We start from the raw sequence: 48929 nt of genomic DNA, 5'->3' as shown, positions 1-48929 counted from the left end.
ATAAAGGAAGACGGAACCAAAAAGAGCCAGCTTTCCATGGATGGAAAGTATGTCATGACAGAAAAAGGTCTTAAGTGGCATGAACAGGCGGAAGCGGTGGTCGGTTATGTACTGGAACACCAGTCATTGGAAGGTCTTGTGAATGAAAAAGGATATACAGATTCCGTATCTTCTGTCAGCATTAACTTAATGGGATTTGTAAACGGAGTGAAAGACTGTTTAAGCCAGGCATCAAAACAGCAGTAGAATCATATATTCCCGGAAACCGGCAGGAATTGCCCTTTTCCGGGATTTTTCTTTTTACACCGGTACGTAAGTGTGATAAGATGGAATCTGCAGGTTAAAAAGAAGGAGCTTTAAAATGAATAAAAAGAAATCGGCACACATGGCCGCACTATACGGAATGCTGATTGCACTTGCCTTTGTTCTCAGCTTTGTGGAAAGTCTCATCCCTATTTCCCTTGGTATACCGGGTGTAAAGCTGGGATTGGCAAATCTGGTAACTGTTGTGGGGCTTTATACCGTGGGAACCTCCGGAACCATAGTAGTTTCTCTTCTTAGAATTGTACTGACAGGATTTACGTTCGGGAACTTATTTGCCATGCTGTACAGTCTGGCAGGCTGGGGACTGAGCATTGCCATTATGGTTCTTTGCAAAAAAAAGAACTGGTTTGGAACTTCGGGAATCAGTATTCTGGGGGGAATCGGACATAATATCGGACAGATTACTGTGGCAGCCTTTGTGGTGAAGCAGGCGGGAGTGTTTTTTTATCTTCCGATGCTGTTAATAGCCGGTACGGCAGCAGGTCTGGTCATTGGTATACTGGGATCCATGATCATCAGCAGAATCAGGGATGTTATAAAAAAATTGTATTAAATCAGAAAGATATTATATTGTGTTAAGGCTTTGTCAAAGGTATAATGGGAGAGACAAAAGATGGAATGAAATCCAGGAGGAATAGCAGAATGATTGATAAGGCAATTAAGAAACTGGTAACTTATGGGCTGGAAACAGGGCTGATCAGTGAGGAAGACCGTTATTATGCAGTAAATCAGATTCTCGACGTATTGTGGCTGGACGAGTATGAAGAGCCGCAGGATGAGCCGGGTGATATAGATTTGGAAGAGGTGTTAGGCGAGTTGCTGGACTATGCATTTGAAACTGGAATCATTCCTGAAAACAGCATTACATACAGGGACCTGCTTGACACCAAGCTGATGAACTGTCTGATGCCAAGACCAAGTGAAGTAGAAACCAGATTCTGGGGATTATACAATCATCAGACGCCTCAGGCGGCCACTGAATATTATTATAAACTGAGTCAGGATTCTGATTATATCAGACGGTATCGGATAAAAAAAGATATGAGATGGGTCACTGCTTCCAAATATGGAGATCTGGATATCACCATTAATTTATCAAAGCCGGAAAAAGATCCAAAAGCCATTGCAGCAGCAAAGCTTGCAAAACAAAGCGGTTATCCCAAATGTCAGCTTTGCATGGAGAACGAGGGGTATGCGGGAAGAGCGGATCATCCAGCCAGAAATAATCACAGAATCATACGCTTAAAGATCAATAACAGCCAGTGGGGATTTCAATACTCTCCATATGTTTATTATAATGAACATTGTATTGTTTTCAACGGAACTCATACCCCTATGAAGATCGAAAGGGATACCTTTGTAAAATTATTTGATTTTGTAAAGCAGTTTCCTCATTATTTTCTGGGGTCTAATGCAGATCTACCCATTGTAGGCGGATCAATCTTATCCCATGACCATTTTCAGGGAGGAAATTATGATTTTGCAATGGCGAAAGCCAGAGAAGAAGAGCTGTTTTCCATAGAGGGGTTTGAACATGTGACTGCCGGTATCGTGAAATGGCCCATGTCTGTTCTGCGTACAAGAAGCAAAAAACCGGAGGATTTAATTGAACTTGGTACAAAAGTACTGGAATCCTGGAGAGCCTATACCGATGAATCAGTATTTGTTTTTGCAAATACTGACGGACAGCCTCATAATACAATAACCCCCATTGCAAGAAAACGGGGCGATGAATATGAACTGGATCTTGTACTGAGAAATAATATTACGACAAAAGAATTTCCTTACGGAGTCTATCATCCCCATGAAGAGCTGCACCATATAAAGAAAGAAAATATTGGCTTAATTGAAGTAATGGGACTTGCTGTTCTTCCATCCAGACTGAAGGAAGAGTTAAACCTTATATCGGAATATCTGATTGAGGGCAGAGACTTAAGAAGCAATGAAATAATTGAAAAGCATGGAGACTGGGTTGATTCCTTCCGCACAGGATATGAATCCTTCACAAAAGATAATATAGATGAAATATTAAAAAAAGAGGTTGGCCTTGTGTTTGAACGGGTGCTTGAGGATGCCGGTGTATTCAAATACGATGAGGCAGGAAGGGCCGGATTTAAGCGATTTCTCACCAGTATGGGATTTAAACCGATGCCACAATAGAAAGACTGTGATACTATCAGATAGAATCATGTTTGTAATTATGCTCCCTTTGAGTTATATTCTAGTGGGAACGGATGGAAAGTCTCCGTTTACTGAATACGGAACCGGACTGATGAGCCGGAGGGGGACATATTAACAGTCATGAAGCAGATAGAAAATAAAACACTGAGAACGCTTACGGAGTATGGACTGATTACGTTCAGTATCTGGATTATGGTGGTGGGGATTTACTTCTTTAAATTTCCCAATAATTTTGCTTTCGGAGGTGTGACCGGGCTTGCGACTGTGATCAGCGCATTAACCCATTGGTCAGCTAGTCAGTTTACTACGATTGTGAACACTGTGCTGCTTGTGCTTGGATTTCTGTTTTTAGGCCGGAGTTTTGGTGTTAAGACCGTCTATGCCAGTGTCCTGATGTCGGTTTTCTTATATATTCTGGAAAAGGTATGCCCGATTTCCGAACCACTGACAAAAGAGCCGCTGCTGGAACTGATTTTTGCCATACTTCTGCCAAGTGTTGGAACCGCGATTCTGTTTAACATCGGAGCATCAAGCGGAGGCACGGATATTATTGCGATGATATTAAAACGGTATACCAGCTTTAATATCGGAACTGTTCTTCTGTTAGTGGATGTAACCGGAGTGATAATCGCTTATTTTGTTTTCGGACCAGAGACGGGACTGTTTTCTTCCCTGGGATTAATGGCAAAATCACTGGTAATTGATGATGTCATTGAGAACATGAATCTTTGTAAATGCTTCAGCATCATTTGTGATGATCCCGCTCCGATCTGCGATTATATTATTCATGGACTGAATCGCAGTGCTACGGTATATGAAGCCCAGGGTGCTTTCAGCCACCATAAAAAGACGGTGATTCTGACAACCATGAAGCGTTCTCAGGCACTTAAGCTTCGGAATTATATACGCAGTGTGGAACCGTCTGCATTTGTACTCATTTCCAATTCAAGCGAAATTATAGGCAAGGGATTTCTTGCCAGTTAAAGAATAGAAAAAAAACCGAAGGACTGTTGTTCTTCGGTTTTTTGCATAAAAAATAACGGTTTTATATTGAAAAATTAGTTAAAATTGATGAAAATGTACTTTAGCACTTTAAAAACACATAAATTTAAAGCAATAAAATTGACGGAGGTTATTTTTTGTAGTATGATACAAATTAAGTTCTGAACAGGACAAGTTTTAGAAGGAAGAGGAGAGAAATTATGAAAAAGAAAGCGAAAGCACTATCCCTGGCACTTGCAGGTGTCATGATGTTGTCCCTTGCTGCATGCTCCGGCAAGGCGCCTGAAAAGACGGAGGCAGCTGCGGATACCACAGCAGCACAAAGCTCTGAAAAAGCAAGCGAAGCAGCAACGACTGCGGCTAAAACAGCAGATGGAAAACAGTATAAAATCGGAGTTCTTCAGCTGGTTCAGCATACAGCTTTAGATGCTTCTAATAAAGGATTTATACAGGCACTGGATGATGCTGGTTTAAACTATACGGTTGATCAGCAGAACGCTTCCGGCGACCAGCCTACCTGTCAGACGATTGCCAGCAAACTGGTGAATGACGGAGATGATTTAATTCTTGCCATAGCAACTCCGGCAGCTCAGGCTGTAGCAGGCGCAACCAGCGAGATACCCGTACTTGTAACGGCAGTTACGGATCCGGCAGCTTCCGATCTGGTTGAAAGCAATGAAGTACCAGGAGGCAATATTACCGGTACCTCAGATCTGACTCCTGTAAAAGAACAGATCTCCTTATTAAAGAAGATTCTCCCGGATGCAAAAACAGTAGGTGTTCTTTACTGTACAGCAGAATCCAACTCTGAAATTCAGGCAAAGATGGCAAAGGAAGCAATTGAGGCGGAAGGAATGACAGCCGTGGATTATACCGTTTCAAGCTCCAATGAGATCCAGACAGTTGTTACCTCCATGGTGGGAAAAGTGGACGCAATCTATGCACCGACAGATAACACCATTGCAGCAGGTATGACTACGGTAGCGATGATTGCCAACGAAAATAAAATTCCTACGATCTGCGGAGAAGAAGGAATGGTAAAAGCCGGCGGTCTTGCAACTTATGGGATCGATTATTATGAGCTTGGTTATTTAACCGGCAAGCAGGCAGTGAAGATCTTAACAGAAGGCGGAGACGTTTCTAAAATGCCGATTGAATATCTTCCCCTTGAAAAGTGCAAACTGTCTGTAAATGAAGAAACTGCAAAGACACTGGGTATTGATTTATCCGGTCTGAAATAAAAACAGAAAGAATAAAATGGTTGAAATGAACAGGCGGTCTGGAAAACGACCGCCTGTAATCCATAGATGCTTTACATAAAAGATGAATCAGGCATTTTTTATGTAAGGCATTTATGCCTGTGAAAAGAAAGTATGCGGAGGAATGATTGATGAACGGTTTACTGGTATCCCTTCAGGACGCGGTGGTTCAGGGAGTTTTATGGGGGATTATGGTATTAGGTGTCTATATTACCTATAAGTTGTTGGATATTGCGGATTTGACCGTAGACGGAAGCTTTGCTTTGGGCGGCTGTGTCTGCGCCGTTATGATACTTAATTTTCATGTGGATCCGTGGGTTGCCCTGGCAGTGGCGGCGATTGCAGGAATGGCTGCCGGTGCAGTGACAGGATTGTTACATACAATCTTTGAAATTCCGGCGATTCTGGCGGGAATATTAACCCAGATCGGATTATGGTCCGTTAATCTGAGGATTATGGGGGGCAAGAGCAACGTTCCCCTTTTAAAGACCGATACAATTATATCAAAATTCATTGATCTTACCGGACTGAATAAACCCGTTGCCTCTCTTGTGATTGGCATTGGAATCGCAGTGATCATGATTGCGCTTCTCTACTGGTTTTTTGGAACAGAAATCGGCAGCGCCATGCGTGCTACAGGAAACAATGAATCAATGATACGCGCCCAGGGAGTGAATACCAACTGGACGAAGCTTCTTGCGCTGGTTATCAGCAACGGACTGGTTGGAATATCAGGCGGTCTTGTCTGCCAGAGCCAGAAATATGCGGATATCGGTATGGGAACCGGAGCGATTGTCATCGGCCTTGCAGCCATTGTAATCGGAGAGGTGCTGATGGGCAGACTTCGTTCCTTTGGAAGCAAACTGACTTCTGCAGTTGTGGGTTCTGTGATTTATTTCGTGATCCGTGCAGTTGTATTAAGAATGGGTATGAATGCCAATGATATGAAACTGTTGTCAGCAGTGATTGTTGCGGTGGCGCTTTGCGTGCCTGTTGTGGTGAGAAAGCTTCGTCTGAAGAAATCTTACACAGAAGGAGGAGAATGATCATGCTTGATATTAAGAATGTAAGAAAAACCTTTAATAAGAATACAATCAATGAGAAAAAAGCGCTGAATGGCATTAACCTTCATCTGAATGAAGGAGACTTTGTTACAGTCATCGGCGGTAACGGAGCCGGGAAATCCACGATGTTAAATATGGTTGCCGGTGTATACCCCATTGATTCCGGAAAGATTGAGATTGACGGAATTAATATTTCCAGATATCCGGAATATAAGAGAGCCCAGTATATCGGCAGGGTTTTTCAGGATCCGATGATGGGAACAGCCGCCGGTATGGAGATACAGGAGAATATGGCGCTTGCATACAGAAGAGGGAAAGCAAGAGGCTTGTCATGGGGAATTAAATCCGAAGAAAAAACATTTTATTATGATGCAATTCAGAAGCTTGGACTTGGACTGCAGGACCGTATGACCAATAAGGTGGGACTTCTTTCAGGAGGCCAGAGGCAGGCACTCACTCTTTTGATGGCCACGCTTCAAAAGCCAAAGCTTCTGCTTTTAGATGAGCATACGGCTGCACTGGACCCTAAGACAGCAAGAAAAGTTCTTGATATTACACAGGAGATTGTGGCTGAGCAGAATCTCACCACACTTATGATTACCCATAATATGAAAGATGCCATTCAGATCGGCAACCGGCTGATCATGATGCATGAAGGCCGTATCATATATGATGTTTCAGGGGAGGCAAAGAAAAAACTGGAAGTGGAAGATCTACTGAAAAAATTTGAAGAAGCCAGCGGAGAGGAATTTTCCAATGACCGCATGATTCTGGCAAAATAAACTTATGAACAGGACGGGGGCGTTAACAGATGCCTCTGGTCCTGTTTTTAATTAGTTTGTAACATAATCTTAATAATTTTTTGAAATACAATTGTCGCAATATGTAATAAATTGTGATATACTGTAGCAGATAGGCTCATAATCTGAATCGGTCAGCCGATGAATATATGAGGATGGAGAGAAAATACAGAATGGAAAACAACAACGAGAAAAAAGATTACATAATCCGTTTGGATAAAGCAAAAAAAAATCGCAATAAGAATGATTATAAAAAGATTCTGATACTCACAGGTTCTGCAATTCTTCTGGTATCTGTTGTTGCCGCAGCGGGAATTACTGCCAGCAGGCAAAAGAATGCCAGGCCGGCAGCAGCTACAGGTTCTGAAGCTCTTTTGGCGGATACAAAGGCAGCTGGCGATGCAGATGAAAAGGCAGAGAATGAAGCAGAGCTGAAAGCGAAGGAAGAAGTTATTAATTCCTATAAAAACCTGGGTATTGTACAGGTAAGCGGGTATTTAAATGTCCGAAAAGAACCCGGGACAGATGCTGATGTAATCGGAAAGCTGCAGGGAGACAGTGCCTGTGACATATTAGAGGATACGAAACAGGGCTGGTACCGTATTTCCTCCGGCGGAATTGAAGGTTATATTACTTCGGAGTTTGTTATTACCGGAGATGACGCGAAGAAGAAGGCTCAGGATCTGGTAAAGCTCAGGGCCATCGTCCAGACTGATAATTTAAATATCAGAAAAGAGCCGTCTACCGACTCTGATGTAGTTGGTCAGGCATTGACGGATGAACGGTATGAAGTGGTGGATCAGACTGACGGCTGGGTGCAGATTCCCACCGGATATTTGTCAGCGGATTATGTTAAACTTGAATATTCCATGAACGAAGCCAGGAAGCTGGATTTAAAGGCCATGGTTTTTAATTATTACAAGAATATTGGTATTTCTGATGTAGATAATTATTTAAATGTCAGAGAAGAGCCAAGTGAGAACGGTAAGATTATCGCTAAGATGCCAAGTAAGGCAGCCGGTAATATTCTGGAGACAACTGATGACGGCTGGTATAAGATCCAGTCTGGAAAAGTGACCGGCTATGTAAAGTCAGACTTTATACTCACTGGTCAGGCGGCGAAGGATGAGGCCATGCAGGTGGCTGAGCTGATGGCTGTGGTGAATACCGATATGCTGAATGCCAGAACAGAACCCTCCACAGATGCCAAAATATGGACGCAGATATCCAATAATGAGAAATATCCTGTTTTAAAGCAGATTGATGGATGGGTTGAGATTGAGCTGGAAGAAAACAGCAGCGCATTTGTTTCTACGGATTACATTGATGTACGTTATGCGCTGCCGGAAGCCATTAAGTTCTCACCTCTTGAAGAAAAAGCCAATGCCCAGTCCTCCTTAAGGACCCAGATCGTAAATTACGCGCTCCAGTTTTTAGGCAACCCCTATGTATGGGGAGGAACCAGCCTGACAAAAGGAGCGGACTGCTCCGGATTTACCATGGCAATCTATAGTAAGTTTGGTGTAGGCCTTCCTCATTATTCCGGCTCCCAGGCTGGGATGGGAAAAGCAGTTAAATCAGGAGAGATGAAGCCGGGTGATCTGCTCTTTTATGCTAGCAGCGGCGGAACGATCAATCATGTTGCCATGTACATCGGCAATGGTCAGATTGTTCATGCAGCGAGCCGGAGAAGCGGAATAAAGATTTCCACCTGGAATTACCGGACTCCTGTAAAGATTAGAAACATGATTGGAGATTAACATGCTCCCGGAACGGATTATTATCCGTTCCGGGAGTTTTTGCGTTTATTATGGGTTTACAAATATTTCCCAATCAATTATAATCAGGTTAAGAAGCGTTATATTTTTGAAAACATAACGGTGGGAGGGATTTATTTGAAGACAGGTGCCGTCATAACTGCAGCAGGACATAATAGTTCTGCCAATGCATTCAGTCCGTTGCTGCCAATTGGTCATACTACAGTTATCAGAAGGATTATAACCACACTGAAACAGTGCGGGGTCGATCCTATTGTGGTGATTACCGGCAGGGATGCGAAGGAAGTAGAAAAACATATATCCAAATTAAGGGTTATCTGCTTAAGAAATGAGGAGTATGAGAACTCCCAGATGTTTGACAGCATTGGAATGGGGCTTCGCTACATAGAGGATCTGTGCGACAGAATTTTAATTCTTCCCCCAAAATTCCCATTGCTTCTTCCGGAAACAATTAAAAAGATAATGGAATGCAGCGGGAAGGCTTCCTGTCCGGTATATGAGGGAAGAAGGGGCCATCCGGTTATGATCCATAAAGATCTGATTCCATCCCTGCTCACATACAGGGGCGAAAGGGGATTAGGAGGGGCTTTAAGGCAGGAAGGGGTAGATGCGTTGATCGAAGAAATCCCGGTAGATGATAAGGGGATTATCGAAGCGGTTGAATCAAATCAGGATACTGCCGTATATCCGGCTCTGGGACACCATGTCATGCGCCCGTCTGTCAGTCTGTCCCTGGAATTTGATGAAGTGTTTTTCGGTCCTGAGATGGCGCAGTTTCTAATGCTGATTGAGCATGCAGGGTCCATGCAGACAGCATGCCGTCAGATGAATATGTCTTACAGCAAGGGCTTTAAGCTTTTAAAGAATGCAGAAAACCAGCTGGGGTATCCTTTGCTGGTCACACAGTCAGGCGGTTTAGAAGGGGGATTTTCACAGCTTACACCAAAGGCAGTGGATTTAATGGAAAAATATATGGCGTTTGAAAAGGAATTAAAAGAAAAGGCAGAAGAACTGTTAAAAAAATACTTTGAGGAGGGTTTATGATGAGACAGCTGTTTCATGAAGTATTATCCACACTATTACGGGGTGAGGATGCTGTTCTGGTTACGATTATTGCCAGCTCAGGCTCCACACCAAGAGGATCCGGGTCCCATATGCTGGTCCGCAAAGATGGAACGACTGCAGGGACCATAGGGGGCGGCGCAGTAGAGTTTAAGTCTGTGGAAAGAGCACTGAAAGCAATGGAAGACAAGCTTTCCTACACCCATGGTTTTGTGCTGGGAAAGGAACAGGTGGCAGATCTGGGGATGATCTGCGGCGGAGATGTGGTGGTTTATTTTCAATATCTGGATCATGAAAATCTGGGATTTCAGAATCTTTGCCGGGAGATAGAAAAAGCATTTGAAAGAGATGAAAACAGCTGGCTTATCATGGATATCACTGACGAAACGGCGTGGGGAATGGGACTTTATAATGAATCCTCAGGTTTTTTTGGAATTGAGGAACCGGACCAGGCTTTAAAGGAAGAGCTGATTAAGAATAAATCGGTTCAGCTTTCTTTTGGAGCGCACAAATATTACAGTGAACCTCTTGTCAGTGCCGGCCGTGTTTATATCTTTGGCGGCGGACATGTTGCTCAGGAGATTGTTCCGGTTCTCACTCATATTGGCTTCCGGTGCGTGGTTTTTGACGACCGTGCTGAGTTTTCCAGCCAGACTCTGTTCCCTGCAGCTGAGAAAACCATTACAGGAGACTTTGAACGCATCTTTGACTATCTGGAGATCAGGGAATGTGACTATGTGTGCATAATGACCAGAGGCCATCAGTCAGATTACGTTGTGCAGAGACAGATTCTAACCAGAAATCCCTGCTACGTGGGAGTAATAGGAAGCAGAAAAAAACTGGCATCTATAAGAGAAAAGCTTATGGCGGACGGTATTGCAGGTGATAAAATTGACAGCTGCCACAGCCCCATCGGCCTGGAAATATATGCGGAAACACCGGCTGAAATAGCCATCAGTGTTGCAGGAGAGTTAATCAGCATCAGGGCAGGCCGGGAAGGAAGACGCAGGTAATGGGAAAAAGTCTTTTTTTAACGGGAGATTCAGGAGAAGGAAAGACCACACTTCTTTTTCAGTGCATGAAACCATTCCGGGCTGTTACAGGCGGATTCTATTCCCAGCGGCTGATTGATGAAAACGGGGATACAGCTGGTTTCCGGCTGGCTTCTGCCAAAGAGGAGTGGGAGCCGATAGCCTGTTATCAGGAAGGGCTTACCAACATATTCTTAAGACGTATGAAAGAAGGAATGGTATCAGTTCCGGAGGTGTTTCAGAATGAAGGCAGGAAACTGCTTTCCGTTCATGGAGATAATAAACTCATACTGATGGATGAGATTGGCGGAGTGGAACTTTTAATACCTGAATTTATGGAAGCGGTTCATGACTGCATGAAAGGTCCAAAACCCTGTATTGGAGTGATTAAGAGCCGGAAAAATTTTGCAATGATGTTGAGCCGTCATGGATGCAATTCTTCTGCTTCCCATCTTCGCGATGAGCTGGAAGAAGCTGTTTTAATGAATCAGGACAACCAGCTTTTGACCTTTTGGCGTAAGGATGAGGATGCGGTCAGGGAGAAGATCTTAAAATATTTAAGTGAAGGGATTTAAAAACAGTGGGAGATAGGGAAAAACGTTATAACAATCGGCTTTTTATTATAGCTGCGTTTTTTGTGGTTTGTTTTTTTGGTTCTTTCCTTTTGGGACGTTATCCTGTTTATCCGGCAACGCTTTTGAAAGTCCTGCTGTCACGTGTGTTTCCCATTGAGGCATCCTGGCCGTCTCAGGTTGAAACTGTTGTTTTTCAAGTCAGGCTTCCAAGAGTGCTGATGGCGGCACTGATCGGTGCAGGACTTTCCTTTGCAGGAGCAGCTTACCAGGGGATTTTTAAAAACCCAATGGTTTCTCCTGATGTGCTGGGGGCATCATCAGGCGCTGGATTTGGTGCTGCTTTAGGATTATTCCTTTCGTTAGGATATGGCGGTGTATCTTTGTGTGCATTTGTTTTCGGTCTGTCTGCTGTGGGGATTGTCTGTCTTGTGAGCAGCCGTGTTCCGTATAATCAGGTACTGGGCCTGGTACTATCCGGTATTATGGTCAGTTCTCTTGCCAACGCGGCTGTTTCCTTCATTAAGCTTGTAGCAGATCCTACCAATACGCTTCCGGTCATTACCTACTGGCTTATGGGAAGCCTGGCATCTATTCGCCAAAAGGATGTGTTCTTTGCCGCTCCATGGATTATTATAGGAATCATGCCCATATATCTTCTCAGATGGAGAATTAATGTATTAAGCCTGGGGGATGAAGAGGCAAGAAGTATGGGAATACATACAGGAAGGCTCAGGCTGGCAGTTGTGCTTGGAGCTACCCTGATTACATCTGCATCTGTATCTGTAAGTGGTTTGATCGGCTGGGTGGGACTGGTTGTACCCCATTTGGCCCGAATGCTGGTTGGCAGCGATTACAGGAGACTTTTACCTGCATCTCTTCTCCTTGGAGGGAGTTTTCTCCTGATTGTAGACAACTTTGCAAGACTCATTGCAACCAGTGAGATTCCCATTGGTATTTTAACTGCATTTGTGGGAGCACCATTTTTCCTGTATCTGATCTTAAAGGAAGGAAACAGGCTTTAAAAGGGGAGACATTATGGAACTGATGATAAAAAATGTGGAATTTTCCTATCAGAGGCATCCGGTTTTGAAAAAAACCTCCTTTACATTTGAAGGAGGGCAGTTAATCTGTGTTCTTGGAAAAAACGGGGCAGGAAAGAGTACATTGTTTCGCTGTATTCTTGGTTTATTAAGAGGTTTTCACGGGACAATTCTAATTGATGAAATGAAACAGGAAGATTATACGGAAAGGGAGCTTGCAAAAAAGATTGCATATATTCCGCAGAATCATGATTCTGTATTTGCGTTTCCGGTCATTGATATGGTTATGATGGGAACTGCAGCGTCTCTGCCTTTGTTTGGATCTCCTGGTAAAAAGGAGAGAGAAAAAGCCGTAAAGGCGCTGGAAATAATGGGAATTGAAGCGTTAAAGGACCGTATTTACAGCCAATTAAGCGGCGGTGAACAGCAGCTTGTCCTCATAGCAAGGGCAATAGCCCAGGAAGCCAGGATTCTTCTGCTTGATGAGCCTTGTGCCAGCCTGGATTACGGAAATCAGATCAGAGTTATGAGAGAGTTAAAGAATTTATCCCAAAAGGGGTATCTGGTTGTCATGTCCACTCATAATCCGGAGCATGCATTTTATTTTGCTCATCAGGCCATGGTCATGATGGATGGGGCGGTTGCAGCTTTGGGGGAGCCATCGGAAGTACTGACAAAAGAGCTTCTTCAGAAGCTTTATCAGGTCCCGATTGATATTTATGAGGAGGGAAGCAGCGGAAGAAAGATATGCATGCCAGGGGAGGAGAACTATATATGTGGGAATTGTATGACTGTCTGATCGAACCGATACCGGATGATGTGAAAGTAAATGATTATTTCTCCGGAACTTACTGCACAATGGTTACTGCAGGCAGCTGTCTGGGAACAGCCGCCACAAATCCTTTATGCACGGTAAAGAGCAGGGAAAAAGATGTAAAGGATATGTCCTGGAAAGAAGCGGCTGGTTTGATAAAATCCTGGAATTTCACAGAGGCCAGTATTGGTGCAGCAGCCATTAATGCTTATTACAATCAATATGAGTCTCTAAAACGGCTTGATAAAGCCGGCCAGATTGCCATGCTGTCCAGTGAGGATACATTTTTAGCCCATAAAACAGATTTTAAGGGAAAAAAAGTGGCTACAATCGGACATTTCTGTTATGCAGAGGAGTTTTTAAAGGAAGCGGGTACATGTGTTATTCTGGAGCGGGATCCTGGAGAAAATGATTATCCCGACACCGCCTGTGAATTTCTGCTGGAGGAAATGGATTATGTGTTTATTACCGGCTTTACACTGATAAATAAAACATTGCCAAGACTTCTTAACTTAGCACGGAATGCGAAGATCATTTTAGTAGGACCTAGCATTCCCCTGGCTCCCAAGCTCTTTGAATTTGGTGTCAGCGAGCTTGCGGGAACTTTAGTACGGGACAGAATACTGCTGGAAGGGCTGGTAAAGAACGAAGAGAAAAAAGCGGTGATCCGCGCCGGTACTCCGGTTCGTATCACTGAAAAATAAACATTGCCTGAAAGGCAGAATGGAGGATTTATGAGAAAATACAGGAGGGGATTGGTTCTGGCAGCCGCACTATGTACAGCTTTTCTGATTTATGGCTGTCAAAAGACAGATACCAAAGAGACAAAAGAGACAACCGCTGTACAGTCTGAAGCTACCACGGTATTACCATCGGAGAGTACTGAAAAAAACTCTTCAGAAAGCACTGGGGAAAAGACAAGGGTGTTTACCGACTCCGCAGGACGGGAGGTAACACTGCCCGAAGATATTCAAAAAATTGCTCCCTCTGGTCCGCTTGCCCAGATCGTGCTTTACACAGTAGCGCCTGATAAGCTGGCAGGTCTTGCATCAGATTTTTCAGATGATGCAAAGAAGTATATTGATGAAAAATACTGGGGACTTCCGAAATTCGGACAATTTTATGGGAAGAACGCCAATCTGAATATGGAAGCGCTGATTGCTGCAAAACCTGATGTGATCATCGATATCGGCGAGGCAAAAAAGACCGTTAAGGAAGATATGGATGCATTGTCCAAACAGCTTGGGATACCGGTTGTGTTTGTAGAGGCAGACTTAGACTCAATGAGCTCTGCATACAAAATGCTGGGAGAAATTACAGGGGAAACGCAACAGGCTGCAAAGCTGGCTGATTACTGCGACAGCACTTTGAAAAAAGCGGAAACTGCCAAGGCTTCATTGGGAGCGGATCAAAAGAAATCGGTATATTTTGCAATCGGAGACAATGGATTACATACCAATGCGGAAGGTTCCATACATGCCCGCGTAATCGAGCAGATCGGAGCGGAGAATGCAGCAAAAGTAGATCAGGCATCAAGCGGAGGCGGTAGTGAGGTGTCTATGGAACAGCTTCTTCTCTGGCAGCCGGATATTATTCTGGCAGATTCTGAAGCTCTCTATCAGACTATCACAACGGATTCCGTCTGGGCTGAATTAAATGCTGTGAAAGAAGGACATGTTTATCAGATTCCATCAGCTCCTTACAGCTTCATGAGCAATCCTCCTTCCGTCAACCGGATGATTGGCATTCTATGGCTTGGCAACCTGGTTTATCCGGAGCAGTATCATGAAGATGTAAAGTCTGATGTCAAAACATTTTATGATCTTTTTTATCATGTGCAGCTTACCGATGCACAGGCAGAGGAAATTGTTAAGTAAGATTTAACAGCTGATCAATTTCTTTCATTTGTTCAGGTGTAAGCATTCCAAGTTCCATGGCTCCGGCATTTTCCATTATCTGCTGTGGGGTTTTAAAGCCTGGAATTGGAATGGTCACGCCGCTTCTTGCCCAGATCCAGGCGAGAGAGCCCTGTACCAGGGTTCTTCCGCTGCTGGTAAGAATATCCCGTACTGCATGAAGTTTCTTTAAAACTTCCGGTGCAGGTCTTCCGTTTTTAAAGACTGCTTCTGTCCAGGAATGGCCTGCACCTCTTACATCATCAGGGGTAAGGAAGGAATCCTGATTAAATTTACCGCTTAAAAATCCCATGGCGAGAGGACTGCGGTTGATGCTTGCCAGATTTTTTTCCTCGCAGAGCTGAATCATTTCGGGGGCATCCTGAAGGATATTTAACTGATGCTGAATGGCACTGCAGTTTTTGTTTTCTGAAAAAATCTTTGCTCCGTTTACCAGATCGGTACTCCAGCCGTAGGTTCTGATTTTCCCTTTCTCCGTCATTCGTTCCAGAGTATCCAGAACGGATTCCATCTCTGACAAACCTATCTCCCAGACATGAAGCTGATACAAATCAATGATATCTGTTTTTAAGCGGCGCATGGAGGCCTCACAGGCTCTTTCTATATATCCGGGATCTAAATTGTAACCGTGCAGCGTCCGTGCAGCTTCATTTCCCATGTAGCCAAATTTTGTTGCAAGAACAACCTGATTCCTTTTTCCTTCAATCGCCTTTCCGATCACAGTTTCGCTGTGACCGATTCCGTACGCATCTGATGTGTCAATCAAATTGATTCCAAGATCCAAAACGGTCAAAATGGCTTTGATGGAAGTCTCATCGTCTGTCTGGCCGTAGCCGTCAATTTTTCCGTCCATATAAAACTGACCGCCGATCGCCCAGCTGCCGATTCCCATGGGGCTTACTTTAATACCGGATCTTCCTAATAATCTGTGTTCCATTATAAATTACCTCCTAAATAATATACCAACCGTTAGGTAGATAATACTGTAAAAATAAAGGGGCTATACACCCTTTATTCCATTCCAAAATATTTCAAAACAGGAATCCATATGACGGAGCCCCTGTTCCATACTCATTAAACCCGTAGACAGGGTAATACAGGTGACCAGATAGTAAAAAGTGGCTGCCATATCTGCCGGATTTAATGGCTGAAGCTCTTTTTTTTCAATCCCTTTCTTCATAACAGAAGTCAGTTGGGCATTAAAAATATCGAAACTGTCCTGGGTAAAATGAATGATTTCCTCTTTCATCTGTTCCGGGGGATAGTAATAAACCATATTCCAGAAGTCCATCTCTGTATTACCCCAGTGATATTCCAGATAGTCTTTATAAACAGAAGACAGAAGCTCTCTGGCAGGCAGATCCTGATACTTATGAAAAATGGTTGTTAAGTAATTATAATGTTTTTTTACAATGATATCGAACAGTTCGCGAAACAACTGTTCCTTACTTTTAAAATAAAAATAGAGAGAGGCTTTGTTGATGCCGACTTTTGACGCGATCTTTTCCATACGGGCACCTTCAAAGCCGTGAAGAGAGAATTCCTCCAATGCTGCCTGCATAATCCGTTCTTTTGTATCTGCTCCCTGACCCATGTGTTGAATCCTTTCCATACAATTAAACTACCGGTTGGTAGATTGAATATAACACAGTTTTTCAGTGCTGTCAATAACAGGAGACTGTTTTCTGCAAAATACGAGCCGCAGCTTACAGGAGGAATTCTACCTGTAAGCTGCGGCTTTATCAATTATAACTGGCTGCTTTTGTTTCTGTTGTAATTAATCAGACATCCGGCTTTGACAATTTCACGTTCTTCCGGTGTCATATCTGCAATATGGAGCCGGATTTCGTGTATGGGATTTCCTGTTTTATTCTTTACCACATAAGCTGGTATATGATCCATCGCACCGTCCAGTGCGGTACGGATATCAGGAACGTAAATAAAGTCACCTATTTCAAAGTCCGGATCTTCATCCAGTAAAAATGGCAGCATACCCCAGTTCATTACATTGGAACGGTAACGCTTGGTAGCATATTCGTTTGCGATATTGGCCAGACCGCCCAGAACTCTCTGGCAGCTTGCAGCCTGTTCTCTTGCAGAACCGTCTCCCGGTTTTACAGCATAGATCACACTGCCGATTTCTGTTTCACCGGCTTTTAAATCCGGCTGTTTTAAATATTCCTTCAGAGCATGAAAGGCGGATTCCAGTTCCGGATCTGCTTTAAGCGGGCAGGAACCGGATTTTCTGACCTTCTCTAACTCGTTTACTTCCTTGGAACGGCCCACGTATTCCGGATCCCTGCGGGATAAAGTGAATTCCGCAAGTCCCAGTGGATTGGAACGGTAGGAAGAGGTCTCGCCGGAAGGAATCAGCTCATCGGTGGTTGTAACCGGGTCCATGATCTTAGAGCATACCCGTAATAAAATATTGTCGGTGAGGGCACTCATGGAGGGCCAGTCTTTTATATTTGGTCCTAAAATTAAGGATTCGTCTTCCCTTGCTTTTTTGTATCCCTGATAAACACGTCTGTCATAGGAAGAGGAGTCAAATTCATAGGCAGGAACGGTATATTCATCCACAAAGTATTCGGCAGAAGTAAGATATCCGCCATTTGCGGCAGTTGCAGCGATGGAGCGGGCATCCATTAATGCCACACAGGATATCTGGCCATTACCAGGCTTGGAGCCTTCCCGGTTGGGGAAGTTTCTTGTGGTATGGCGGATGCTTAATGCATTGTTTGACGGCGTATCACCGGCACCGAAGCAGGGACCGCAGAATGCGGTCCGCACCGTGGCACCAGCAGCCATCAGCTGGGATATGGCACCTTTTTTTACCAGGTCCATATAGACCGGCTGGGAAGATGGATATACGGAAAGATTAAAGATATCATTTCCGCAGTCTTTTCCGGACAGCATGTGTGCAGCCATCATTACGTTGGAGTAATTGCCGCCTGCACAGCCTGCGATTACGCCCTGCTGAACCATCAGTTTTCCATCTGTAATCTTATCCGTCAGTGAGAGGCTGGCTTTGGCAGTTCCAAGTATGTGAGCAGCTTCTTTTTCTACAGTTCTTAAAATGTCAGCCAGATTATCATTCAGTTCATCAATCTCGTAGGTGTTGCTTGGATGGAAGGGGAGGGCAATCATTGGCTTAATGGTGCTTAAATCCACATAAACAACACCATCATAATAAGCGGTTTCACCTGGGTTTAATTCCACATAGTCAGACTCTCTGCCATGAAGTTTTAAATATTCCCTGGTATCCTCATCCGTTCTCCAGACAGAGGAGAGGCAGGTTGTTTCCGTTGTCATGACGTCCACACCGTTTCGGTAATCAGTGTCCATGGATGAGACTCCGGGTCCTACAAATTCCATGATTTTATTTTTTACATAACCGTTCTTAAATACAGCTCCGATAATGGCCAGTGCCACGTCATGGGGGCCCATGAAAGGAGCAGGAGCGCCGGTTAAATAGATAGCGACTACTCCAGGATAGGCAACGTCATAGGTGTCCTTAAGAAGCTGCTTTACCAGTTCACCGCCGCCTTCACCAATTGCCATGGTACCCAGGGCACCATAACGGGTATGGCTGTCAGAGCCAAGTATCATGCGACCGCAGCCTGCCATCATTTCCCTCATATACTGGTGAATGACTGCAATGTGGGGAGGGACAAAAATGCCACCGTATTTTTTTGCTGCAGAAAGACCGAATACATGGTCATCTTCATTAATAGTTCCGCCAACGGCACAAAGGGAGTTGTGACAATTGGTCATTACATATGGAATAGGAAATTCGGTAAGCCCTGATGCACGTGCTGTCTGAATAATTCCTACAAATGTTATGTCATGGGATGCCATGGAGTCAAAACGCAGTTTTAAGTGATCCATGTTTCCTGATGTATTATGTTTTTCTAAAATGGAGTATGCAATGGTACCCTTTTTTGCTTCGTCTTTTGTAATGGGAGTACTTCTCCGGGCGTTTCCTTCAGCCATTTCCGCTTCAGGAATCAGCTGGGTACCGTTTACAAGATATGCTCCTCCGTCATACAACTTTACCATAAGTTATCGTTCCTCTCTCTTTCTATAGGGAATGGTTTCCCCCACGTATTTTGTAGCGGGACGCATGATTCTGCCGTCGTACATCTTATTCTCAATGTTATGTGCAAGCCAGCCGGCCATACGTGAGCACACAAATAATGGGGTATACATGTCTTCGGGTATCTGTAACATATTATAAGCGAAGCCGCTGTAGAAGTCTACATTGTTAGACAGAGACTTGCCGTTTCCGGCGAGACAAGATTTGGCAACCTTTTCAAATTTTGTCAGGAATTCATATTCATCTTCTCTGTTTTTTTCTTTTGCCAGCTTTTCACAGCAGACTTTCAGCAGATCTGCACGGGGATCGGATACGGTGTATACTGCGTGGCCAAGTCCGTATACCAGGCCGGAATTGTCATAGAAATCCTTAGCCAGTATTTTGTGGATGACAGTTTTCATCTGGGCTTCGGTTGCTTTTACTCCAATTTCCTTTTCAATCGCAGTGATCATCTCGCTGCAGCGGATATTGGCACCGCCGTGTTTGGGACCTTTTAAGGAACCAATGGAGGCAGAGCTGGAGGAATAGATATCGGTTCCGGTGGAGGAGATGACAACGTTTGTAAATGTGGAGTTGTTGCCGCCGCCGTGATCCGCATGAATCATAAGCATGATATCTAAAAGATCCGCTTCCTGCTGTGTAAAGGAGCCGTCTTTTCTTAACATATAAAGGATGTTCTCAGCCATGGAATATTCCGGCTTCGGATAATGGATAATCAGGCTTTCCCTGTCGTAATGATGAATCTTGCACTGATAGGCATATACAGCAAGAGACGGAAGCTTTGCTAATATATTAATTCCCTTTAACAGAGTCTGATAAGGGTCTGTGTTATCCGCATCTTCATCATAATCGTAAAGAGCAAGGATGCTTTTCTGTAGGCTGTTCATTAAGTTGCGGGAAGGAGTGCGAAGCATGTTTTTTTCAAGAAATTCATCTGGAAGGTAATAATGCTCACACAGCAGTGAGGTAAATTCACGCAATTCCTTTTTCGAGGGCAGATATCCAAAAAGGAGTAAAAATGATGTTTCCTCAAAGCCGAAACGGGAATTGTCTTTTCCGTTTACAAGATCGCTGATTTCAATTCCGCGGTAGTAAAGCTTTCCTGGAACATTAACTTTTTTTCCATCTTCGATTTCGTAGCCAACTACATCGGATACGCGGGTAAGTCCGACTCTGACTCCGGTACCGTCTTCATTGCGGAGCCCCTTTTTTACGTTGTATTCTTTGAATAAGTTGTTCGGAATATCCGTGAAGTTAGAGGATTTGCCAAACGTTTGTGCAATGAAAAAATTGTTCATGCGATAATTTCTCCTTTTTTCAGATTAAGCCACAGGGACTTTTTTACAGAAAAGCAGCGCGATGGGATTTCTCCGGCGCTGCCCTCATTGGCAATGGTATGTAACTTTTTATTGTTTCGTAGTTTATCATGTAAAAGCATCAAAGTCAATACCTTGTTACAATCACAATTAAAATATTGTTGTTGTGAACAAAAAAATACAAATGGACGGTTAAAATTTTGGTTTACAAATTAAGGCATACTTTTACTGTTTTTTTCACATTATAAGAAAGTGATTCATTATAAACAGCAAACAGGAGGTTTCCTTAAGTGAAAGAGTCTGAATATAGAAATAACAGCCAGGAAGAAGAAACAAAGAATGCGCAGGGAACCAGAAAAGAAAATCTGGATGAGAAAAAAACTGAGAAAGATATTGAGCAGAAAGAAGATCAGAAGCTGGAAGAATATGGTCAGATTACGCTGGATGACAATGCCGGAAAGCGGAAAATCCATCTGCTGACCATTATCGGAGAAGTGGAGGGACACGAAAATCTTTCCAGCAACAGCAAAGCTACCAAATACGATCATATTCTTCCAAAGCTGGCAGAGATAGAGGATGATGATTCCGTGGAGGGGATGTTAGTGCTTTTAAATACTTCAGGAGGGGATGTGGATGCCGGGTTAGCTATTGCGGAAATGATCGCATCCTTAAGCATTCCTACGGTTTCACTGGTCCTCGGAGGCAGTCATTCCATCGGTGTGCCTCTGGCTGTCTGTACCGATTACTCCTTTATCGTTCCTACCGGCACCATGATGATTCACCCGGTGAGAATGACCGGTATGGTGATCGGAGCCGCCCAGACTTATGAATATTTTGAAATGATCCAGGACCGGATCTTAAGCTTTGTTTCCTCTCATGCAAAAATCGCCTATGACCAGTTAAAAAGGCTGATGCTTAATACGGAAATGCTTACCAGGGATCTGGGTACGGTGCTGGTAGGAGAGGAAACCGTTAAGGAAGGTCTCATTGATGAGGTAGGCGGAATTAAGGATGCGTTAAAAAAATTATATGAACTGATGGAAACTGCTTCCTCTTAGCCGTTGCAATTCTCCCGTTTTTTTTGTATACTGATACCAATGGACAGAAGGGGGAAGTATTGTGCCTGAGACAACAAAGAAGAAGACAACAGCAAAAAAAGGGACAAAACCAAAAAGCGGGAGAGCGAGAAATACCAGCACCAGGAAGAATGTGGTCCTGCCGGAACCGGAATTTATCCACTCAGAAGTCGTAATTATTATGTCATTTGCCGCTGCGGCCATTCTGTTTTTAAGCAATTTTCATTTGTGCGGAATGGTAGGTGATTTTTTCCGCAGCGTGCAGCTTGGTATATTCGGCGGCATCGGATATATTGCACCGGTTCTCATGTTTGCGGGAACTGCATTTTATATTTCAAACCAGGGTAACCCAAGAGCAGTTTTTAAACTGGTCTCCTGTGTTCTGGCGCTGGTTTCTTTGTGCGGATTTTTACAGCTGCTTTTTGGTGTGAATACAGGTGAAAAAAACGGACTTTTGAATATTTATCTGGAGGCTTCTGTCAGCGGAAAAGGAGGCGGCTTAGTCGGCGGTCTGCTGGCAGAAGGGCTTGTTTCCATAATCGGAGTTGTGGGAGCTTATCTGGTTACGCTGGTTTTAATTATTATATCACTGGTGTGCATTACAGAAAAATCCTTTGTTAATATTGTAAAGACCGGTAGCGGAAAGGCATACCACCATGCGAAAGAAAACATGGACATGCATATGGAGATTCATGCCCAGAGGCAGGAACTTAGAAAACAGCTGAGAGAAGAACAGAAACTGCGGGGGGTTAATTTAGATGCCACCACGATTTCGGCAGTACAGGAAGAGGAGCCGGATAAACCCGACTTTGAGAGGGATCTCTATGAGGTGGATGCGGATACCGGTATCGGTGATATTGCCGATGAGATTGATTCACAGATCAGTGAACTGACTGCAGTGACAGCGGTTCAGACGGAAGAGTCTAACCCGGCTGATGTATTCAGAGGAAGCATATCTCCGGAACCGGAGGCGGATGACGAAGACTCTGTGCCATTTGAACCGGATGATATAGCAGTTCCATATCATAGAGGTTCCGATGAGGCTTCTTTCTATATGAAGAAGGAAGTAAGAACCTTAAAGGAAATGGAAGTTGTGGAAGATGATTTTTATCCCGAAGAGCCGGAAGCTGATGAGATGATTCCCAGAGAGACATTCTCTATTCCGGAGGAGCCCAAGCAGGTAGTAACAGCTTCCGGCAAGATCATTGAGACGGATACGGAGGCGCTTCAGAAGAAACTGGAGAAGAAACGGGAAGAGTCGCAAAAAGACGATGACTTCAGTGTGAGTCAGCAGATCAGTCAGAAAAAAGAGATTGTGAAGAAGGAATACAGGTTTCCGCCTCTTTCCCTGCTTAAAAAAGGAAAAGCAGCGGTTTTTTCTGACCGGGAATACAAAGAAACAGCCATTAAACTGCAGAAAACGCTGCAGAATTTTGGTGTGGGAGTGACTGTTACCAATATCAGCTGCGGTCCTTCCGTGACCAGATATGAACTCCATCCGGAGCAGGGAGTAAAGGTAAGCAAGATTGTAAGTCTGGCTGATGATATTAAGCTGAGTCTTGCAGCAGCAGATATTCGTATTGAGGCCCCGATTCCGGGAAAATCCGCAGTTGGTATTGAAGTGCCCAATAAAGAAAATAACATGGTGTTCTTACGGGATATTCTGGAAGCGGACAGCTTTCAGAAGCATTCCTCCAGCATTGCCTTTGCAGTGGGAAAAGATATCGGAGGACAGGTAGTTGTAACAGATATTGCAAAGATGCCCCATCTGCTTATCGCAGGCGCTACCGGCTCCGGTAAGTCGGTCTGTATCAACACACTGATTATGAGCATTATTTTTAAAGCGAATCCTGATGATGTGAAGCTGATCATGGTGGATCCGAAGGTGGTGGAATTAAGTGTTTATAATGGAATTCCCCACTTGCTGCTTCCGGTTGTGACGGATCCCAAGAAGGCATCGGGAGCCTTAAACTGGGCAGTGGCGGAGATGACAGACCGCTATAATAAGTTTGCCCAGTACAATGTCAGGGAGATTAAAGGCTATAATGCCAAGGTAGAGAGTTTAAAGGACATTGATGATGAAAACAAACCTCAGAAGATGCCGCAGATTGTAATTATAATCGACGAGCTTGCTGATTTGATGATGGTAGCGCCAGGTGAAGTGGAAGATTCCATCTGCCGTCTTGCCCAGCTTGCCAGGGCTGCGGGAATTCATCTTGTAATCGCCACCCAGCGTCCGTCCGTCAACGTCATCACCGGTCTGATTAAAGCGAATGTGCCGTCAAGAGTTGCCTTTGCCGTTTCTTCCGGTGTGGATTCCAGAACCATCATTGACATGAATGGTGCGGAGAAGCTTCTTGGAAAGGGTGATATGCTGTTTTACCCTGCCGGTTATCCAAAACCCATGCGTGTGCAGGGAGCATTTGTTTCTGATACAGAAGTTTCCAGTGTGGTGGACTTTTTGACAGAGCAGGGAATGACACCGGATTACAATCCGGAGGTGGAAAATATGATTGCCTCTGCTCCGGCAGCTGCAGATTCAAAAGGCGGCGGGAGTGACCGGGATGAATATTTTGTGCAGGCAGGCAGATTTATCATTGAAAAAGACAAGGCATCCATCGGCATGCTGCAGAGAATGTATAAAATCGGATTTAACCGGGCTGCCAGAATCATGGATCAGCTTGCTGAGGCCGGTGTGGTGGGGGAAGAGGAAGGTACCAAGCCCCGTAAAGTGCTCATGAGCATGGAAGAGTTTGAAGAGATTTAAAACCATTGCTTACATATAAGGAGGATGATACTTATGAAAACAGATATTGAGATCGCACAGGAAGCGAAGATGATACCAATTAAAGAGGTGGCAGCATCCTATGGGATTGCAGAAGACGATTTAGAACTTTACGGCAAATACAAAGCGAAACTTTCCGATGAATTGTGGGAACAGGTAAAGGACCGCCCGGATGGAAAACTGGTTCTAGTTACGGCAATTAATCCCACACCGGCCGGAGAGGGTAAGACCACTACGACGGTGGGATTAGGACAGGCATTTGGAAAGATCGGGAAAAAGGCAATCATCGCCTTAAGAGAGCCTTCTTTAGGTCCATGCTTTGGAATCAAGGGCGGAGCGGCAGGCGGCGGTTATGCCCAGGTTGTTCCCATGGAAGATTTAAACCTTCATTTTACCGGAGATTTTCATGCCATTACCTCAGCAAACAATCTGCTTTCAGCCCTGCTTGATAATCACATCCACCAGGGCAACGCTCTGGGAATTGATACAAGGCAGATCCTGTGGAAGAGATGTCTGGACATGAATGACCGGGCTTTAAGAAATATCGTGGTGGGACTTGGTTCAAAAGCGGAAGGATTTGTAAGAGAAGATCACTTTGTTATTACAGTGGCTTCTGAAATTATGGCCATTCTCTGCCTTGCAGACGACATGAATGATTTAAAAGAGCGGTTGGGACGAATTATTGTTGCATATAATTATTCCGGAGAGCCCGTGACTGCAGCTCAGTTGAATGCGGTAGGAGCCATGGCGGCCCTGCTTAAGGATGCGCTGAAACCAAATCTGATTCAGACTCTGGAGCATACCGGTGCCATTGTCCACGGAGGCCCGTTTGCAAATATCGCTCACGGCTGTAACAGTGTGCGTGCCACAAAGACAGCACTGAAGTTAGCTGATATCGTTGTGACTGAGGCTGGTTTTGGTGCGGATTTAGGTGCTGAGAAGTTCCTGGATATCAAATGCAGAAAGGCTTCCTTAAAACCGGATGCCATTGTTCTGGTGGCAACCGTCAGAGCATTGAAATATAACGGCGGTGTACCAAAGGACCAGTTAAAGGAAGAGAATTTAGAGGCACTGAAAAAGGGAATCGTTAACCTTGAAAAGCACATCGAAAATATGCAGAAATACGGCGTTCCTGTTGTTGTAACGCTGAATTCTTTTGTGACAGATACAGAAAATGAGTACCAGTTTGTAAAGAACTTCTGTGAGGAAAAAGGCTGCGAATTCGCTTTGTCCCAGGTATGGGAAAAGGGCGGAGAAGGCGGAGTAAAACTGGCTGAAAAGGTCCTTGAAACACTGGAGAACAAAACAAGTAATTTTGCACCCATTTATCCCGATGACATGAGTCTGGAGGATAAGATCAGCACAGTTGCCAGAGAAATTTACGGAGCAGACGGGGTAACTTATGCACCCTCCGCTTTAAAATCCATCAGAAAGTTTGAGGAAATGGGATTTGGCAGTCTGCCTGTGTGCATGGCTAAGACACAGTACTCCTTATCCGATGACCAGACAAAACTGGGCCGCCCCCAGGGCTTTGAGATTAATGTGCGGGATGCTTATGTCAGCGCCGGTGCCGGATTTGTTGTTGTTTTAACAGGGGCTATCATGACGATGCCTGGTCTGCCGAAGAAACCGGCAGCCGATAATATTGATGTGAATAATGACGGAGTAATCACAGGATTATTCTGATTTGGAGGTTTTTATGAAGTTTAGTCAGTGGCTAAAGGATCTGGAGTATGAATTACTGCAGGGGAATCTGGATGTGGAAGTGGAAGATGTGGTCTATGACTCCAGAAAGGCCAGAAGGGGTACTGTCTTTGTCTGTACCGTAGGCACCAGAGTTGATTCCCATGATTTTATACCGGAAGTGGTGGAAAAAGGAGTGACTGTTCTTGTTCTGGAACGCAGGGTGAGCCTGCCGGAAGGAGTAACTGCCATTTTCGTACATAATGCCAGAGAAGCGCTGGCTGTTTTGTCTGCCGCCAGATTTGATTATCCTGCAAAACGTATGGTGACCATTGGAGTAACCGGTACAAAGGGGAAGACAACAACAACCCATATGATTAAGGCAATTTTAGAGGCGTGCGGAAAAAAAGTGGGTATGATTGGAACCACAGGGATTGTAATCGGAGAAAAAGTAACTCCGACTGCCAATACAACGCCGGAATCTTATCAGCTTCATGAAGCTTTTCACCAAATGGCGGAAGAAGGCTGTGAGTATATGGTAATGGAAGTTTCCTCCCAGGCATTTAAGATGCACCGGGTGGATGGCCTGATATTCGACTATGGTTTATTTACCAATATTTCTCCCGATCATATCGGACCGGATGAACACGAGAATTTTGAAGAGTATTTATCTTATAAGTCAAAGATATTCCAGTGCTCCAGAGTGGGCATTATGAATGGGGATGACGAACACTTTGATGAGGCCGTCAAAGATGCTTCCTGCCGCCTGTATTCCTTTTCCCTTGATAAAGCAGGAACCAGTTTTAAGGCGGAGAACATCCGCTACGTGGCCCAGTCTGATTTTGTGGGACTTGAATTTGATGTAAAAGGTGCCTATGAGCTGGCTGTCCGGGTTAACATACCCGGCAGATTTAATGTTGCCAATGCTCTGGCTGCAGTCAGTGTTTTAAGCTTTTTGGATCTTCCTAAGGAAAAGATCTGTCATGGACTGGAGCATTTAAGTGTGAACGGAAGAATGGAGATTGTTTATTCTTCTGAAAGGTGTACCGTTATTGTGGATTATGCCCATAATGCAGTCAGTATGGAAAGCCTTTTAAAAACACTGAGGGATTATAATCCCACACGTCTGGTCTGCGTATTTGGCTGCGGGGGAAACCGCTCCAAAGACCGCCGCTATTCTATGGGAGACAGTGCAGGCCGCCTGGCAGATTTTACGATTCTGACCGCCGACAATTCCCGCTTTGAAAAAACAGAAGACATTATTGCAGATATCAGAAGCAGTATCTCAAAAACAGAGGGAACCTTCATTGAGATTCCTGACAGAAGAGAAGCGATCCGCTACAGTATTTTACATGCCCGGCCCGGAGATATGATTGCTGTAATCGGCAAAGGCCACGAAGACTATCAGGAAGTGAATGGGGAACGCCACCATTTCTCAGACAGGGAAGAGATTTTAAACGTAGTAGAGAGTCCTGAATTTATAAACAGACAATAAACTAAAATTGCCATAAGAAAAAGAATGCCGGAGGCCGAAAAGGAAATGTGGCTTTCGGCATTTCCACGAAAGATGGCAGGAATGTGCGCTAAGAGCGGACATGGAACGGAGGAAACATGGTAGACATGACAGTGAAGGAAATACTTTCGGCTACAGGCGGAACACTTCTTTGCGGAAGGGAGGATACTGTTCTGGAACACATAAGCATCGATTCCAGAACCATGAAGGGGAATGATTTATTCGTGCCGATTATCGGGGAAAAGGTGGATGCGCACCGTTTTATCAATCAGGCATTTGAGCATGGAGCAGCAGCCGTTTTAACCAGTGAGCATGATTTCATGGAATCAGAAAAGCCCTGGATACGCGTGGAGGATACGAAAAAGGCACTGCAGGCAGTGGGCAGTTTTTACAGAAGCCGTTTATCCCTGCCCCTCATAGGTATAACAGGAAGCGTGGGAAAGACGACGACCAGAGAGATGGTGGCATGTGCGCTTTCTTCCCGTTATCAGGTTTATAAAACTCCTGGCAACAGCAACAGCCAGGTAGGACTTCCCATCACTCTCTGTGAAATCACGCCGGAAGATGAAATCGGCGTCATCGAACTGGGAATGAGCGAACCGGGAGAGCTTACCGTGATTGCCAGAATCGCCAGAATACATATGGCTGTCATAACCAATATCGGAGTGGCGCATATTGAACAGCTGGGATCAAGGGAAAATATATACAGAGAAAAGCTGACCATCCAGGATGGCCTTTGTGAAAACGGAATTCTCTTTTTAAACGGCGATGACGATATGCTAAAAGATACAAAAGCTAAGGAAGGCTGCACAACGATTTTTTACGGAACTGGAGAAAATTGTGATTACAGAGCCGTTGATGTACATTTGGATAATGGATTTCCTGTGTTCACGGCAGTGCATAAAGAGGAGAAAGTCCCTGTCCGGCTGTCTGTTATGGGAAGCCATAATATTTTAAATGCCATGGTATCTTTGGCAGTTGCGGCAGAAAACGGCATTCCCATGGAAGAGGCGGCAAAGTCTCTTGGAAGTTTCACCGGATTTAAAAACCGCCAGCAGATCTATGATACAGGAAGCTTCACCGTAATTGATGATACTTATAATGCCAGTCCTGTCTCCATGAAAGCGGGACTTGAAGTTTTAGGTTCCGTTACGAAGGCAAAAAGGAAGATCGCCGTACTGGCTGACATGAAGGAGCTGGGAGAACGTTCTTTGGAATTTCATTATGAAATCGGTACCTATATTGCGGCACACCCTGTTGACTGTGTGGTAACACTGGGAGAGCTGGCAGGAGAAATTGCCAGGGCGGTGAGGGAGAATGCCCCTGATATCACAGTAAGGGAATTTATGGAACAGGAACCGTTAACTGCTTATTTAAAGGAAGAATTAAAGGCAGGTGACTGTGTACTGTTTAAGGGCTCCAACAGCATGAAGCTGGGGCAGGTAGCAGAACAGTTTCACTGACCGTGTGCCTCTGGAGGAAATGAATGACAAAAAACTATGCCAGGATCATCATTGATATTTCTCATGAAAAAGTAGACAGAACCTTCGATTACCGGATTCCGGAGAATCTGCTTAAGGATATTTCCGTCGGGACCCGGGTTCTGATCCCTTTTGGCAGGGGAAATACCATGCGCAAGGGTTATGTGGTGGAAATTACGGCCCAGGCCGGTTATGATCCGGATAAGATAAAAGAAATCGGGGGAATTGTGACTGATGGGGTATCGGCGGAGTCAAGACTGATTACTCTTGCATGGTGGCTGAAAGAACAGTATGGATCCACCATGAATCAGGCACTGAAAACCGTGCTGCCGGTAAAGCAGAAAGTGAAGCCAAAAGAAAAAAAGATCATAAGAAGTCTCCTTGACCGGGAACAGTTAGGCTGTGCATTAAAAGAAGCGGAAAAAAAGAATTACAAGGCGAGAGTCAGACTTTTTACGGCACTGCTTAACAACCCGGTAATTCCATATGAGATAGCAGTAAACCAGATGAATCTTTCCGCATCGGCAGTAAAGCCGCTGATCGAAAAGGGTGAGATCTGTCTTGAGTCAGAAGAGATTTACCGCAATCCCATTCAGTTAGACGGACAGGAAGAAAGAAAACTCCGGCTCAATCAAGAGCAGCAGATGATTGTGGACTCCTTCTGCAAGGATTATTTGAAAGGAATCCGAAAGACTTATCTGATTCATGGCATTACAGGCAGCGGCAAAACAGAAGTTTATATGGACTTAATCCAGAAGGTAATTGAAGATGACAGACAGGTAATTGTTCTGATTCCTGAAATTGCGCTGACCTATCAGACCGTGATGCGCTTTTACGGCAGATTCGGAAACCGGGTTTCCATCATCAATTCCCGTTTGTCTGCAGGAGAACGTTTCGATCAGTTTGAACGTGCTAAAAATGGTGATATTGATATTATGATCGGACCAAGATCCGCATTGTTTACACCTTTTTCCAGACTGGGGCTGATTCTCATTGATGAGGAACATGAGAGCGCCTACAAAAGTGAGACAGTACCAAGATATCACGCCAGAGAAGTGGCCGGAAAAAGGGCACAGATGGAGAATGCATCTTTGGTGCTGGGCTCGGCAACTCCTTCTTTAGAAGCCTATACCAGGGCACTGAGAGGCGATTATCAGTTATTTCGTCTGACAGAAAGAGCGAAAAAAGACAGCAGTCTGGCAAATGTATCAATTGTGGATTTAAGGCAGGAATTAAAGGATGGAAATAAGTCTATATTCAGCAGAAAATTACAGGCGCTGATGGAAGAAAAGCTAAGGAAAAAAGAACAGGTCATGCTGTTTATAAACCGGAGAGGCTATGCCAATTTTGTATCCTGCCGCTCCTGCGGGGAAGCCATCCGCTGCCCCCATTGTGATGTGACACTGACGCTGCACAACAACAGCCGCCTTGTCTGTCATTATTGCGGGCATACCATTCCCATGCCGTCAAAATGTCCTTCCTGCGGTTCTCCTTATATTGCAAACTTTGGTGTGGGAACCCAGAAGATCGAACAGATGACAAAGAAGATGTTTCCCCAGGCCAGAATTCTTCGTATGGATATGGATACGACCAAAGAAAAGGGCGGACACGAAGCCATACTTTCTGCATTTTCCGAACATGAAGGAGATATTCTAATCGGGACACAGATGATTGTAAAAGGACATGATTTCCCGGATGTGACTCTGGTTGGGGTGCTGGCGGCTGATTTGTCCTTAAATACGCCGGATTACCGGTCGGGAGAGCGGACCTTTCAGCTTCTGACCCAGGCGGCCGGAAGGGCCGGCAGGGATTCCAAGCCGGGAGATGTGATCATTCAGACCTACAGTCCGGAACATTACAGCATCGTGACTGCAGCAAACCAGGATTATGAGACCTTCTACAAGCAGGAGATGGCATTTCGCAGCCTGATGAAATATCCACCTGCAAGCGGGCTTTTAACCATTCAGTTTTCGTCACGGAACGAATCCGTGCTTGGGGAAACGGCAGCTGCAGCAGGGGCATTTGCGGCAGCTTTGGGAGAACCTCAGCACGTGCAGATCATCGGTCCGGTGGAGGCTTCCGTCTACAAAATTAATGATATATATAGAAAAATTTTATACTTGAAACAAGAAAACTATGATATACTAATTAAAATCAGGGATCAAATTGATGGTTTTTCTGAAAATCATCCCGAATTGTTTGAACAAGTATTGATCCAATATGATTTTTCGTAAATGAGAGGACAAAGAGAATGGCGATTAGAAAAATTAGAACCATTGGAGATGAAATTTTAAGAAAAAAGTGTAAACCTGTGAAGGAAATTACCCCAAGAATTACCGATTTAATTAAAGACATGTTTGAAACCATGTATGAGGCCAATGGCGTGGGTCTTGCAGCTCCCCAGGTAGGAATTTTAAAACAGATTGTAGTTATTGATGTGGAAGACGGCAACCAGTATGTCCTCATCAATCCGGAAATTATAGAGACAGATGGCGAACAGAGCGGACCGGAAGGCTGTTTAAGTGTACCAGGAAAATCAGGAACAGTCACCAGACCCAATCATGTGAAAGTCAGAGCTTTTGATGCTGATATGCAGCCCTTTGAGCTGGTAGGAGAAGAACTTCTTGCCCGTGCAATCTGCCATGAATGTGATCATTTAAGCGGTGAACTGTTTGTGGATAAGGTAGAAGGGGAAATTGAGGACGTGACTCTGGAAGAAGAGGACGAGGAGGTTGAGGAATATTGATGAAAGTTATATTTATGGGCACCCCTGACTTTTCTGTTCCTGCCCTTTGCTCACTGGTAGAGGCAGGACATGAAGTTCTGGCTGTAGTGACCCAGCCGGACAAACCAAAGGGGAGAGGGAAAGAAGTTTCCGTGTCACCGGTTAAAGAAAAAGCTCTGGAATATGGAATTCCTGTTTATCAGCCTGTAAAGGCGAGAGCCCCGGAATTTGTAAAATTACTGACAGACTTAAAACCGGATGTGATGGTAGTTGCGGCTTTTGGGCAGCTTCTTCCAAAAAGCATTTTAGAGATTCCGAAATTTGGCTGTGTCAACATTCACGCATCTCTGCTTCCCAAATACCGTGGCGCATCTCCCATCCAGTATGCAGTTATAAACGGGGAAGAGGTTAGCGGTATTACTACAATGATGATGGCGGAAACTATAGATACCGGAGAGATGATTGACCAGGAAGCAGTTTCCCTGGATAAGAAAGAGACTGGCGGAAGCCTTCATGATAAGCTGGGTAAGATCGGCGGAAAGCTCATTGTAAAAACCTTAAAGAAGTTAGAAGATGGAACTGCTGTTTTACAGAAGCAGAACGATGCAGAATCCTGCTATGTGGGAATGATCAAAAAAAACATGGGTGATATTGACTGGTCTATGGATGCTGTTTCCATCGAACGGCTGATCCGTGGATTAAACCCTTGGCCAAGTGCTTACACAGACTGGGATGGCAGAGTGATTAAACTCTGGGATGCAGATGTGGCAGATCAGGAATATGAAGGAGTCTGCGGCCAGGTGGTGGAAACCAGCAAAAATCATCTGGTGGTGAAAACCGGAAAAGGCGGATTGTCCATCAAAGAACTGCAGCTGCAGGGAAAGAAACGCATGGATATCGGTGCTTTCCTCCGCGGTTACCAGATAGAGCATGGAACTGTTTTTAAACATATGTAAGGAGTACAGAACGTATTCCCGGGAAAGGAGAATCTGATTATGTATTATGGTGGTATGATGGGTTATTATTTGGACCCGACCTGGATCTTTGTAATTATTGGAGCTTTGTTATCCATGGCGGCATCAGCCAGAGTAACCAGTACTTTTAACAGATATTCCAAAGTGAGAAGTATGTCCGGAATGACAGGTGCAGAGGCAGCGAAGCGCCTTTTAAACTCCCAGGGCATTTATGATGTGCAGGTAAGACCTGTAAGCGGAAAACTGTCCGATCATTATGATCCCAGGACAAAGACCGTTAATTTATCGGATTCGGTTTATGACTCAACATCTGTAGCGGCAATCGGCGTGGCAGCCCATGAATGCGGACATGCCATGCAGGACAATACGGGATATGTACCGCTGCGGTTAAGAGGTGCCATTGTTCCGGCTGCCAATATCGGTTCCCATGCTGCGCTGCCTATTATTTTACTGGGCTTTTTTATCAGCGGTGCAGGTTCACCACTGGTAAACATCGGGTTGATTTTATTTTCACTGGCTGTTTTGTTTCAGCTGGTAACACTTCCCGTTGAGTTTAATGCTTCCAGAAGAGCAGTTGTTTTATTGGGACAGGTAGGAATTTTAGGAGATGAAGAGCTGTCTCACACAAGAAAAGTGCTTGGAGCTGCGGCTCTTACTTATGTGGCGGCACTTGCAGCAACCGTGCTTCAGCTGCTGAGACTTGTTATATTATTTGGAGGAAGAAGAGATAATGACTAAAGACACAGACAGCAGGGAGATTGTACTGGATGTTCTGATTGAAATTTTGGAACGCTCCGCATACAGTCATTTAATCCTGCGTCAGGCCTTAAATAAATACCAGTATCTGGATAAAGCAGAACGTTCCTTTATATCCAGGACTGTTGAAGGAACAGTAGAATACTTAATACAAATTGATTACGTCATTGACTTTTTCTCTTCAACGAAGGTTAAAAAAATGAAACCGGTCATCCGCAATATTCTGCGGATGTCGGTTTATCAGATTTTATATATGGACCGGGTTCCGGATTCCGCTGTATGCAATGAGGCTGTGAAACTTGCCGCCAGGCGGAAATTTGAGGGACTGAAAGGGTTTGTAAATGGTGTTTTAAGAAACATATCAAGAAATAAAGAAAGTCTTGTCTGGCCGGATGACTCCGTTCGTTATTCTATTCCTGCATGGATGGTTTCCATGTGGACCAGGGATTATGGAAAGGAAACGGCCGATGCCATTATGGCATCATTTTTAGAAAACAGTAAAACTACAATACGCTTAAACAGTTCAAAAGCTGGGAAAGAAGAGATTCTTTCCAGCCTGAAAAAACAGAATGTGCAGGTAACAGAGTCAGGCATTTCAGAAGAAATACTGATTTTAGAAAAGTATGATTATCTGGAAAGCCTGGAAGCCTTTCAAAAAGGATATATTCAGGTTCAGGATTTAAGCTCTGCCCTTGTGGGAGAGGCAGCAGATCCAAAAGAAGGAGATTTTTGCATTGATGTCTGCGGTGCTCCGGGAGGTAAGGCCATCCATCTGGCAGATAAGCTTAAAGGGACCGGTATGGTTGAGGTAAGGGATTTAACAGAGTACAAGGTCGGTCTGATACAGGAGAACATTGACCGGTGCGGCTTTGATAATATCAGGGCCAAGGTATGGGATGCACTGGTACCGGATCCTGATTCTGCCAACAAAGCGGATATCGTACTTGCAGATCTTCCCTGCTCCGGTCTTGGAATTATGGGTCGCAAGCCTGATATTAAGTACAGGATCGAACCGGAGAATTTAGATGAACTTGCTTCCCTTCAAAGGGAGATCCTTTCAGTTGTACAGACCTATGTAAAGCCGGGAGGAAAGCTTGTTTTCAGCACCTGTACCATAGATAAAAAAGAAAATGAAGAGAACATGGCATGGTTTTTAGAGAACTTCCCGTTTCAGGCGGTTGATCTGGAAGGAATGTTTAAAAACCGGTTTCAGATAGATACCATGAAACAGGGATATATGCAGCTTTTACCGGGAATTCATCCCTGTGACGGATTCTTTATCGGTGTATTACAAAAAAAGGTAGAATAGAATGGAAAGAACAGATATTAAGTCTTTAAATCTGGAAGAGCTGACGGCTTTCATAGTGTCTGCCGGAGAAAAACCATTTCGTGCAAAACAGCTGTACGAATGGATCCATCAGAAGCTGGCTGCCAGCTATGAAGAAATGACCAATCTTCCGAAATCTCTGAAAGAAACACTGGTTGGGAGGGCAGATCTTCCTACCCTTACTGTTGTAGAAGAAAAAATCTCCCAGATAGACGGAACAAGAAAGTATTTATTTGGCCTTTCCGATGGCAATGTAATTGAAAGTGTACTGATGAAATACAAGCACGGCAATTCCGTGTGCATCTCTTCTCAGGTTGGGTGCCGCATGGGCTGCCGCTTTTGCGCGTCCACACTTGACGGGCTGGAGAGGAATTTAAGCCCTGCCGAGATGCTGGATCAGATTTACCGGATTCAGAAACTTACCGGAGAACGGGTATCCAACGTCGTTGTTATGGGTTCGGGTGAGCCTCTTGATAATTATGATAATCTTGTGAAGTTTATCCGGCTTCTCACCGACGAACATGGTTTAAATATCAGTCAGAGAAACGTAACGGTTTCCACCTGCGGAATTGTGCCGGGAATTTTAAAACTGGCAGAGGAGCAACTGCAGATTACGCTGGCTCTTTCCCTTCATGCGCCGAGTGATGAAGTACGTAAAAGCCTGATGCCGGTAGCCAACCGCTATCCTCTTGCCGATGTCCTTTTGGCGTGCCATACTTATTTTGAAAAAACCGGAAGAAGGATCACCTTTGAATACAGCCTTGTGAGCGGCGTAAATGACAATTTAAAAGAGGCGTCAGCTCTGGCAGCTCTTTTAAAAGCCCAGCATGGGCATATCAATCTGATTCCTGTCAATCCAATTAAGGAACGGGATTATGTGCAGTCAGACAGGAAAGCAATTGAAGCATTTAAAAATCTCCTTGAAAAAAACGGAATTAATGTTACTATAAGAAGAGAAATGGGCAGGGATATTAACGGTGCCTGCGGACAGCTGCGGAAAAGTTTTTTAAATCAGGAGTAAAAGGAAGTGAGAATGTTACGATGAAGGCTTGTGCTATGACGGATACCGGAAGAGTCCGTTCGGCGAATCAGGACTATGTTTTTGCCTCAATTGAGCCTGTGGGCGTGCTGCCTGATCTGTTTCTCGTTGCAGACGGCATGGGAGGCCATCAGGCCGGAGATTATGCTTCCAGATTCATTGCCGAAAATCTGGTGGCTCATTTTAAGATGACAGAAGATACCAGAATTGTTAAGGTACTGAAAGACGGAATTGAAAAAGTGAATGAGCTTCTTTATCAGGAGTCCATGAAAAAACCGGAACTAAACGGTATGGGTACCACGCTGGTCACGGCTGTGATTGAAGAATCCACCATGTATGTGGCTAATGTGGGAGACAGCCGCCTTTATTTAATCCGTGACCGGTTAAAGCAGATCACAAAAGACCATTCTTATGTGGAAGAACTGGTGTCTTTGGGTCAGCTGGAGCGGGGGAGTAAGGATTACCGGGAAAAAAAGAACATTATAACCAGAGCTGTTGGGACGGAAGATAAGCTGGAGATTGATTTTTTTGAAGTCAGCCTGGAACCGGGAGATTATATCCTTTTGTGTTCTGACGGACTCAGCAATATGCTGGAAGATGCTGAAATAGAGGAAATCATATGCTCGGAACTGGAGCTGCCGGAGAAGGCAGAAAAATTAATTACAGTAGCCAATGACAATGGGGGGAAAGACAATATTGCTGTTGTTTTGATTGAACCTCAGCTTGGCAGGGAGGGAAGCTTATGATTTTGAGACCGGGGACATTTTTACAGGACAGATACGAAATACTGGAACAGATCGGTTCCGGAGGTATGTCAGATGTGTATAAGGCCCTGTGCCATAAATTAAACCGCCTGGTAGCCATAAAGGTATTAAAGGAAGAATTCAGTTCTGACAGTAATTTTGTCGGTAAGTTTAAAATGGAGGCCCAGTCAGCGGCCAGACTTTCTCATCCGAATATTGTCAATATTTATGACGTTGTGGATGAGGGTGACCTTCATTTTATTGTAATGGAATTAATTGAAGGAATTACATTAAAAAATTATATTATGAAAAAGGGCTGCCTTGATATTAAGGAAGCCATTGGAATAGCCATGCAGGTTGCCCAGGGTATTGCAGCAGCTCATGAACAGGGAATTATTCACCGCGATATCAAACCCCAGAATATTATAATTGCAAGAGACGGGAAAGTAAAGGTGGCTGATTTCGGAATAGCCAGGGCTGCTTCCTCCCAGACGATGAGTGCAACTGCTGTGGGATCGGTTCACTACATATCGCCGGAACAGGCGCGCGGAGGTTACAGCGATGTGAGAAGTGATATCTATTCACTGGGTATCACATTATATGAGATGGTTGCCGGAAGAGTGCCGTTTCAGGGAGATAATACCGTAACGGTTGCCCTGGCCCACTTAGAATCTGTGATTACGCCACCCAGCTATTTTAATGAGATGATTCCGGTCGCACTGGAAAACATCATATTGAAGAGCACAGAGAAAAAACCCGAATACAGATATGGGAGTATGTACGAAGTGATTTCTGATCTGCGCAAGGCTCTGGTCAATCCCAACGGGGATTTTGTACAGAACCATCCGCCTGTGGATGATTCCCAGACTGTAATTATTGGAAAACCGGAACTGGAACAGATCCGGTCCGGCCGCAAGCCCCAGCCTGAGCAGCCTGCAAAGCGCACCTCACAGGGGAAAGAGTATGGGCAGAAATACCAGCCTTCCCCCAAGTATGAGGAACAGCCCGGGACTGGCAGAAACAGAAGAAATAATACGGACGAGGATATCAATCCCAAGATTGAAAAGCTTCTGACTGCGGCAGGAGTAGTGACTGCCATTATTATTGTTATTATTCTGGCAATTGTATTCTCCAAAGTCGGAGGATTATTCCGTTCCGGATCCGGAAAAGAGTCGGTTTCTACTACGGCTGCCTCCACGGAAGAAACTCTCAGCGATAAAAAAGTGAAAATGCCTGACGTTTCCGGACTGGATTCTGAAACAGCAGAAAAGAAATTAAAGGAGAGCGGCGATCTGTATATGAAAATCAGTGAATATGAATATTCAGATACCGTTGACAAGGGAGATGTGATTTCTCAGGATCCAAAAGCTGATACAGTAGTTGATAAATACTCTGCTGTCTATGTAGTAATCAGCAATGGTCCGGAGAAAGCAGCCATTGACCTTAAAAAGCTGGGACTTGAATCCCTGGATACAGCGTCTGCCAAGTCCTTACTGGAAGGCAAGGGGCTGGTTGTCAATGTAGAGCAGAAGAACAGCGATACGGTAACTGCCGGTAATGTGGTAAGCTACAGCCCGGGTGAGGCAAAGGAAGGGGAAACCGTTACCCTGTATTCCAGCAGCGGTCCAACACTGGTCAATCCGGTTGTTGTGCCGAATCTGGCAGGACAGACACAGGAGGTTGCAGTAGAGATGCTTGCAGATGTGGGTCTGGTTCAGGGAACCGTAACCGAAGCCTCTTCTGAGACAGTTGCAAGAGGCAATATCATCAGTCAGTCTGCCACCCCGGGAAGCCAGGTGGAATCCGGAACTGCTGTCAATTTTGTAATCAGCACCGGAAACGGACAGGAATCCAAATATAAGTATCTTGCATCCATTGATAAATCCTTCTCCCTGCAGAATATCATTGGTCCTGGATCGGGCAGTACCCAGCTGACTTTAAAAATCCAGCTGAGACAGTCGGTGAATGGACAGGATACCGTAAGAGAACTGATGGGTCCGGTAACGTTAAAAGGAGATCAGATGCTTCCGGTTTCATTTAAAAATATTGAGGGAGCCTATAATGTAACAAGCGGATCAGTAGAAATAGTAAATGTGGATACAGGTGAGGTGGTTAATTCTTACGCGATTACCTTTGTTGCTGTTCCACAATCCTAAGGAAGCGTATATGACAGGAAAAATATTAAAAGGCATTGCTGGATTTTATTATGTCCACAGCAAGGATGGGTATCTTTACGAATGTAAGGCCAAAGGAATATTCCGAAACAGACATGTAAAACCTCTTGTAGGAGATGATGTGGAAATTTCCGTTCTGGATGAGACAGAGCGGAAAGGAAACATTGAAGAGATCCTGCCCAGAAAAAATGCTTTGGTGCGCCCTGCTGTAGCCAATGTAGATCAGGCACTGGTGGTGTTTTCCATTACCCATCCGGAACCTAATTTAAATCTGCTGGATCGTTTTCTGGTAATGATGGAATCTCAGGATGTACCCGTTAATATCTGCTTTAATAAAATTGATCTTTCAGAAGATGAAATGGTGGGAAACCTGCGCCGGATGTATGAGGCGGCCGGTTACCCTGTTTATTTCACCAGTGTTTATGAAAAACAGGGAATTGACTGTGTGAAAAAAATTCTGGCCGGAAAAACCACTGTTCTGGCCGGACCTTCCGGTGTTGGAAAATCATCGCTGACGAATCTGCTTTATCCGGAAGCGGAGATGGAAACTGCACGGATCAGTGAAAAGATCCAGAGGGGAAAACATACCACCAGGCATTCGGAGCTATTTGGAATTGGGAACCAGACATATATGATGGATACACCCGGTTTTAGCTCCATGTATTTAGAGGACATGGAGTGCGGCCGGTTAAAGGAATATTTTCCTGAATTTGAACCCTATGAGCCAGACTGTAAGTTTCTTGGGTGTGTGCACATCGGCGAGAAGATCTGCGGCATAAAAAATGCCGTTACGGAAGGAAAAATTAGCCAGAGCCGTTATGATAATTACCGGCTTCTGTATGAGGAACTGAAAGAAAAAAGGAGATACTAACATGCTTAAACTTGCCCCCTCAATCTTAGCGGCAGACTTTAAAAATCTTGGACAACAGGTGATGGATACAGCCAATGCAGGAGCTCAGTATATTCATCTTGATGTGATGGATGGAGCGTTTGTGCCCAGCATATCTTTTGGCATGCCGGTGATTGCCAGCCTTAGAAGCTGCACGGACCGTATTTTTGATGTTCATATGATGGTGGAGGAGCCGGGACGCTATATTTCAGATATCAAGGCTGCCGGTGCAGATTTAATCTGTATTCATGCGGAGGCATGCAGGCATTTGGACAGGACGGTGAATCAAATTAAAGAAGCAGGACTGAAAGCGGCGGTTGCCTTAAATCCTGCAACGCCATTGTCTGTGCTTGAATGTATTTTACCGGCGCTTGATATGGTTTTGATTATGACAGTGAACCCGGGATTCGGCGGACAGAAGTTTATTCCATACACACTGGAGAAGGTCCGCGCTCTGCGGACCATGGCAGAACGCAGGGGCCTGAATATTGATATTGAAGTTGACGGCGGTGTTACCTGCGACAATGTGAGAGAGCTGATTGAAGCAGGAGCCAATGTATTTGTAGCAGGGTCTGCTGTATTTAAAGGTGACGCAGCAGCCAATACCAGAAAATTTTTAGAAATTTTTGAGGAATATAAAGGGTGAAAGAACGAACGGGATTAATCGTTACGGGAGGAACCATTGATTTTGATTTCGCCAGAGCATTTCTGGCAAATCAAAGCTTTGATAAGATCATTGCGGTAGATGGCGGGCTTACGGCCCTGTCACAGCTGAATTTAGAGCCGGATGCGGTTGTGGGCGATTTTGATACGGTGGAGGAATCTGTTCTTTCAAAATACCGTAATTTATACGGGGATATCACATGGGACATACACAAGCCGGAAAAAGATGAGACAGATACGGAACTGGCTCTTTATACAGCCATGAATTCAGGGTGCACAGATCTTGTACTTCTGGGAGCAACCGGCGGCAGGCTTGATCACTTCATGGGGAATCTTCATCTGCTGTATTATTGCTTAAAACAGGGAGTGAATGCTTCGATCGTAGATCCGAAAAACCGTATTACCGTTTTGGAAAAGGGAAGAGGATTTGAAGCGGAGAAAATGTGGGGGACTTATATTTCATTTCTGCCGCTGACCATGGAAGTAAAGGGAATTACCCTTTCCGGATTTAAATATCCCCTTCATAAAAAAGACATCTCCATAGGGACGAGCCTATGCATCAGCAACGAACTGACGGGTGCGGACGGTTCTATTGAATTTGATTCAGGTGTACTGATTTGTGTGGAATCCCATGATTAAACTGGTATGGCTTAAAAAGTAAAAACTGGATATTTATATCACTCCACTTGCGTGCTAAGATTAAGAACAACAATAGCAGTAAGGGAGGAATCATCAATGAATCAAACAAATCAGACTATTTACAAGGTCCCGCTGACCGGACTTTTTGCCGCAATGTCTTATGTGGTTTTTACATTTCTTCAGTTTAAGATTACGCTTCCGGGAGGGGATGCCACTTCCATACACTTAGGCAATGCTGTCTGCGTGCTGGGTGCACTGCTTCTGGGCGGATTATATGGAGGGCTTGGCGGCGCCATCGGGATGACCATCGGTGATTTATTTGACCCTGTGTACATCATTTATGCCCCCAAAACATTTGTCCTGAAATTATGCATTGGCCTGATCACAGGACTGATTGCCCACAGGCTTGGAAAGATCAATGAATCCAATGACAGCAGGCATATTCTTAAATGGACCATATTGGCGGCAGCTGCAGGACTTTTATTTAATGTGATTTTTGATCCTATGGTGGGATATTTCTACAAACTTCTTATCCTTGGAAAACCGGCAGCAGAACTGGCACTGGTTTATAACGTTGCTTCCACTTCCATCAATGCGGTTACTTCGGGGATTGTATCAGTGCTGGTTTATATGCCTCTTCGGAAAGCGCTGGTGCGCTCCGGATTATTTGCCAGGATATCTTAGGAGCTTTTATGACAAGAGAAAAAAAACAGAAAAAAATTGCAGCAATTCATGACCTTTCAGGATACGGCCGCTGTTCATTAACAGTGGCTATTCCTGTTATATCTGCATTAAAAGTGCAGTGCTGTCCGGTTCCTACCTCCATATTATCCAATCATACCGGATTTCCCACCTGCTTTTTTGATGACTATACGGAAAAAATGCCTTTATACCTGGAACAGTGGAAGAAACTGAACCTGGACTTTGATGGGATTTTTACCGGTTTTTTAGGTTCTGGGGATCAGATTGAAATTGTTGCTGATATGATACGTGATTTTAAAACAGAAAAAACCATGGTTATTATAGATCCTATTATGGGTGATAATGGAAATACCTATCAGACCTATACAAAAGAGATGTGCAGCCGCATGAAAACACTGGTGGAGTCCGGTAATATTGTGACTCCCAATTTAACAGAAGCCTGTATTCTTACCGGAAGGCAGTACCGGCAGACCGGCTGGACCAGAAAAGAGCTGGCGTCCATAGCGGAGGAAATAATAAGTATGGGACCTGACTCGGCAGTAATTACCGGAGTGAAGGAAGGTTCCTTTATAACCAATGTAGTGGCTCAAAAGGGCCTTGAGGTAAAGTTCCTGAGATCTTTAAAAGCAGGAAACGACAGACCGGGCACCGGAGATGTGTTTGCCAGTATCATAGCGGCACAGGCAGTGAAAGGCGTGCCTCTTATAAAGAATGTTAAAATGGCGGCTCATTTTGTAAAGCAGAGTATTCTGGTTTCGGATGAGATGAATGTGCCCACAGAGAATGGAGTTTGTTTCGAAGAGATCCTCTCTTTGCTTATTCGTCAGTAAAAAAGGAAGAGAGATGGGGAATTTTAGGAAAAGGGCTTTTCTTTGCCCTTTTTTTGTAGTATAATCAACGGCAGATTATTATGCGCATTGGATTCGCAGAAAATATTGAGGAAAAACCAGGAGGAATACCATGTTAGATTTAAAGTTTGTAAGAGAAAATCCTGAAATTGTAAAGCAGAACATCAAAAATAAATTTCAGGACAGCAAGCTTGCGCTGGTTGATGAAGTCATCGAACTGGACGAGCAAAACCGTGCAGCAAAGCAGGAAGGAGATGCTTTGAGAGCGGAACGAAACAAACTTTCCAAACAGATCGGTGCCTTGATGGGACAGGGAAAGAAAGAAGAAGCAGAAGAGTTGAAGCGGTTGGTAACCGATGCTTCCGACCATCTGGCTGAACTGGAAACAAAGGAAGGCGAACTGGAAGAAAAAATCAAAAAGATCATGATGACCATTCCAAACATTATAGATGCCAGTGTTCCAATCGGTAAGGATGACAGTGAGAACGTAGAAGTACAGCGTTACGGAGAGCCGGTAGTGCCGGACTTTGACATCCCTTATCACACTGAAATAATGGAAAGCTTTGACGGTATCGATCTTGACAGTGCAAGAAAGGTTGCAGGCAACGGTTTCTATTATCTTATGGGAGATATTGCAAGACTTCATTCATCTGTCATATCCTATGCAAGAGATTTTATGATCGGAAGAGGTTTTACCTACTGCATCCCTCCTTTTATGATCCGCAGTGAAGTAGTAACCGGAGTTATGAGCTTTGCAGAGATGGATGCCATGATGTATAAGATAGAAGGAGAGGATTTATACTTAATCGGCACCAGTGAACATTCCATGATCGGAAAATTCATTGATACAATTCTTCCTGAAGCAAAGCTTCCCCAGACACTTACCAGCTATTCACCATGCTTCAGAAAGGAAAAAGGAGCTCATGGACTGGAAGAACGTGGTGTTTACCGGATTCATCAGTTTGAAAAACAGGAGATGATTGTAGTCTGCAAACCGGAAGAGAGCATGGACTGGTATGATAAACTATGGCAGAATACCGTAGACTTATTCAGAACCCTGGATATTCCGGTTAGAACCCTGGAATGCTGCTCCGGTGACCTGGCTGATTTAAAAGTAAAATCTGTGGATGTAGAGGCATGGTCTCCAAGACAGAAAAAATATTTTGAGGTGGGCAGCTGCTCCAATTTAGGAGATGCACAGGCAAGAAGGCTGAAGATCCGTGTATCAGGAGAAGATGGTCAGAAATATTTTGCACACACCCTGAATAATACGGTTGTGGCACCCCCGAGAATGCTCATTGCTTTCCTGGAGAATAATTTACAGGCAGACGGAACCGTGAAGATTCCCGATGCATTGCAGCCATATATGGGCGGCATGAAAGCACTTGTACCAAAGAAATAATAACGTTTCAGTCCGGCTTTTAACAGGTCGGACTCTTTTTGAAAAGGAGAGAACCCATCATGATTACCTTCAACCACTTTAATTTTAATGTACTTGATCTGGAAAAAAGTTTAAAATTCTATAAAGAAGCTCTTGGTCTGTTTCCGGTACGGGAGAAGACAGCAGCTGACGGATCTTTTCGGCTGGTTTATTTAGGGGATGGAAAAACTGATTTCACTCTGGAACTGACTTATTTAACCGACCGTACAGAACCTTATAATCTTGGGGAGTGCGAATTTCATCTTGCATTTCATACAGATGAATATGAGGAGTGCTATAAAAAGCACAAGGAGATGGGCGTGATCTGCTTTGAAAATCCAGGGATGGGAATTTATTTTATCAGTGATCCTGATGGATACTGGCTGGAAATAGTTCCTGCCAGATAAGGAGAAAACAGGTGTTTATAACAGTGAACGGAATCCGGCTTTATTATGAAGTTACGGGCAAAGGACCGGCTGTGATTCTGGTCCATGGAAACGGGGAAAACCACAGCATATTTAAAGAGACAGCAGACTTACTCGGTCGGGATTATACGGTATACGCCCTGGATTCCAGAGGACATGGGAAAAGCTCCGGAAAAGAGAACATCAGTTATGAGAAGATGGCAAAGGATGTGGCGGAATTTATCCGTCTTTTAGAGCTGGATCGTCCGGCCTACTGCGGATTCAGTGATGGAGGTATCATAGGGATACTGGCAGCTTCCAGAGACCCCGGACTTTTCTCCAGGATGGTGATCTGCGGTGCCAATGCATACCCGGAAGGACTAAAGCGCAGATGGCTGATTCTGTTTGGATTCTTAGGACTGCTCTTTCATGATCCCAAGGTTCTTATGATGTTAAACGAGCCGCAGATTTCAGGTAAGGAACTGGAACAGATTACTGTTCCAACCCTCATACTGGCCGGCGAAAGAGATATGGTTCTTACTTCCCATACACAGTATCTGGCATCGAGGATGAAAAACAGCCTTCTTAGAATTCTGCCCGGTGAGACTCATGGAAGCTATGTAATTCACAGCAGAAAACTTTATTTTTATATGAAGAAATTTTTAAATGTACCGGGTAAAACTGAAACCTGATTTTTTTAGGGGTGTAAAGAAAAAATACTTGACACTATAAAAAAAGTATTGTATGATATCACAGGTGATGATATGGAGAAGATTGCAAGACAGGGACTTTTGTATGATTTCTACGGAGCTCTGCTGACAGAGCATCAAAGGAACATCTATGAAGATGTAGTATTATACGATTTATCCCTCAGTGAGATCGCGCAGGAACAGGGAATCAGCCGCCAGGGCGTTCATGATCTGGTAAAGCGGTGTGATAAGATTTTAGAGGGCTATGAAGAGAAGCTTCATCTGGTAGAAAAATTTGAAAAAACCAAGGGACTGGCAAGAGAAATCCGGAATTTAACTGCTGAGTTTGCCGGAACAAAGGACATGAGTCTGATCCATCGCATCGAAGAGATATCGGGCGAAATCATCGAGCTGGAAGCTCATTAGGAGGGCGTTAGATGGCTTTTGAGAGCTTATCCGATAAGTTACAGAATGTATTTAAGAATTTAAGAGGCAAAGGACGTTTGTCCGAAGCGGATGTGAAGACAGCCTTAAAAGAAGTTAAGATGGCTTTATTGGAAGCAGACGTTAACTTTAAGGTTGTAAAACAGTTTATCAGTGCTGTGCAGGAGAGAGCGATTGGACAGGATGTCCAGAACAGTCTGACTCCTGGCCAGATGGTAATAAAGATTGTAAACGAAGAGCTGGTTAAGTTAATGGGCTCTGAGACAACGGAGATAGAATTAAAACCTGCCAGTGAGATTACCGTGATTTTGATGGCTGGTCTGCAGGGTGCAGGTAAGACAACAACAACAGCCAAGATTGCCGGTAAGTTAAAAGCAAAGGGCAGAAATCCCCTTTTGGTTGCCTGTGACATCTACCGCCCCGCTGCGATTAAACAGCTGCAGATCAACGGTGAGAAGCAGGGGGTTCCGGTATTTTCCATGGGAGAAAACCAGAAGCCTGCTGATATTGCAAGGGCTGCACTTGCATCTGCAGCAAAGAATGGCCAGAATGTCGTGATTTTAGATACGGCAGGCCGTCTTCATATAGATGAAGACATGATGAACGAGCTGATTGAGATTAAAGACAGTGTTGAAGTTCATCAGACGATTCTGGTAGTTGATGCCATGACAGGACAGGACGCTGTGAATGTTGCCGGTATGTTCCATGAAAAGATTGGAATTGACGGTGTCATCATTACAAAGCTGGATGGTGATACAAGAGGCGGTTCCGCCCTTTCCATCCGTGCGGTCACCGGAAAACCGGTTCTTTACGTTGGTATGGGTGAAAAACTGTCTGATCTGGAACAGTTTTATCCGGACCGTATGGCCTCCAGAATTTTAGGCATGGGAGATATTCTTTCTCTGATTGAGAAGGCGGAGACCCAGGTGGACGAAGAGAAAGCCAGGGAATTATCCCAGAAGCTCAAAAAAGCAGAATTTGATTACAATGATTTTCTGGACCAGATGACCCAGGTTAAAAACATGGGCGGCATGGCCAGCATTATGAGTATGATGCCTGGCATGGGACAGATGAAAGATATGGATATTGATGAAAAGGCCATGGACCGGGTGGAAGCGATTATCCTTTCCATGACTGCCAAAGAACGGACCAATCCTGACCTGATGAAGAACGCTTCCAGAAAGCAGCGTGTGGCACAGGGAGCAGGGGTTGATATCAGTGAAGTGAACCGGATTGTTAAGCAGTTTGATCAGATGAAGAAGATGATGAAACAGCTGCCCGGAATGCTTGGCGGAGGAAAACGCCGTGGAGGCGCAGGACTTCTTGGTAAACTGAAATTACCGTTTTAATATTACTTTGATGTTAGCAAGGCAGATTTCTGCGTCGCTATATATAAGTTTCACAATTTAAGATTTAAGGAGGTGAATTAGAACATGGCAGTAAAAATGAGATTAAAAAGAATGGGTCAGAAAAAGGCTCCTTTCTATAGAATTGTAGTTGCAGATTCCAGATCTCCCAGAGATGGCAGATTCATCGAAGAAGTTGGATACTATGATCCTACCACAGAACCAAGCGTAATCAAGTTTAACGAAGAGAACGCTAAAAAGTGGTTAGCAACAGGTGCTCAGCCAACAGAAGTTGTAAGCAAGCTTTTAAAGATCGCCGGTATCCAGTAGTGAGAGGTGAAGCATATGAAGGAATTAGTAGAAGTAATTGCAAGAGCACTGGTTGATAATCCAGATCATGTTGCTGTTACTGAGACTGTAAAAGACGATGAAATCGTCCTTGAACTTACGGTAGAACCTTCCGATATGGGTAAGGTAATTGGCAAACAGGGCCGTATTGCGAAAGCGATCCGCTCTGTTGTAAAAGCAGCAGCTTCCAAAGAAGATAAAAAAGTTACTGTAGAAATCCAGTAGCTTTTGTAAGACCGCCGGCCTGTCGGGAAGACGGTCTTCTTTTGCTTTCCTAAACCAGTGGTTTACGAAACAATGTGGAGAATTAAGCCGGATAGTAATATCCGGTTTCTTTTATATGATATGGAGAGACAAATGGAAAATTTGCTAAGAGTCGGAGTGATTTCTTCCACCCATGGGGTAAAGGGAGAAGTGAAGGTGTTTCCAACAACGGATGATTCCACCCGTTTTAAACAGTTAAAAAAAGTGATTCTGGATACAGGCCGGGAACAGATAGATTTAGAAATTGAGGGAGTAAAATTCTTCAAAAATATGGTAATCCTGAAGTTTAAAGGATATGATTCCATTGATGAAATTGAAAAATACAAGGGTAAGGATCTTTTGATCACGAGAGATCTGGCAGTGGAACTGGGCCCTGATGAAAACTTTATTATTGACCTCATCGGTCTTTTAGTGGTAACAGATGATGGGGAAGAACTGGGGACATTGACCGATGTGATTAAAACGGGGGCCAATGATGTCTATGAGGTTAAGATGACTGATGGCAGAGAGGTTCTTCTTCCTGCAATTAAAGAATGCGTCCTCAATGTGGATCTGGAGAAGAAAACCGTCACAGTCCATATGATGGACGGGCTTCTGGATTAAGGATAGGAGTGGAAATAAAGAATGAATTATCATATATTGACGCTGTTTCCTGATATGGTCTTAAACGGCTTAAATACCAGCATTATCGGAAGAGCTGCAGAAAAAGGACTTTTATCCATAGAAGCAATTGATATAAGAGACTATTCGAAAGACAAGCACCACAGTGTGGATGATTACCCATACGGTGGCGGTGCGGGAATGGTGATGCAGCCCATGCCCATATGCGAAGCTTACGATGATCTGTGCAGGAAGACTGGCAAGAAGCCCCGTGTGATTTACATGACACCCCAGGGAACTGTGTTCAATCAGACGATTGCAGGGGAACTTGCCAAAGAAGAGGATCTGGTTTTTCTTTGCGGTCACTACGAGGGAATTGACGAGAGGGCATTAAATCTTGTGGCAACGGACTTCTTGTCCATTGGAGACTATGTGCTGACCGGCGGAGAGCTTCCTGCCATGGTCATGATTGACTGCATCTCCCGGTTAATACCGGGTGTGTTAAATAATGAGTCCTCAGCTGAATTTGAATCCTTTCATGACAATCTGCTTGAGTATCCCCAGTATACCAGGCCGGAGGAGTACAGGGGATTAAAGGTTCCTGAGGTTTTATTATCCGGACACCACAAGAATATTGAAAGCTGGAGACGGGAGCAATCCATAAAGCGGACTTTAGAGCGGAGACCGGATCTTTTAAAAGAAGCGGTTCTGTCAAAAAAAGAAGAAGAATATTTAAATAAGCTTGTAAAAGAACAGGAAATCAGGGAATAATTATAGTGAAAAAGGGTTGCATTCGACAACCCTTTATGATAAAATACAAAATGTTGTGATCAAAAGGCGATGGTCCTCTGTTACGGATTCCAGTATGAAGTATTAAGAACATCAAATAAAATCAAGGAGGTTCACACGATGAACGAAATTATTAAGAATATTGAAGCAGCACAGTTAAAGCAGACCGTACCGGTGTTCCATGTTGGTGATACTGTAAAAGTATACAACAAGATCAAAGAGGGAACCCGCGAAAGAATCCAGATTTTTGAAGGAACCGTTATCAAGAGACAGAACGGCGGCGCAAGAGAAACCTTTACTGTAAGAAAGAACTCTAACGGTATCGGCGTTGAGAAAACCTGGCCATTACA

General features: G+C 44.3%; 46 protein-coding genes and 1 pseudogene (1 of these 47 only partly in view). 43 read left to right on the top strand and 4 right to left on the bottom strand.

The window, feature by feature from the left end:
* The 15 genes and pseudogenes from V7D18_RS27485 to V7D18_RS27415 form a co-directional block, all read left to right on the top strand.
* A pseudogene (locus tag V7D18_RS27485) lies at positions 1–246 on the top strand (hypothetical protein); the annotation flags it as partial.
* Positions 247–361: 115 nt separating this feature from the next.
* The gene (locus V7D18_RS27480; RefSeq protein WP_426159240.1) at positions 362–877 is read left to right on the top strand and encodes a Gx transporter family protein; all 516 of its coding nucleotides are present in this window, start codon (positions 362–364) and stop codon (positions 875–877) included.
* 89 nt (positions 878–966) lie between these two features.
* Positions 967–2484 (top strand): UDP-glucose--hexose-1-phosphate uridylyltransferase, encoded by a 1518-nt coding sequence (galT, locus tag V7D18_RS27475; protein WP_426159238.1) that lies wholly within the window; start codon positions 967–969, stop codon positions 2482–2484.
* Between the two features lie 141 nt (positions 2485–2625).
* Positions 2626–3489 (top strand): YitT family protein, encoded by an 864-nt coding sequence (locus V7D18_RS27470; RefSeq protein WP_426159236.1) that lies wholly within the window; start codon positions 2626–2628, stop codon positions 3487–3489.
* A 218-nt stretch (positions 3490–3707) separates the two neighbouring features.
* On the top strand, positions 3708–4748 hold the full coding sequence (locus tag V7D18_RS27465) for an ABC transporter substrate-binding protein (protein WP_426159234.1): 1041 nt from the start codon (positions 3708–3710) through the stop codon (positions 4746–4748).
* A 149-nt stretch (positions 4749–4897) separates the two neighbouring features.
* Entirely contained in the window at positions 4898–5812 is a 915-nt protein-coding gene (locus V7D18_RS27460) for an ABC transporter permease (protein WP_426159232.1), read from the top strand.
* 2 nt (positions 5813–5814) lie between these two features.
* A complete protein-coding gene (locus V7D18_RS27455; RefSeq protein ID WP_426159230.1) occupies positions 5815–6612 on the top strand; it encodes an ABC transporter ATP-binding protein in 798 nt (265 codons plus the stop codon).
* A gap of 191 nt (positions 6613–6803) precedes the next feature.
* Positions 6804–8390, top strand: a complete 1587-nt coding sequence (locus V7D18_RS27450) for an SH3 domain-containing protein (protein ID WP_426159229.1) — start codon at positions 6804–6806, stop codon at positions 8388–8390.
* A 135-nt stretch (positions 8391–8525) separates the two neighbouring features.
* Positions 8526–9452 (top strand): NTP transferase domain-containing protein, encoded by a 927-nt coding sequence (locus V7D18_RS27445; RefSeq protein ID WP_426159227.1) that lies wholly within the window; start codon positions 8526–8528, stop codon positions 9450–9452.
* Positions 9452–10483 (top strand): XdhC family protein, encoded by a 1032-nt coding sequence (locus tag V7D18_RS27440; protein WP_426159268.1) that lies wholly within the window; start codon positions 9452–9454, stop codon positions 10481–10483. The genes V7D18_RS27445 and V7D18_RS27440 overlap by 1 nt, the downstream gene beginning before the upstream one ends.
* On the top strand, positions 10483–11076 hold the full coding sequence (locus V7D18_RS27435) for a nucleoside-triphosphatase (RefSeq protein ID WP_426159225.1): 594 nt from the start codon (positions 10483–10485) through the stop codon (positions 11074–11076). Before V7D18_RS27440 ends, V7D18_RS27435 begins: the two co-directional genes overlap by 1 nt.
* Before the next feature lie 5 nt (positions 11077–11081).
* Complete coding sequence (locus tag V7D18_RS27430; protein WP_426159224.1) at positions 11082–12098, top strand: FecCD family ABC transporter permease; 1017 nt, start codon at positions 11082–11084, stop codon at positions 12096–12098.
* A gap of 13 nt (positions 12099–12111) precedes the next feature.
* On the top strand, positions 12112–12915 hold the full coding sequence (locus V7D18_RS27425) for an ABC transporter ATP-binding protein (protein ID WP_426159222.1): 804 nt from the start codon (positions 12112–12114) through the stop codon (positions 12913–12915).
* Positions 12891–13634, top strand: coding sequence for a Rossmann-like domain-containing protein (locus V7D18_RS27420; RefSeq protein WP_426159219.1), 744 nt, complete (start codon positions 12891–12893; stop codon positions 13632–13634). Before V7D18_RS27425 ends, V7D18_RS27420 begins: the two co-directional genes overlap by 25 nt.
* A 30-nt stretch (positions 13635–13664) precedes the next feature.
* Positions 13665–14807 carry an ABC transporter substrate-binding protein gene (locus V7D18_RS27415; RefSeq protein ID WP_426159217.1) on the top strand — a complete coding sequence of 381 codons (1143 nt, stop codon included), beginning with the start codon at positions 13665–13667 and terminating at the stop codon, positions 14805–14807.
* Here the strand turns inward: V7D18_RS27415 and V7D18_RS27410 are convergent.
* The 4 genes from V7D18_RS27410 to V7D18_RS27395 all read right to left on the bottom strand — a co-directional run bounded on the left by V7D18_RS27410 (position 14800) and on the right by V7D18_RS27395 (position 20240).
* Complete coding sequence (locus V7D18_RS27410; protein WP_426159215.1) at positions 14800–15783, bottom strand: aldo/keto reductase; 984 nt, start codon at positions 15781–15783, stop codon at positions 14800–14802. The genes V7D18_RS27415 and V7D18_RS27410 overlap by 8 nt on opposite strands.
* A gap of 63 nt (positions 15784–15846) precedes the next feature.
* Positions 15847–16440, bottom strand: a complete 594-nt coding sequence (locus V7D18_RS27405) for a TetR/AcrR family transcriptional regulator (protein WP_426159213.1) — start codon at positions 16438–16440, stop codon at positions 15847–15849.
* A gap of 152 nt (positions 16441–16592) precedes the next feature.
* Positions 16593–18905 carry a hydratase gene (locus V7D18_RS27400; protein WP_426159212.1) on the bottom strand — a complete coding sequence of 771 codons (2313 nt, stop codon included), beginning with the start codon at positions 18903–18905 and terminating at the stop codon, positions 16593–16595.
* 3 nt (positions 18906–18908) lie between these two features.
* On the bottom strand, positions 18909–20240 hold the full coding sequence (locus V7D18_RS27395) for a citrate synthase (RefSeq protein ID WP_426159210.1): 1332 nt from the start codon (positions 20238–20240) through the stop codon (positions 18909–18911).
* A 383-nt stretch (positions 20241–20623) separates the two neighbouring features.
* Between V7D18_RS27395 and V7D18_RS27390 the strand changes: the two genes are divergently transcribed.
* The 28 genes from V7D18_RS27390 to rplS form a co-directional block, all read left to right on the top strand.
* A complete protein-coding gene (locus V7D18_RS27390) occupies positions 20624–21316 on the top strand; it encodes a ClpP family protease (RefSeq protein ID WP_426159267.1) in 693 nt (230 codons plus the stop codon).
* A 61-nt stretch (positions 21317–21377) separates the two neighbouring features.
* Entirely contained in the window at positions 21378–24101 is a 2724-nt protein-coding gene (locus V7D18_RS27385; RefSeq protein ID WP_426159207.1) for a DNA translocase FtsK 4TM domain-containing protein, read from the top strand.
* Positions 24102–24134: 33 nt separating this feature from the next.
* Entirely contained in the window at positions 24135–25805 is a 1671-nt protein-coding gene (locus tag V7D18_RS27380) for a formate--tetrahydrofolate ligase (RefSeq protein WP_426159205.1), read from the top strand.
* Positions 25806–25818: 13 nt separating this feature from the next.
* A complete protein-coding gene (locus V7D18_RS27375; protein WP_426159202.1) occupies positions 25819–27297 on the top strand; it encodes a UDP-N-acetylmuramoyl-L-alanyl-D-glutamate--2,6-diaminopimelate ligase in 1479 nt (492 codons plus the stop codon).
* Positions 27298–27413: 116 nt separating this feature from the next.
* Positions 27414–28778 (top strand): UDP-N-acetylmuramoyl-tripeptide--D-alanyl-D-alanine ligase, encoded by a 1365-nt coding sequence (locus tag V7D18_RS27370; RefSeq protein WP_426159201.1) that lies wholly within the window; start codon positions 27414–27416, stop codon positions 28776–28778.
* Positions 28779–28801: 23 nt separating this feature from the next.
* Entirely contained in the window at positions 28802–31030 is a 2229-nt protein-coding gene (gene priA, locus V7D18_RS27365) for a replication restart helicase PriA (protein ID WP_426159199.1), read from the top strand.
* Between the two features lie 17 nt (positions 31031–31047).
* Complete coding sequence (gene def, locus V7D18_RS27360; protein ID WP_426159196.1) at positions 31048–31542, top strand: peptide deformylase; 495 nt, start codon at positions 31048–31050, stop codon at positions 31540–31542.
* Positions 31542–32477, top strand: a complete 936-nt coding sequence (fmt, locus tag V7D18_RS27355) for a methionyl-tRNA formyltransferase (protein WP_426159266.1) — start codon at positions 31542–31544, stop codon at positions 32475–32477. The genes def and fmt overlap by 1 nt, the downstream gene beginning before the upstream one ends.
* Positions 32478–32516: 39 nt before the next feature.
* Positions 32517–33233 (top strand): zinc metallopeptidase, encoded by a 717-nt coding sequence (locus V7D18_RS27350; RefSeq protein ID WP_426159194.1) that lies wholly within the window; start codon positions 32517–32519, stop codon positions 33231–33233.
* The gene (rsmB, locus tag V7D18_RS27345) at positions 33226–34560 is read left to right on the top strand and encodes a 16S rRNA (cytosine(967)-C(5))-methyltransferase RsmB (RefSeq protein ID WP_426159192.1); all 1335 of its coding nucleotides are present in this window, start codon (positions 33226–33228) and stop codon (positions 34558–34560) included. The genes V7D18_RS27350 and rsmB overlap by 8 nt, the downstream gene beginning before the upstream one ends.
* Before the next feature lies 1 nt (position 34561).
* On the top strand, positions 34562–35599 hold the full coding sequence (gene rlmN / locus V7D18_RS27340; RefSeq protein ID WP_426159190.1) for a 23S rRNA (adenine(2503)-C(2))-methyltransferase RlmN: 1038 nt from the start codon (positions 34562–34564) through the stop codon (positions 35597–35599).
* A gap of 20 nt (positions 35600–35619) precedes the next feature.
* On the top strand, positions 35620–36363 hold the full coding sequence (locus tag V7D18_RS27335) for a Stp1/IreP family PP2C-type Ser/Thr phosphatase (RefSeq protein ID WP_426159188.1): 744 nt from the start codon (positions 35620–35622) through the stop codon (positions 36361–36363).
* Positions 36360–38516 (top strand): Stk1 family PASTA domain-containing Ser/Thr kinase, encoded by a 2157-nt coding sequence (gene pknB, locus V7D18_RS27330; protein ID WP_426159186.1) that lies wholly within the window; start codon positions 36360–36362, stop codon positions 38514–38516. The genes V7D18_RS27335 and pknB overlap by 4 nt, the downstream gene beginning before the upstream one ends.
* A 10-nt stretch (positions 38517–38526) precedes the next feature.
* Entirely contained in the window at positions 38527–39405 is an 879-nt protein-coding gene (rsgA, locus tag V7D18_RS27325) for a ribosome small subunit-dependent GTPase A (RefSeq protein WP_426159185.1), read from the top strand.
* 1 nt (position 39406) lies between these two features.
* Entirely contained in the window at positions 39407–40069 is a 663-nt protein-coding gene (gene rpe / locus V7D18_RS27320) for a ribulose-phosphate 3-epimerase (protein ID WP_426159183.1), read from the top strand.
* Positions 40066–40725 carry a thiamine diphosphokinase gene (locus tag V7D18_RS27315; RefSeq protein ID WP_426159182.1) on the top strand — a complete coding sequence of 220 codons (660 nt, stop codon included), beginning with the start codon at positions 40066–40068 and terminating at the stop codon, positions 40723–40725. Before rpe ends, V7D18_RS27315 begins: the two co-directional genes overlap by 4 nt.
* Positions 40726–40821: 96 nt before the next feature.
* Positions 40822–41409: an ECF transporter S component gene (locus V7D18_RS27310; RefSeq protein ID WP_426159180.1), complete on the top strand. Its 588-nt coding sequence runs from the start codon at positions 40822–40824 to the stop codon at positions 41407–41409.
* Between the two features lie 8 nt (positions 41410–41417).
* The gene (locus tag V7D18_RS27305) at positions 41418–42257 is read left to right on the top strand and encodes a pyridoxamine kinase (protein WP_426159178.1); all 840 of its coding nucleotides are present in this window, start codon (positions 41418–41420) and stop codon (positions 42255–42257) included.
* A 130-nt stretch (positions 42258–42387) separates the two neighbouring features.
* A complete protein-coding gene (gene serS, locus V7D18_RS27300) occupies positions 42388–43677 on the top strand; it encodes a serine--tRNA ligase (protein WP_426159176.1) in 1290 nt (429 codons plus the stop codon).
* 59 nt (positions 43678–43736) lie between these two features.
* The gene (locus V7D18_RS27295) at positions 43737–44102 is read left to right on the top strand and encodes a VOC family protein (protein WP_314463257.1); all 366 of its coding nucleotides are present in this window, start codon (positions 43737–43739) and stop codon (positions 44100–44102) included.
* An 11-nt stretch (positions 44103–44113) separates the two neighbouring features.
* Positions 44114–44791 carry an alpha/beta fold hydrolase gene (locus V7D18_RS27290; RefSeq protein WP_426159173.1) on the top strand — a complete coding sequence of 226 codons (678 nt, stop codon included), beginning with the start codon at positions 44114–44116 and terminating at the stop codon, positions 44789–44791.
* A gap of 72 nt (positions 44792–44863) precedes the next feature.
* Complete coding sequence (gene ylxM, locus V7D18_RS27285) at positions 44864–45214, top strand: YlxM family DNA-binding protein (protein WP_117415537.1); 351 nt, start codon at positions 44864–44866, stop codon at positions 45212–45214.
* 11 nt (positions 45215–45225) lie between these two features.
* Complete coding sequence (gene ffh, locus V7D18_RS27280; protein WP_426159171.1) at positions 45226–46581, top strand: signal recognition particle protein; 1356 nt, start codon at positions 45226–45228, stop codon at positions 46579–46581.
* An 84-nt stretch (positions 46582–46665) separates the two neighbouring features.
* Positions 46666–46908 carry a 30S ribosomal protein S16 gene (gene rpsP, locus V7D18_RS27275; RefSeq protein ID WP_104437504.1) on the top strand — a complete coding sequence of 81 codons (243 nt, stop codon included), beginning with the start codon at positions 46666–46668 and terminating at the stop codon, positions 46906–46908.
* Positions 46909–46923: 15 nt separating this feature from the next.
* On the top strand, positions 46924–47151 hold the full coding sequence (locus V7D18_RS27270) for a KH domain-containing protein (RefSeq protein WP_104437503.1): 228 nt from the start codon (positions 46924–46926) through the stop codon (positions 47149–47151).
* Between the two features lie 132 nt (positions 47152–47283).
* On the top strand, positions 47284–47793 hold the full coding sequence (gene rimM / locus V7D18_RS27265; RefSeq protein WP_426159168.1) for a ribosome maturation factor RimM: 510 nt from the start codon (positions 47284–47286) through the stop codon (positions 47791–47793).
* A gap of 21 nt (positions 47794–47814) precedes the next feature.
* Positions 47815–48561: a tRNA (guanosine(37)-N1)-methyltransferase TrmD gene (gene trmD / locus V7D18_RS27260; RefSeq protein ID WP_426159166.1), complete on the top strand. Its 747-nt coding sequence runs from the start codon at positions 47815–47817 to the stop codon at positions 48559–48561.
* A 138-nt stretch (positions 48562–48699) separates the two neighbouring features.
* A protein-coding gene (gene rplS / locus V7D18_RS27255) for a 50S ribosomal protein L19 (RefSeq protein ID WP_097004120.1) crosses the window boundary here: on the top strand, positions 48700–48929 show its 5' portion. The gene runs 118 nt beyond the window's last position; 230 of the gene's 348 nt are visible here — the first part of the coding sequence; it begins with the start codon at positions 48700–48702; the stop codon falls past the right edge of the window.

Origin of the sequence: Lacrimispora sp. 38-1, assembly GCF_049890855.1 — a bacterium.
GTDB lineage: Bacteria > Bacillota > Clostridia > Lachnospirales > Lachnospiraceae > Lacrimispora.
This window is presented reverse-complemented; position numbering and strand designations above follow the sequence as displayed.

Bases quoted from the DNA above. Each gene is read 5' to 3' on its own strand.
- V7D18_RS27480 (WP_426159240.1), top strand. From the start codon at position 362: ATGAATAAAAAGAAATCGGCACACATGGCCGCACTATACGGAATGCTG.
- galT (WP_426159238.1), top strand. From the start codon at position 967: ATGATTGATAAGGCAATTAAGAAACTGGTAACTTATGGGCTGGAAACA.
- V7D18_RS27470 (WP_426159236.1), top strand. From the start codon at position 2,626: ATGAAGCAGATAGAAAATAAAACACTGAGAACGCTTACGGAGTATGGA.
- V7D18_RS27465 (WP_426159234.1), top strand. From the start codon at position 3,708: ATGAAAAAGAAAGCGAAAGCACTATCCCTGGCACTTGCAGGTGTCATG.
- V7D18_RS27460 (WP_426159232.1), top strand. From the start codon at position 4,898: ATGAACGGTTTACTGGTATCCCTTCAGGACGCGGTGGTTCAGGGAGTT.
- V7D18_RS27455 (WP_426159230.1), top strand. From the start codon at position 5,815: ATGCTTGATATTAAGAATGTAAGAAAAACCTTTAATAAGAATACAATC.
- V7D18_RS27450 (WP_426159229.1), top strand. From the start codon at position 6,804: ATGGAAAACAACAACGAGAAAAAAGATTACATAATCCGTTTGGATAAA.
- V7D18_RS27440 (WP_426159268.1), top strand. From the start codon at position 9,452: ATGAGACAGCTGTTTCATGAAGTATTATCCACACTATTACGGGGTGAG.
- V7D18_RS27435 (WP_426159225.1), top strand. From the start codon at position 10,483: ATGGGAAAAAGTCTTTTTTTAACGGGAGATTCAGGAGAAGGAAAGACC.
- V7D18_RS27425 (WP_426159222.1), top strand. From the start codon at position 12,112: ATGGAACTGATGATAAAAAATGTGGAATTTTCCTATCAGAGGCATCCG.
- V7D18_RS27420 (WP_426159219.1), top strand. From the start codon at position 12,891: ATGTGGGAATTGTATGACTGTCTGATCGAACCGATACCGGATGATGTG.
- V7D18_RS27415 (WP_426159217.1), top strand. From the start codon at position 13,665: ATGAGAAAATACAGGAGGGGATTGGTTCTGGCAGCCGCACTATGTACA.
- V7D18_RS27410 (WP_426159215.1), bottom strand. From the start codon at position 15,783: ATGGAACACAGATTATTAGGAAGATCCGGTATTAAAGTAAGCCCCATG.
- V7D18_RS27405 (WP_426159213.1), bottom strand. From the start codon at position 16,440: ATGGGTCAGGGAGCAGATACAAAAGAACGGATTATGCAGGCAGCATTG.
- V7D18_RS27400 (WP_426159212.1), bottom strand. From the start codon at position 18,905: ATGGTAAAGTTGTATGACGGAGGAGCATATCTTGTAAACGGTACCCAG.
- V7D18_RS27395 (WP_426159210.1), bottom strand. From the start codon at position 20,240: ATGAACAATTTTTTCATTGCACAAACGTTTGGCAAATCCTCTAACTTC.
- V7D18_RS27380 (WP_426159205.1), top strand. From the start codon at position 24,135: ATGAAAACAGATATTGAGATCGCACAGGAAGCGAAGATGATACCAATT.
- V7D18_RS27375 (WP_426159202.1), top strand. From the start codon at position 25,819: ATGAAGTTTAGTCAGTGGCTAAAGGATCTGGAGTATGAATTACTGCAG.
- V7D18_RS27370 (WP_426159201.1), top strand. From the start codon at position 27,414: ATGGTAGACATGACAGTGAAGGAAATACTTTCGGCTACAGGCGGAACA.
- priA (WP_426159199.1), top strand. From the start codon at position 28,802: ATGACAAAAAACTATGCCAGGATCATCATTGATATTTCTCATGAAAAA.
- def (WP_426159196.1), top strand. From the start codon at position 31,048: ATGGCGATTAGAAAAATTAGAACCATTGGAGATGAAATTTTAAGAAAA.
- fmt (WP_426159266.1), top strand. From the start codon at position 31,542: ATGAAAGTTATATTTATGGGCACCCCTGACTTTTCTGTTCCTGCCCTT.
- V7D18_RS27350 (WP_426159194.1), top strand. From the start codon at position 32,517: ATGTATTATGGTGGTATGATGGGTTATTATTTGGACCCGACCTGGATC.
- rsmB (WP_426159192.1), top strand. From the start codon at position 33,226: ATGACTAAAGACACAGACAGCAGGGAGATTGTACTGGATGTTCTGATT.
- rlmN (WP_426159190.1), top strand. From the start codon at position 34,562: ATGGAAAGAACAGATATTAAGTCTTTAAATCTGGAAGAGCTGACGGCT.
- V7D18_RS27335 (WP_426159188.1), top strand. From the start codon at position 35,620: ATGAAGGCTTGTGCTATGACGGATACCGGAAGAGTCCGTTCGGCGAAT.
- pknB (WP_426159186.1), top strand. From the start codon at position 36,360: ATGATTTTGAGACCGGGGACATTTTTACAGGACAGATACGAAATACTG.
- rsgA (WP_426159185.1), top strand. From the start codon at position 38,527: ATGACAGGAAAAATATTAAAAGGCATTGCTGGATTTTATTATGTCCAC.
- rpe (WP_426159183.1), top strand. From the start codon at position 39,407: ATGCTTAAACTTGCCCCCTCAATCTTAGCGGCAGACTTTAAAAATCTT.
- V7D18_RS27310 (WP_426159180.1), top strand. From the start codon at position 40,822: ATGAATCAAACAAATCAGACTATTTACAAGGTCCCGCTGACCGGACTT.
- V7D18_RS27305 (WP_426159178.1), top strand. From the start codon at position 41,418: ATGACAAGAGAAAAAAAACAGAAAAAAATTGCAGCAATTCATGACCTT.
- serS (WP_426159176.1), top strand. From the start codon at position 42,388: ATGTTAGATTTAAAGTTTGTAAGAGAAAATCCTGAAATTGTAAAGCAG.
- V7D18_RS27295 (WP_314463257.1), top strand. From the start codon at position 43,737: ATGATTACCTTCAACCACTTTAATTTTAATGTACTTGATCTGGAAAAA.
- ylxM (WP_117415537.1), top strand. From the start codon at position 44,864: ATGGAGAAGATTGCAAGACAGGGACTTTTGTATGATTTCTACGGAGCT.
- ffh (WP_426159171.1), top strand. From the start codon at position 45,226: ATGGCTTTTGAGAGCTTATCCGATAAGTTACAGAATGTATTTAAGAAT.
- rpsP (WP_104437504.1), top strand. From the start codon at position 46,666: ATGGCAGTAAAAATGAGATTAAAAAGAATGGGTCAGAAAAAGGCTCCT.
- V7D18_RS27270 (WP_104437503.1), top strand. From the start codon at position 46,924: ATGAAGGAATTAGTAGAAGTAATTGCAAGAGCACTGGTTGATAATCCA.
- rimM (WP_426159168.1), top strand. From the start codon at position 47,284: ATGGAAAATTTGCTAAGAGTCGGAGTGATTTCTTCCACCCATGGGGTA.
- trmD (WP_426159166.1), top strand. From the start codon at position 47,815: ATGAATTATCATATATTGACGCTGTTTCCTGATATGGTCTTAAACGGC.